At 35.4% G+C, this 57,671-nt stretch carries 42 protein-coding genes and 4 tRNA genes (1 of these 46 running past the window's edge); 15 read left to right on the top strand and 31 right to left on the bottom strand.

Annotated features, from left to right (window positions below; translation table 11 throughout):
- Positions 1-649 carry the beginning of a diaminopimelate decarboxylase gene (gene lysA / locus GQ589_RS04235; RefSeq protein ID WP_160407447.1) on the bottom strand. 749 nt of this gene lie to the left of the window's left edge, so only the first 649 of its 1,398 coding nucleotides appear in the window; its start codon is at positions 647-649; its stop codon lies off the left edge, out of view.
- Positions 650-907: 258 nt separating this feature from the next.
- Between lysA and GQ589_RS04230 the strand changes: the two genes are divergently transcribed.
- The gene (locus GQ589_RS04230) at positions 908-2,347 is read left to right on the top strand and encodes a sigma 54-interacting transcriptional regulator (protein ID WP_160424815.1); all 1,440 of its coding nucleotides are present in this window, start codon (positions 908-910) and stop codon (positions 2,345-2,347) included.
- A gap of 19 nt (positions 2,348-2,366) precedes the next feature.
- Here GQ589_RS04230 and GQ589_RS04225 read toward each other — a convergent pair whose 3' ends face one another.
- From GQ589_RS04225 to GQ589_RS04215, 3 genes are all read right to left on the bottom strand, one after another.
- Entirely contained in the window at positions 2,367-3,548 is a 1,182-nt protein-coding gene (locus GQ589_RS04225; protein WP_160424766.1) for an NAD(P)/FAD-dependent oxidoreductase, read from the bottom strand.
- 260 nt (positions 3,549-3,808) lie between these two features.
- A complete protein-coding gene (locus GQ589_RS04220) occupies positions 3,809-4,438 on the bottom strand; it encodes an MFS transporter (RefSeq protein WP_160424764.1) in 630 nt (209 codons plus the stop codon).
- 10 nt (positions 4,439-4,448) lie between these two features.
- Positions 4,449-5,984: a fused MFS/spermidine synthase gene (locus tag GQ589_RS04215; protein ID WP_160424762.1), complete on the bottom strand. Its 1,536-nt coding sequence runs from the start codon at positions 5,982-5,984 to the stop codon at positions 4,449-4,451.
- 777 nt (positions 5,985-6,761) lie between these two features.
- Between GQ589_RS04215 and gltB the strand changes: the two genes are divergently transcribed.
- Both gltB and GQ589_RS04205 read left to right on the top strand, forming a co-directional pair.
- Positions 6,762-11,219, top strand: coding sequence for a glutamate synthase large subunit (gene gltB, locus GQ589_RS04210; RefSeq protein ID WP_160400231.1), 4,458 nt, complete (start codon positions 6,762-6,764; stop codon positions 11,217-11,219).
- A gap of 13 nt (positions 11,220-11,232) precedes the next feature.
- On the top strand, positions 11,233-12,645 hold the full coding sequence (locus GQ589_RS04205) for an FAD-dependent oxidoreductase (RefSeq protein ID WP_160424760.1): 1,413 nt from the start codon (positions 11,233-11,235) through the stop codon (positions 12,643-12,645).
- A 231-nt stretch (positions 12,646-12,876) separates the two neighbouring features.
- Here the strand turns inward: GQ589_RS04205 and GQ589_RS04200 are convergent.
- The 9 genes from GQ589_RS04200 to GQ589_RS04160 form a co-directional block, all read right to left on the bottom strand.
- Positions 12,877-12,952: transfer RNA gene (locus GQ589_RS04200), tRNA-Ala, on the bottom strand.
- Between the two features lie 126 nt (positions 12,953-13,078).
- A complete protein-coding gene (gene secF, locus GQ589_RS04195) occupies positions 13,079-14,074 on the bottom strand; it encodes a protein translocase subunit SecF (protein ID WP_160400631.1) in 996 nt (331 codons plus the stop codon).
- 15 nt (positions 14,075-14,089) lie between these two features.
- On the bottom strand, positions 14,090-15,946 hold the full coding sequence (secD, locus tag GQ589_RS04190) for a protein translocase subunit SecD (RefSeq protein ID WP_160411902.1): 1,857 nt from the start codon (positions 15,944-15,946) through the stop codon (positions 14,090-14,092).
- A 59-nt stretch (positions 15,947-16,005) separates the two neighbouring features.
- The gene (yajC, locus tag GQ589_RS04185; protein WP_160424758.1) at positions 16,006-16,335 is read right to left on the bottom strand and encodes a preprotein translocase subunit YajC; all 330 of its coding nucleotides are present in this window, start codon (positions 16,333-16,335) and stop codon (positions 16,006-16,008) included.
- A 184-nt stretch (positions 16,336-16,519) separates the two neighbouring features.
- Positions 16,520-18,277, bottom strand: a complete 1,758-nt coding sequence (locus GQ589_RS04180) for an NADH-quinone oxidoreductase subunit N (protein WP_160424756.1) — start codon at positions 18,275-18,277, stop codon at positions 16,520-16,522.
- Between the two features lie 6 nt (positions 18,278-18,283).
- Positions 18,284-19,828 carry a NuoM family protein gene (locus tag GQ589_RS04175; protein ID WP_160424754.1) on the bottom strand — a complete coding sequence of 515 codons (1,545 nt, stop codon included), beginning with the start codon at positions 19,826-19,828 and terminating at the stop codon, positions 18,284-18,286.
- 17 nt (positions 19,829-19,845) lie between these two features.
- Entirely contained in the window at positions 19,846-21,693 is a 1,848-nt protein-coding gene (locus GQ589_RS04170; protein WP_237399182.1) for an NADH-quinone oxidoreductase subunit L, read from the bottom strand.
- A complete protein-coding gene (nuoK, locus tag GQ589_RS04165) occupies positions 21,690-21,992 on the bottom strand; it encodes an NADH-quinone oxidoreductase subunit NuoK (RefSeq protein WP_160411898.1) in 303 nt (100 codons plus the stop codon). Before nuoK ends, GQ589_RS04170 begins: the two co-directional genes overlap by 4 nt.
- A gap of 1 nt (position 21,993) precedes the next feature.
- Positions 21,994-22,485 carry an NADH-quinone oxidoreductase subunit J gene (locus tag GQ589_RS04160; RefSeq protein ID WP_160411897.1) on the bottom strand — a complete coding sequence of 164 codons (492 nt, stop codon included), beginning with the start codon at positions 22,483-22,485 and terminating at the stop codon, positions 21,994-21,996.
- Positions 22,486-22,833: 348 nt separating this feature from the next.
- Between GQ589_RS04160 and ppc the strand changes: the two genes are divergently transcribed.
- Positions 22,834-25,479: a phosphoenolpyruvate carboxylase gene (ppc, locus tag GQ589_RS04155; RefSeq protein ID WP_160424751.1), complete on the top strand. Its 2,646-nt coding sequence runs from the start codon at positions 22,834-22,836 to the stop codon at positions 25,477-25,479.
- 25 nt (positions 25,480-25,504) lie between these two features.
- Here the strand turns inward: ppc and GQ589_RS04150 are convergent, their stop codons facing one another.
- The 5 genes from GQ589_RS04150 to aspS form a co-directional block, all read right to left on the bottom strand.
- Positions 25,505-26,569, bottom strand: a complete 1,065-nt coding sequence (locus tag GQ589_RS04150) for a tetratricopeptide repeat protein (RefSeq protein WP_160424748.1) — start codon at positions 26,567-26,569, stop codon at positions 25,505-25,507.
- 138 nt (positions 26,570-26,707) lie between these two features.
- The gene (gene ubiD / locus GQ589_RS04145) at positions 26,708-28,171 is read right to left on the bottom strand and encodes a 4-hydroxy-3-polyprenylbenzoate decarboxylase (protein WP_160424746.1); all 1,464 of its coding nucleotides are present in this window, start codon (positions 28,169-28,171) and stop codon (positions 26,708-26,710) included.
- Between the two features lie 88 nt (positions 28,172-28,259).
- The gene (locus tag GQ589_RS04140; RefSeq protein ID WP_160424744.1) at positions 28,260-28,676 is read right to left on the bottom strand and encodes a hypothetical protein; all 417 of its coding nucleotides are present in this window, start codon (positions 28,674-28,676) and stop codon (positions 28,260-28,262) included.
- Positions 28,677-28,686: 10 nt separating this feature from the next.
- The gene (gene nudB / locus GQ589_RS04135; protein WP_160424743.1) at positions 28,687-29,139 is read right to left on the bottom strand and encodes a dihydroneopterin triphosphate diphosphatase; all 453 of its coding nucleotides are present in this window, start codon (positions 29,137-29,139) and stop codon (positions 28,687-28,689) included.
- Between the two features lie 6 nt (positions 29,140-29,145).
- On the bottom strand, positions 29,146-30,906 hold the full coding sequence (aspS, locus tag GQ589_RS04130) for an aspartate--tRNA ligase (protein ID WP_160400503.1): 1,761 nt from the start codon (positions 30,904-30,906) through the stop codon (positions 29,146-29,148).
- Between the two features lie 287 nt (positions 30,907-31,193).
- Here aspS and GQ589_RS04125 point away from each other — a divergent pair, with 287 nt between their 5' ends.
- The 6 genes from GQ589_RS04125 to dusC all read left to right on the top strand — a co-directional run bounded on the left by GQ589_RS04125 (position 31,194) and on the right by dusC (position 36,132).
- Entirely contained in the window at positions 31,194-31,739 is a 546-nt protein-coding gene (locus GQ589_RS04125) for a cysteine hydrolase family protein (protein WP_160400502.1), read from the top strand.
- A 29-nt stretch (positions 31,740-31,768) separates the two neighbouring features.
- On the top strand, positions 31,769-32,557 hold the full coding sequence (locus tag GQ589_RS04120; protein ID WP_160400501.1) for a DUF3100 domain-containing protein: 789 nt from the start codon (positions 31,769-31,771) through the stop codon (positions 32,555-32,557).
- Positions 32,557-33,006, top strand: coding sequence for a hypothetical protein (locus GQ589_RS04115; RefSeq protein ID WP_065626618.1), 450 nt, complete (start codon positions 32,557-32,559; stop codon positions 33,004-33,006). The genes GQ589_RS04120 and GQ589_RS04115 overlap by 1 nt, the downstream gene beginning before the upstream one ends.
- An 18-nt stretch (positions 33,007-33,024) precedes the next feature.
- Positions 33,025-34,344: an amidohydrolase gene (locus GQ589_RS04110; protein WP_160424741.1), complete on the top strand. Its 1,320-nt coding sequence runs from the start codon at positions 33,025-33,027 to the stop codon at positions 34,342-34,344.
- Between the two features lie 73 nt (positions 34,345-34,417).
- A complete protein-coding gene (locus GQ589_RS04105) occupies positions 34,418-35,191 on the top strand; it encodes a molybdopterin-synthase adenylyltransferase MoeB (protein WP_160424739.1) in 774 nt (257 codons plus the stop codon).
- Entirely contained in the window at positions 35,188-36,132 is a 945-nt protein-coding gene (gene dusC / locus GQ589_RS04100; protein ID WP_160424737.1) for a tRNA dihydrouridine(16) synthase DusC, read from the top strand. Before GQ589_RS04105 ends, dusC begins: the two co-directional genes overlap by 4 nt.
- 1,262 nt (positions 36,133-37,394) lie before the next feature.
- Here dusC and murJ read toward each other — a convergent pair.
- The gene (gene murJ, locus GQ589_RS04095) at positions 37,395-38,933 is read right to left on the bottom strand and encodes a murein biosynthesis integral membrane protein MurJ (RefSeq protein WP_160401034.1); all 1,539 of its coding nucleotides are present in this window, start codon (positions 38,931-38,933) and stop codon (positions 37,395-37,397) included.
- A 401-nt stretch (positions 38,934-39,334) separates the two neighbouring features.
- On the opposite strand from murJ, the gene GQ589_RS04090 reads away from it, so the two are divergent.
- Together GQ589_RS04090 and pepT are read left to right on the top strand one after the other, a co-directional pair.
- Entirely contained in the window at positions 39,335-40,894 is a 1,560-nt protein-coding gene (locus GQ589_RS04090; RefSeq protein WP_160424736.1) for an AbgT family transporter, read from the top strand.
- Between the two features lie 22 nt (positions 40,895-40,916).
- Positions 40,917-42,149 (top strand): peptidase T, encoded by a 1,233-nt coding sequence (pepT, locus tag GQ589_RS04085; protein ID WP_160401032.1) that lies wholly within the window; start codon positions 40,917-40,919, stop codon positions 42,147-42,149.
- A gap of 46 nt (positions 42,150-42,195) precedes the next feature.
- Here pepT and GQ589_RS04080 read toward each other — a convergent pair whose 3' ends face one another.
- The 9 genes from GQ589_RS04080 to znuA all read right to left on the bottom strand — a co-directional run bounded on the left by GQ589_RS04080 (position 42,196) and on the right by znuA (position 53,612).
- Positions 42,196-44,310 carry a TonB-dependent siderophore receptor gene (locus GQ589_RS04080; RefSeq protein WP_160411885.1) on the bottom strand — a complete coding sequence of 705 codons (2,115 nt, stop codon included), beginning with the start codon at positions 44,308-44,310 and terminating at the stop codon, positions 42,196-42,198.
- Between the two features lie 397 nt (positions 44,311-44,707).
- Positions 44,708-44,783, bottom strand: a tRNA-Lys gene (locus GQ589_RS04075).
- A 133-nt stretch (positions 44,784-44,916) separates the two neighbouring features.
- On the bottom strand, positions 44,917-45,657 hold the full coding sequence (gene ybgF, locus GQ589_RS04070) for a tol-pal system protein YbgF (RefSeq protein WP_160411884.1): 741 nt from the start codon (positions 45,655-45,657) through the stop codon (positions 44,917-44,919).
- Between the two features lie 66 nt (positions 45,658-45,723).
- Entirely contained in the window at positions 45,724-46,203 is a 480-nt protein-coding gene (gene pal, locus GQ589_RS04065) for a peptidoglycan-associated lipoprotein Pal (RefSeq protein WP_160424734.1), read from the bottom strand.
- Between the two features lie 158 nt (positions 46,204-46,361).
- On the bottom strand, positions 46,362-47,657 hold the full coding sequence (gene tolB / locus GQ589_RS04060; protein ID WP_370519416.1) for a Tol-Pal system beta propeller repeat protein TolB: 1,296 nt from the start codon (positions 47,655-47,657) through the stop codon (positions 46,362-46,364).
- A gap of 325 nt (positions 47,658-47,982) precedes the next feature.
- Positions 47,983-48,792 (bottom strand): bifunctional DNA-formamidopyrimidine glycosylase/DNA-(apurinic or apyrimidinic site) lyase, encoded by an 810-nt coding sequence (gene mutM, locus GQ589_RS04055; protein WP_160411881.1) that lies wholly within the window; start codon positions 48,790-48,792, stop codon positions 47,983-47,985.
- 10 nt (positions 48,793-48,802) lie between these two features.
- The gene (gene mrcB / locus GQ589_RS04050) at positions 48,803-51,145 is read right to left on the bottom strand and encodes a bifunctional glycosyl transferase/transpeptidase (RefSeq protein WP_202115020.1); all 2,343 of its coding nucleotides are present in this window, start codon (positions 51,143-51,145) and stop codon (positions 48,803-48,805) included.
- A 129-nt stretch (positions 51,146-51,274) separates the two neighbouring features.
- Positions 51,275-52,627: a murein DD-endopeptidase MepM gene (gene mepM / locus GQ589_RS04045; RefSeq protein WP_160411880.1), complete on the bottom strand. Its 1,353-nt coding sequence runs from the start codon at positions 52,625-52,627 to the stop codon at positions 51,275-51,277.
- A 28-nt stretch (positions 52,628-52,655) separates the two neighbouring features.
- A complete protein-coding gene (znuA, locus tag GQ589_RS04040; RefSeq protein ID WP_202115019.1) occupies positions 52,656-53,612 on the bottom strand; it encodes a zinc ABC transporter substrate-binding protein ZnuA in 957 nt (318 codons plus the stop codon).
- 94 nt (positions 53,613-53,706) lie between these two features.
- Here znuA and znuC point away from each other — a divergent pair, with 94 nt between their 5' ends.
- The 3 genes from znuC (at position 53,707) to GQ589_RS04025 (ending at position 56,926) form a co-directional block, all read left to right on the top strand.
- Complete coding sequence (znuC, locus tag GQ589_RS04035; RefSeq protein ID WP_160424729.1) at positions 53,707-54,444, top strand: zinc ABC transporter ATP-binding protein ZnuC; 738 nt, start codon at positions 53,707-53,709, stop codon at positions 54,442-54,444.
- A 35-nt stretch (positions 54,445-54,479) separates the two neighbouring features.
- A complete protein-coding gene (gene znuB, locus GQ589_RS04030; protein WP_160401025.1) occupies positions 54,480-55,280 on the top strand; it encodes a zinc ABC transporter permease subunit ZnuB in 801 nt (266 codons plus the stop codon).
- 122 nt (positions 55,281-55,402) lie between these two features.
- Entirely contained in the window at positions 55,403-56,926 is a 1,524-nt protein-coding gene (locus GQ589_RS04025; RefSeq protein WP_160424726.1) for a YifB family Mg chelatase-like AAA ATPase, read from the top strand.
- A 4-nt stretch (positions 56,927-56,930) separates the two neighbouring features.
- Here GQ589_RS04025 and GQ589_RS04020 read toward each other — a convergent pair whose 3' ends face one another.
- The 3 genes from GQ589_RS04020 to GQ589_RS04010 form a co-directional block, all read right to left on the bottom strand.
- On the bottom strand, positions 56,931-57,269 hold the full coding sequence (locus GQ589_RS04020; protein WP_160401023.1) for a DUF413 domain-containing protein: 339 nt from the start codon (positions 57,267-57,269) through the stop codon (positions 56,931-56,933).
- Between the two features lie 133 nt (positions 57,270-57,402).
- Positions 57,403-57,478 (bottom strand) — tRNA-Trp (locus GQ589_RS04015).
- Positions 57,479-57,486: 8 nt separating this feature from the next.
- Positions 57,487-57,563 (bottom strand) — tRNA-Asp (locus tag GQ589_RS04010).
- Between the last annotated feature and the right edge of the window lie 108 nt (positions 57,564-57,671).

Here is a 57,671-nt window from a genome sequence, read left to right as displayed (position 1 = left end):
TATGTAAACCACGTAAATGGACATATGGCATTTCTAAAATACGACGACAGGTTTCTTCTGCTTGTTCTAAATCAATACCTGATTTAGCATGATAAGCAGTGACTAATTCCGCGTGAGTTGCTGATGGAACATTTGGCTCAACACGAACACAAACATTCGCTACTTTTTTCAAACGTCTTGAAATTTCATCAATAATATCAAGTTCATACAAACTATCCACATTGATAATATAAAGATCATTTTGAATAGCAAACTCTAAATCCACAGGTTTTTTAACCACACCATTGAAAACAATTTGGCTACCAGGAAAACCAATATCTAAACATTTACGCACTTCAAACATTGAGTTGGCTTCTGCGTAAATACCCGCATCTTTAATTGCTTTAAGCACACCCATTACAGAACAGGTTTTTGATGCATAGAAAATTTTTGTGTTTGGATGCGCTTTAAATGCATCTTTGATTTCTTGCACATTACGATCAATTTCCTTTTCAGAAAACACATAAAAAGGTGTTGGATATTTTTTGGCTAACTTTTCTAAATTAATACCATCAAAACATAGTTTGCCACTTTCAGCACTAAAACGACGATCTTTAGTTACAAGATCTGTGCGTATTTTGTTATAATTTGACATAATTGTGTCAGACATATGACCTCCAGTTAATTAGTACATAAAAAAGTACATAATGAATAAGAAAAATGGCTTCTCACCTGTAATGCAATCAGTATGCCAACTTAAAAAACAATAATAATCAAATCATTAATAATAATTATCACAAAATAAAATTAGTCATATAGTGTAAAATATATCTTTATGACAAAAATTCGTCATTTTAGAAAGAGTTGAAAAGGATTTAAATTAACCTAAGCAAAACTTAAAAATAATTCAAAATTAAAAGGCGCTCATATCATGACAATCGATCCTGAATTATTACAATCGCTAGATATATTTAAACATTTTTTTGATCTAATCCATCAGCCAATAGCTATTATCAATAAAGAAGGCAAATATATTTATTACAATCAAGAAAGTGCAGAACTAGATGGTTACCCTATGGAGCAAGCTATTGGTGAACCCATACTTAAGGTTTATCCAAAGATGAGAAAAGAAGACAGCACCATGCTGCAAGCACTACAACAGGGTAAAGAATATCAAGATAATTACCAAAGCTATTACAATCATGTTGGTAAACTTGTTGATTACATGCACACAACAGTACCACTTTATAACAATAATAAAGAAATTATCGGCGCAATAGAAATAGGGCGAAATTTATCAACTGTTAGGCAACTACAAGATCAAGTATTTACCCTAAATAGCAAGTTATACCAAAACAAAGAACAGCCATTACCTGAAATCGTTTTTGTTTCCCAAAAAATGCAACAAGTTATTGATCAAACCAATATGTTAGGAGTAAATGATGTTCCTGTATTAATTGTTGGCGAAACAGGCACAGGTAAAGAGCTATTTGCCCGCTTAATACACCAAACAAGCCAACGCCGACACAAACCTTTCATATCCCTAAATTGTAGTGCGTTACCAACAACACTAATTGAAAGCACATTATTTGGCACAGTAAAAGGCGCATTTACGGGCGCAGAAACTCGACAAGGTTATTTAGAGCTTGCAAATGGTGGCACATTGTTTCTTGATGAATTAAATGCCATGCCTTTAGATATGCAAAGCAAATTATTACGATTCCTACAAGAAAAAACCTACTGGCCACTAGGTGGTAATAAAGAAATGTATTCTGATGTTCGTATTGTTGCAGCGATGAACGAATCACCAGCAGAATTACTAAAAACAGGTAAAATGAGAAGCGACCTGTTTTATCGATTAAACGTAGGTTTAATAAAACTCCCAGCATTACGCGACAGAACAGAAGACATTCCCGTTTTAGCGCGCTATTTTATTGATAAACATAAACACGATATAAATATCGTCATCAGCGGTATTAGTGAACATGCACTACAACAATTAATATCAGCACCTTGGCCTGGCAATGTACGAATGCTTGAAAATGCCATAGTCAGAAGTATGGTATTACAAAGCACTCCCGGTGAATTACAACATATCACACTTGATGAAGAACTATTTGATCTCAATAGTTCATTTTATCAAGGCGATGAAAGCAGTAAGCCAAACAAAACAACACAAATCGCATCACCAAACGGGAAAAATTTAACCGAACAAGTAGAAAACTACGAACGACAGCTTATTATTGATGCCTTAAATCAAGCTAATGGCAAAATTATTGCAGCGGCAAAAATATTAAACATTTCACGCACAACGCTACAATATAAAGTCAAAAAATACCACATCCAAATGGGAGTGATTGATGATTAATTTAATCACCCAAAAACGATCAACCAAATGCTTGCGCACAAGCGAATGCACTACTCCAAGCCCATTGAAAGTTATACCCCCCTAACCAGCCTGACACATCAACAACTTCACCAATAAAATAGAGATTGGGCTGGGTTTTCGCCTCCATGGTTTTTGATGATAACCCATCGGTACTCACACCGCCTAATGTCACCTCGGCGGTACGGTATCCTTCAGTACCATTGGGAATAATCGCCCATTGGGTTAAAGAATCATAAAGATTTTGTTGCTGCTTAGGATTAAGTTGCTTCACTGTCAAATCGGCCACTAAATTTAATTGCATTAATGCTTCAACAAGCCTTTTAGGTAAAACCTGAGCTAAACAATTTTTTATATTTTGATTACGATTTTGCTCTAATAATGGTTTAAATTCTGTTTCAAAATGCATATTCGGTAACAAATTAACCTTAATTATATCCCCCGCTTGCCAATAGCTTGAAATTTGTAAAATAGCAGGGCCAGATAATCCCCGATGAGTAAATAACAGATTATCTTTAAAACTGATTTTAGGTATTGATACCTCAACTCGCACAGCAATACCAGACAATGTTGAAAGCACATCTAACAAAGGTTTATGCAGAGTGAATGGCACTAACCCTGCTTTTACAGGAACAACGGGCAAATTAAATTTCTCGGCAATTTTATACCCCACTGACGTCATCCCCAACGCAGGCATAGATTGCCCACCGGTTGCAATAATCACTTTATCGCACTCAATCACACCTTTTGAAGTGTGTAATTTAAATTTTCCTACATCCCATTCCATGTCATTAAGTTGCGTTTGCATTATAAAATTGACGCTCCCTTTTTGACACTCATTAACTAACATATCGACAATCTGCTGGGCTGAATCATCACAAAAAAGCTGCCCGTGTTCTTTTTCATGATAAGCAATATGATATTGATTCACCAAATGAATAAAATCCCACTGTGTATAACGCTTTAATGCCGATTTACAAAAATGCGGATTTTGTGACAAATAATGCTTAGGCTCAACATTCAAATTAGTAAAATTACATTTTCCCCCGCCAGACATTAAAATTTTACGGCCTAACTTTTTACCATTATCAATCACGGTAACATCATACCCCTTTTGCCCCAGTAAACCAGCACAAAAAAGCCCAGCGGCGCCAGCGCCTATAATTGTGATTTTAGATAGCATAATCTATATTTTAAAATGAAAGATATACCATTATAACAATATCAGGTCGGTGATTGAAAATATTGATAATTTATTAAAATAGAACAACCATTTTAAAATTTTTTATAAAAATTGAAAATAGCTTATTTTTTTGATAAGTAAAGAGAGTGTATTTGTGAATTGAGTATGAACACTATGTCGGTTAATAAATTGAATTAATTTATTGATAAATCAGCAACCTGTGTTACTGATTTATCATTTTTAGTGCTTTTATCACTTTTTTATTCAGCTTCCTCAATACTATTTTTTACTTTTATTTTATTAAAAAATAGAAAAGCAAAAGTAGCAACAATAAAGTTTCCCAATGCAGCAAGTATCGTTACACCGTGCAGCCCAAAATGATTAAATAAAATAAACCCTGTTAAGCCTGCACCGAGAGTTGCACCTAAAGTATTAATAGCATAAAGATGCCCTGTTGTTTGCCCTATATTTTTCCAAAACTGTGCAATGTAAGTGATTAATATAGGAAGTGTCGCCCCCATTAAAAGTGCAGGAATAAGTACTAATAAAAAATTAATAATTGCAACAACCATTAAATTGTAAACAATAAAAATATCGCCAACAAATAGAATCAATTGATAACTAATTAGTCCAAATAAACCTATTCCAAATTCACTAAAACAAAAAAGTTGTAGGGCTTTATTTGGATACTTATCGACAATTTTTCCACCACCAAGGGCACCCAAACCTAATCCTAACATAAATGCTGATACAATAATTGCAACAGAGTCAACATCAGAACCAAACGCCGCATAAAGTACCCTCTGCCAAGCTACTTGATAAGTTAACCCACTCATTCCCGAAATAAAAAATAGAGTACTTAATAGCAGTAACTGTTTTTTGTTTAACATAAAAGACCCCTTATTTATTTCCTTTCTTTGTAAAAAGACCATATTTATATTCTGTTATCATATTATTATCGGTAATTATTTCTGTTTCTCGGCCTAAATGATAAAGTTTCTCTGCGTCTTCTAGACTCAATAATTTTGTTGCTAGTGTTTTTTGATAAGCGCCCTTTTCAAGTTGTTTTGCTTCTTCATTAAACAGAGGTACGCCATCTAAACTCAACGTATCAAGACGATTTTTAGCAAAATTTTCATCAATTTTAATTTTTGAATCCGAGGCATAAATAAAGCCCAATGTACCCCAATAAGCATATTTAAATACCGATTGTGCTGTTTTTAAGGTATCGAGTGAACGAGTACTATTAAATGCCAAAATTCCATTAGGATTTAATGCATTTTGTGCTATTTTCATCATTTCTTGCGATACTAGATTAGTTGCACCTGAACGCCAATGGTAAGTCGTGTTCATAATAATTAAATCATATTTTTTATCACTATTTCGTTTTAGCCAACGTCGACCATCATCAATATGAATATTGATTCGAGGATCATTCAATATAGGTGAAACAGCAGGGTATTGCTTGATAATATCCAAATAGCCTTTATTGATTTCAATCGCATCAATTGTTTCTAACGTTGGAAAACTTGATAAAGCACGCGTCCAAGCCCCACCACTAACACCAATAACCAGCGCTTTTTTAGGACTTGGGTGAGTTGCTATCAATAAATAAAGTCGATTTAAATCATTTATATCATTATCAGGATCTATATTTATGATACCATCATACATTTTATTACCTAATACGATATTTTTTCTTCCATTTTTGTTGTCATTGACAACATGAATTATGCCATAGCGATTTTCAATATAAGAATTGACAGATATATCTTGTTGGAAGGTATTACTGAAAATATAATCAACATGTTTATCTACAAAATAAAAGCAACCAATACCAATTATAGCAGCAGCAATAACAGAAAATACTGATTTTTTAATTATCATCAAACTACCTAATAAGATACAAACAATACCGATTAGAATAAACATTGATGAAATAGAGATATAATCGAGGAGAACCCCCCCGATTAATAAACTACCAAGCGTTGAGCCAATAATGTTAAAAAAATAGACTTTAGATACAGAAGCACCAACGTTACCATTGGGAATATTTGTACCTAAATGGTGTACGATTGGAAATAATATCGCCTTTAAAGCCGCAACAACAAATATTAAAACACAGCATATACTTATACATAGAGAGAAATCATCTGGTTGATTTATTTTTTGAATAATAAATGGAATTAATATATCAATAACGCCGGCAAAAATTAACACCAGCCCACCAGCCAATAGTAGGTTTGAATAACGTGAACAAATTTGTTTACCTCGATTTGCACCCAAAGCAATACCTAATAGAAAAAAGAATAGTACTAAAGCAAAAGCATAGGGTGCACCACCCATCTTAAAGCTAACGATTCGAAACCACAGCATTTCTTGTCCTAAACTCATTAACCCCACTAAGAGCGAAATGCACCAAGCAAAATATTTCATAGCAATTTTCCTAAATTTCTTTATTATTTGAATATAGTTATTATTACTCAATTTATTCGTAAATAGATATTTTAATTTGTTTTGCACAAATTAAGCTATAATGCACCATCCCTATTACCTCTACAAAAATAGAACATGGACAATTTTATTAGCCAATCATAATAAATAAATGATAAATTTCAGTACGAATACCTCACCTATAAGCATCACTAATGGTAAGATAATTTTTAGATTTATTTAACGTTAATCATCAATCAATTAATTAGCATCACTATTAAAGAACTAACTCCTTCAACAGTATGCCCATAGTAATTTGAGCAATAATTAAACACCTAATTAAACATATTAGCAAGGATTTAGTAAAAATATTTTCAATTTATCGTTATCATTTATTTTTGCCATACATTAAAATCATAAAATATACAGTAATATAACTAATAAACATAACTCACATTTAGTCGTTAAGCCTGTACTAACTTTTTTACAGAAACATGATAATTACCTTAAACCTCTTAACAAAAAAGAAAAACAACTTATATCAAAAATATCTCCACAGATTACTAAAACATGGCTTTAAATAATAAAAACGTTAAAAAATCATTATGATAAATGCAATTATTAGCTTTATTAATAACGTCCATATTAGTTATTAAAAGGTTGACTTATAAGTAATATTTATTTGACCAAAATACGATTTTTCTTTAATTTTGTAGCCAATATGGGATTAATGCCTATACCTTCTCAAAATGACAAAAGCGATGAATTAGAGGCAATGATATGTTATATAACCAGCATCATGAAAAAGATAACTGCGGATTTGGTTTAATTGCACATATTGAAGGGCAACCAAGTCACAAAGTGGTGCGTACAGCAATTCACGGCTTGGCCAGAATGCAACACCGTGGGGCAATTTTATCTGACGGAAAAACCGGCGATGGCTGTGGGCTTTTATTACAAAAACCCGACCGTTTTTTTAGAGTCGTCGCCCAAGAAGCAGGCTGGCGATTAGCGACCAATTACGCCGTTGGTATGTTATTTTTAAGTCAAAACGAAGCTGAAGCACAAGCTAGTCGTGATATAGTAGAACAAGAGCTTGCTGAGGAAACCCTATCAATCCTAGGTTGGCGTGAAGTACCGATTGATAAAAGCGTACTTGGCGAAATTGCATTATCATCACTACCAAAAATCGAACAAGTATTTGTCAACGCTCCAGCGGGTTGGACAAAAATTGATTTAGAGCGTCGCTTATATATGGTACGCCGTCGTATTGAAAAGCGAGTTCAAGACGACACCTTTTACGTTTGTAGCTTCTCGAATCAGGTCAATATCTATAAAGGCTTATGTATGCCAAAAGATTTACCTCGATTCTATTTAGATTTAGCCGATATCCGCATGGAAACAGCAATATGCTTATTCCATCAACGATTTTCAACCAACACTGTACCCCGTTGGCCTTTAGCGCAACCTTTTCGACACCTTGCTCACAATGGCGAAATCAACACCATTGAAGGCAACCGTCAATGGGCGCAAGCCAGATCATATAAATTTAAAACGCCACTCATTCCAGACTTACAAAATGCAGCACCGTTTGTCAATGTAACGGGGTCTGATTCAAGCTCATTAGATAATATGCTTGAACTGTTTTTAGTTGGTGGCATGGACATTGTGCGAGCCATGCGCTTACTTGTGCCACCCGCATGGCAAAATAATCCTGACATGAACGAAGATCTCAAAGCCTTCTTTGATTTCAACTCAATGCATATGGAACCATGGGATGGCCCAGCAGGAATTGTCATGTCTGATGGTCGTTATGCCGCCTGTAACTTAGACCGTAATGGACTTCGTCCTGCTCGTTATGTTATTACCACTGACAAACTCATTACCTGCGCTTCTGAAATCGGTATTTGGGACTATCAACCAGACGAAGTGGTCACCAAAGGGCGTGTTGGTCCGGGGGAATTGTTAGTTATCGACACCGAAGAAGGTCGCATTTTACAATCGTCAGAAACAGACAACGACTTACAAAAACGCCATCCTTATAAAGAATGGATGGAAAAAAACGTCAAACGACTTATTCCTTTTGAAAGCTTGTCTGACGATAATATCGGATCGCGTGATTATGACGATACCTTACTAGCAACCTACCAAAAACAATTTGGTTACAACGCCGAGGAACTCGACCAATGCATTCGAGTACTTGGTGAAAACGGACAAGAAGCTACAGGCTCAATGGGTGATGATACACCGTTTGCGGTATTATCAAGCCGACCTCGTCTAATCTATGACTATTTCCGCCAAAAATTTGCACAAGTCACAAATCCACCCATTGACCCATTACGTGAAGCACATGTTATGTCGCTATCCACCAGCATTGGTCGAGAAATGAACGTCTTTGCCGAAGCCGAAGGACAAGCTCACCGTGTTGCGTTCAAATCTCCTGTTTTAGTTTATTCTGATTTTAAACAATTAACCGCATTAGAATCACGCTACTACAAATCAGAAACACTAGATATCACCTATGAAATTGACGGTAGCCTGCGCGATGCCATTGAACAGTTATGTGGCGATGCCGAAGCAAAAGTGCGTAATGGAACCGTATTACTCATATTATCAGATAAAAACATCGCAGCCGATCGCCTGCCAATTCCAGCACCAATGGCAGTGGGTGCGGTACAACAACGTTTGGTTGAAAAGAATTTACGTTGCGATGCCAATATCATTGTAGAAACAGCAAGTTGCCGTGACCCACATCAATTTGCCGTACTGCTTGGTTTTGGTGCCACAGCCATTTATCCTTACTTAGCTTACGAAACCTTAGCACAAATGGTTGATAATGGCACAATCAACAAAACTCACCGTCAAGTAATAACCAATTACCGCAATGGAATTAATAAAGGCTTATACAAAATTATGTCTAAAATGGGCATTTCGACCATTGCTTCTTATCGCTGTTCAAAATTGTTCGAAGCGGTAGGACTACACAAAGAGGTCGTTGAGCTTTGTTTCCAAGGGGTAACTAACCGTATTAGTGGTGCGAATTTTGATGATTTTGCGCAAGATCAATTCAATTTATCCAAACAGGCATGGTTACGTCGTAAACCATTAGACCAAGGGGGATTACTAAAATTTGTTCACGGTGGCGAATATCACGCTTATAACCCTGATGTTGTACAATCACTGCAAAAAGCAGTCAATAATGGCAGTTATGAAGATTACAAACGTTATACTGATATTGTAAATAACCGCCCAGCGGCTACATTACGTGATCTATTAAAGCTCAACCCGCCTGAAAACGCCGCCATTCCACTTGAACAAGTCGAACCCGAAGAATCGTTATTTAAACGCTTTGACTCGGCCGCTATGTCAATTGGTGCGCTCAGTCCAGAAGCACACGAATCGCTTGCCCAAGCCATGAACACATTAGGTGGCTACTCAAATTCTGGCGAAGGGGGTGAAGATCCTGCTCGTTATAACACCATAAAAGTTTCCCGAATAAAACAAGTTGCATCAGGACGCTTTGGGGTAACACCAAGCTATTTGATGAGTGCTGATGTAATTCAGATCAAAGTTGCCCAAGGAGCAAAACCGGGTGAAGGTGGACAACTACCGGGCGACAAAGTCACCCCTTATATTGCCAAATTACGGTTTTCTGTACCGGGTGTCACACTCATTTCGCCACCGCCTCATCACGATATTTACTCGATTGAAGATTTAGCGCAATTAATCTTTGATTTAAAACAGATCAACCCAAATGCCATGATTTCGGTCAAATTAGTTTCTGAACCGGGTGTTGGTACTATCGCAACAGGCGTTGCAAAAGCCTATGCCGATTTAATCACCATTTCGGGTTACGATGGTGGAACGGGTGCTAGCCCGTTAACATCGGTCAAATATGCTGGCTCACCATGGGAACTTGGCTTGGTTGAAACCCAACAATCTCTTGTTGCCAATGGCTTACGACACAAAATACGCCTACAGGTCGACGGTGGTTTAAAAACCGGTACTGACATTGTCAAAGCCGCGATATTAGGTGCTGAAAGTTTTGGTTTTGGAACAGGCCCAATGGTTGCCTTAGGTTGTAAATACCTACGTATTTGCCACCTAAATAACTGTGCAACGGGCGTTGCAACCCAAGACGAAAAATTGCGCAGCCACCACTATCATGGCCTACCAGAAAAGGCTATCAACTACTTCCGCTTTATTGCTCGCAATACACGTGAAGTCATGGCTGAACTTGGCGTAAGCCGAATTGTCGATTTAATTGGGCGAACTGACTTACTCTTAGAGCTTGATGGTATAACCGCTAAACAACAAAAACTGGATTTATCAGGACTGCTTCAAACAGCAACTCCACTTGAAGGCAAACCAGTTTACTGTATTGAAGATAACAAGCCATTTGACAAAGGCGTGCTAAACAAAGAAATCATCACCCAAGCCCAACAATCGGTGGATGAACGCCAAAGCAAAAGCTTCTATTTTGATATACAAAACACCGATCGCTCGGTGGGCACAAGCCTATCTGGCTATATTGCCCAAAAATATGGCGATCAAGGCTTAGTCACTGACCCAATTTTGCTAAACTTTAACGGCACGGCGGGGCAAAGTTTTGGCGTATGGAATGCTGGTGGCGTAAACTTAACCCTAACAGGCGATGCCAATGACTATGTTGGTAAAGGCATGGCTGGCGGACGCATTGTCATTCGCCCACCACAAGGGTCGGCATTTTTAAGTCATGAAGCCACTATCGCAGGCAACACCTGCTTATATGGAGCAACAGGCGGTAAATTATTTGCCGCAGGGCGAGCAGGCGAACGTTTTGCTGTCCGCAACTCTGGCGCAATTAGCGTTGTTGAAGGCATTGGCGATAACGGCTGCGAATATATGACAGGCGGCATTGTTTGCGTACTGGGTAAAACTGGCGTTAACTTTGGTGCGGGTATGACTGGTGGGTTTGCTTATATCTTAGATGCTGACGGCGAACTGCACAACCGCATTAATAAAGAGCTAGTTGAAATGTTAAATGTGGCAGATTACGCCATTCACGAAGAACACCTTCGTGGTCTAATTATGGAGCATGCTCAACTTACCCATTCATCACGCGCAGAAGAAATTTTGGCAAATTGGAATGATTATTCTAAACAATTTGTATTAGTCAAACCAAAATCCAGTGATGTAACAGCATTACTTGGGCACCGCAGTCGCTCATCGGCAGAACTGCGTGTTCAGGCACAATAAGGAGAACACGAAAATGAGTCAAAATGTTTATCAGTTTATCGATTTACAACGTGTTGATCCGCCTAAAAAATCGTTAAACATTCGCAAAATTGAATTTGTTGAAATTTACGAAGGATTTTCAGCCTCACAATCACAAGCGCAGGCCGATCGTTGCCTTGCTTGTGGCAACCCATATTGTGAATGGAAATGCCCTGTACATAACTATATTCCCAATTGGTTAAAACTGGTTAACGAAGGCAAAATATTAGAAGCGGTTGAACTTTCACACCAAACCAACAGCCTGCCTGAAGTTTGTGGTCGCGTCTGCCCACAAGATCGCCTTTGTGAAGGCTCTTGCACCTTAAATGCTGAATTTGGCGCTGTCACCATTGGTAATATTGAACGCTATATCACTGATGAAGCATTCAAAATGGGCTGGAAGCCAAACCTCAATAATGTAGAACAAACAGGCTTAAAAGTTGCCATTATTGGCGCAGGACCCGCTGGTCTTGCTTGCGCCGATGTCTTAGTTCGCAATGGTGTAACGCCAGTGGTGTTTGATCGCCATCCCGAAATTGGCGGACTATTAACATTTGGCATCCCTGCATTCAAATTAGACAAAGAAGTCCTTATTAACCGACGCCATATTTTTACCGAAATGGGCATAGAATTCAGACTAAATACCGAAGTGGGCAAAACCGTACAATTAGCCGACTTAATCAATGAATTCGATGCCGTATTTATTGGCACAGGTACCTACCAATCAATGCGAGCAGGGCTTGAAAACGAAAACGCCAACGGCGTTTATGATGCCTTACCGTTTTTAATTGCCAATACCAAGCACATTATGCAACATCAGCAAAGCCAAGATACACCTTACATTGACATGAAAAATAAGCGTGTTGTTGTACTTGGCGGTGGTGATACGGCAATGGACTGTGTACGCACCTCCATTCGCCAAGGTGCAACTGAAGTGACCTGTGCCTATCGTCGAGACGAAGCCAACATGCCCGGCTCAAAGCGCGAAGTGAAAAACGCCAAAGAAGAAGGCGCACAGTTCCAATTTAACGTACAGCCACTCAGTATTGAAATTAATAGTACAGGACACGTCACGGGTATAAAAATGGTTCGAACAGAACTCGGCGAACCCGATGCAAAAGGTCGACGTTCACCGATGGTGATTGCAGGTTCAGAATTTGTCTTACCTGCTGATGCGGTTGTAATGGCATTTGGATTTAAACCCCACGCCATGCCTTGGTTAGTAGAGCACGGTGTTGATTTTGATGCACAAGGCCGAATCATCGCCCCAGAAACCAACGGCTACCAAACCACTAATGCTAAAATTTTTGCCGGAGGCGATGCCGTTCGAGGGTCAGATTTAGTGGTAACGGCAATTAGTGAGGGACGCAAAGCGGCTGAAGGTATTTTGAATTACTTGGAAGTCTAAAAATTATTGGCATTTAAATTAAAATAAAATTAACTGTGTGGAAGCCCGTTTTTTAAGCGGGCTTTTTTATTGTTAATTGTCAGCGTTCAACAATATTTATGTAACTATTTGATTTTATTTAGAAACAGAAAAATAAAAAACTTCAATAAAATCAATGGCTTTCCTGACCTATTTTTTGGAGGTTTTGCATTGTTTTTGAGTTAGTTAAAAGAATCTTACCGGATATTGAATTGGTGGAGCCAAGGGGGATCGAACCCCTGACCTCAACGCTGCCAGCGTTGCGCTCTCCCAGCTGAGCTATGGCCCCAAATAGAAAGGGATAAAACTGTGGCTAATAATATGCAACTAAATAATAAGTGTCAATCGATTTGATGTTATTTGTTTGAAAAACAGGCTAATAAAACTCTGCCAATCAATGGCAGAGTTAATATAATTAACGCAATATTGAAGGTTGATCTGCACCTTCTGCTTCAATTTTAGGTGGCATAAAATGTTCACGTTTTACGCCCAATTTAAGTGACATATACGCAGCCACATAAATTGATGAGATTGTACCAAGTACAATACCTACACCTAATGTTTCAGAAAAGCCTTTTAACATTGAACCGCCAAAGATATACAGGATAATGACAACAACAAGTGTTGTACCTGATGTCATTAGCGTTCGGTGCAATGTTTGGGTTAACGAGATGTTGATAACATCGTAAGGCTCTGCACGTCGAATCTTTCTAAAATTCTCACGAATTCGGTCGAAGACAACAATAGTATCGTTAAGTGAATAACCAATAATCGATAACATTGCAGCGATGATCGTTAAGTCTAATTCGCGCTCAAATAGTGATAAGTAACCTGCTGTAATGATGACATCATGCGCTAAAGCAACTACGGCACCGGTACCAAACCGCCATTCAAAACGGAAGGCAATATAGATTAAAATACACACTAATGCGGCACAAATTGCCAATATACCATCTTGCGCAAGTTCTGCACCCACTGTTGGACCGACAAACTCAATACGTTTAATTTGAGCATCAGTATCAATATCTTTATGTATTAAGTTAGAAATTTTCGCACCTAATGCATTATCAATCACCGATGAGGTACTACCATCTTCTTGCTTGGCCGAAGGTAACCTAATAATGATATCTTTACTGCTACCGTAATATTGTACTATCGGTTCATGATAACCAGCATTGCGTAAGCTATTACGAAGATCATCAAGATTAACCACTTTTGTTACGGTAAGCTCTACTGTGGTGCCACCCGTGAAATCTTGTCCTAGATTAAATCCTTTAACAAAAATAATCACAAAAGAAGCTACCACTAATAGCATTGAAATGACAAAAGCAATAAAGCCAAATTTTAAAAAGTCGAGGACTCTGCGACCATGATTTAATTCTCTAACATCATGATTTTCTTTTTTATTAATACTCACAATAAACCTCTAAATTGATAACTTATTAACACGGCGTCCGCCATAAATAAGATTGGCTAATGCACGAGTACCAACAATCGATGTAAACATTGATGTTACGATACCGATACCTAATGTAATGGCAAAGCCTTTAATTGAGCCTGTACCAACAGCATAAAGAATAACTGCTGTAATTAATGTGGTTAGGTTGGCGTCAAAAATACTACTCCACGCTCCTGAATACCCTTCATTAATCGCATGCTGTACTCCTCGTCCATTACTGAGCTCTTCTTTTATCCGTTCATTGATTAGCACATTGGCATCAACAGCCATACCAACGGTTAATACAATACCCGCAATACCCGGCATACTGAGCGTTGCGCCAGGAAGTAAGGACATGGCACCAACAATTAAAATTAAATTAGCAACCAATGCAAGGCTTGCAAATAGACCAAATAGGCGATACATCACTAACATAAAGATCACTGAAACCGCCAAGCCCCATACACAAGATTCGAGACCTTGGGTTATGTTTTCTTGCCCCATTGATGGTCCAACAGTGCGCTCTTCAATAATTTGAATTGGCGCAATTAAAGCTCCTGCTCGTAATAATAACGATAAATTTTTGGCTTCATCAATACTGCCAATACCCGTTACTTGGAAACGGTCACTAAAAATACCTTGAATTGTTGCTACGTTGATAACACGCTCTTGTTTTTCAAGAATTGGTTTGCCATTTTCATCACGTTTCCCTGTGTCTTTGTATTCAACAAATAAGGTTGCCATCGCTTTATTAAGATTCTTTTGGGTAAAACTCAACATTTTTTTACCGCCTGAACCATCAAGTGTAATAGCAACTTCAGGTTGACCATATTGGCTTGTGCGAAATGATGAATCAGTAATATGATCCCCTGTTAGTACAATTCGTTTATAAAGTAACACTGGGCGACCGCTTTCCATATATTTTATTTCGGAACCATACGGAATGCGCATATCACCATTTAGAATAGCTGGCAGATCAGGAGTGCTATCTTCGTTAACTTGTCTAAACTCAAGTGTCGCTGTCGCACCCAAAATACGCTTGGCTAACGCGGTGTCTTGTATGCCCGGTAATTCTACCACTATCCGATCCGCGCCTTGGCGTTGTACAATCGGTTCGGCAACACCTAGTTGGTTAACGCGATTGCGTAAAATGGTGGTGTTTTGTTGTACAGCATCATTTTTTGCTTGTTGTAACCGTCTTTCACTGATGTTAATAATGATGCTGCTGTCACTTTGAGAAATAACCTTGAAATCTTGTAAACTATTGATTTTAGCAATAGCTTTATTACGATCTTCAGTATTATCAAATTGTATTATAATTTGCTCATTACGGTCTTTATTGATCGCTTTATAATTTAATTTGCTAGCTGTAAATTCAGCTTTTATGTTTTCAATAGATTGTTCTGTAAGTTTACTTAATGCAGTTGTCATATCAACTTCCATTAAGAAATGAACACCACCACGCAAATCAAGCCCTAGTTTCATTGGTTCAGCACCTAGCATTGTAAGCCATTTGGGTGTTGCTGGCGCTAAATTTAATGCAACAATATACTCTTCACCTAACGCTTGAGATATAAGCTCTTTAGCTTTAAGCTGTGTATCGTTATCACTAACACGAATTAAAATCGATTTATTTTCATAAACTATTGATTTAATTTTAATATCATTATCACTCAAAACTTTTTTGACTTTATCTTGTGTAGTGACATTGATTTCAGCAGTATTTGAGCCTGAAATTTGTATAGCGGGATCTTCACCATAAATATTTGGAAGTGCATACAGAAGGCCGAGGCAAATGACAACGACCAACATAATGTATTTCCACAAAGGATAGCGATTTAACACGACATATTCTCTTGTAGGATTAGGTAATTAACACAATGAACATAATAGATAAATCTCTATTATAGTGATTTCATTGTTCCTTTTGGTAAAACTGATGTGATAAAGTCACGTTTGATCACAATTTCAGTTGTATCATTTAATTCTAATGCGATGTAACCGTTGTCGTTAACTTTTGACACGCGACCAATAATCCCACCACTGGTCAATATTTCATCACCTTTTGAGATTGACGCCATTAAATCACGATGAGCTTTGGCGCGTTTTTGTTGTGGGCGCATAATCATAAAATAGAAAAATAGACCAAACACAACTAACATAATCGGAAGAAAATAATCACCACCAGGTTGGCTACCATCTGCGGCATAAGCATTAGAAATTAAAAAGTCCATATAGGTCCTCTTGATTTAAATAAAATATTAAAGTTCGGAATTATAACACAATAAATAAATCTATTATTAACTATTTCTTATCAAAAAGCTTCAGAAAAAATCGTGTTTAACATAAAGCCAGGCATTTTGGTATTTTGATTAACATCTACCCTCCAACAGCATGATGATAGCAAATAAATGTTAATTATGTCGTTAAATATTGCGCAATACTCACTAAGTTAAATAACCATTTAGGATAAATGCCACATAGCATTGTTAATAAAGCGCATAGCACAATAATTAATTCACTGATTCGAATATTCGTCCATTTTAATTTAATTGAAGAGCCACTTAATATTTGCCCATCACGGCTAACTGGCCTGATATAAAGATTGATGATTAAGCGAGCATAAAAGTAAAGTCCCAATGTACTACCAATAACAATAGCAGCAACTAACCACCATAATTCTGCGGTTACGCCTAATAACACCAGTAAAAATCGCCCAATGAATCCAGCCGTTAGCGGAGCACCAGCTAGAGATAAAAATCCTACGCCCATGGCTAATGCGAGAATAGGTCTTCGCCAAAAAAGTCCTGATAGGTCGATTTCATTTTCATGATCTTGAAGCTCATCAGAATGAGAATCTAAACTGATCGCGCCTAAAATACAGATATTAGCTAAAATATATCCAATTAGGTAAACACCAATAGTTTCTAATGCAAGTACTTGATATTGCACTGCAATAAGTGCTGTTAATAAATAACCAAAATGTGCTATTGATGAATAAGCAAGTAATCGCTTTAAGCTACTTTGCATTAGCGCCAACAAATTACCCCACAAAATAGAGCAAAAAGCCATAACGACTAAAATAATACGGATGGTTTCATTGTTAACAATAGGTGCCAATAAAAACAGTCTTGCTATAGCACAAAAAACGGCAACTTTCCCAACTGTTGATAATAATAAAGCGACAACTGTTGGAGCGCCTTGATAAACATCTGGTAACCAAAGTTGAAATGGGACGAGTGACAATTTAAAACCAATACCCACTAGCATTAAGCAAACACCTATCAGTAATAATGTGCTTGGGTAAGACATCGTTGAAAGCTGATAACTTAATCCACTAAAAGTTAGTTCCCCTGTCATTGCATAATAAAAGGCTATTCCCATCAATAAAAATACACTCGCAACAGCCGATAATATCATGTATTTAACAGCCGCCTCTAATGAATGTGTTTGCGTATATTGGTAACCAATTAATCCTACAAATGGGATCGATAACAGTTCAATACCAATAAAAAATGCAATTAAATGGCTTGAGTATACGAGCGTTACACCACCTAATGTCATAAAAAGTAAAATTAAATAAAATAACCCATGATGTTTTTGCTCTTGCTTAAACCAACGATAAGCAAAACATGCAACCGCAATAGATATCATTAAAATCAAACTGGTATAAAGTAACCCATAGCCATCACAGGTAAAAAGCGCAGTGATATGATGTGCTTTCCACTCATTTGTTGAATTATCATCAATGTTAGAATTAGCATTAGTTTCAATATTTGTAGCTGTGTCAGTATCAATATCCGTATTGCTATTATTAGAATTATTGTTATTATCGATATTATTGTTAATATTTATGTTCTCATTTCCATTCGCTGATCCACTCTCTTCATTTGGTACTGTATCAATTGCAATTGTTTCTTCACTTGATGAATTAGGTTCTTTAATAGGCTCTGAAGCAGGTACCGATATTTGCATATTATCACTGCTAATATCAGTAATAACTTGAGTACTAAACGAAATTTTATAACCAATTGTTACAGAACACATCAAGGCACAGGATAATCCGCATACGGTTAAAATGGTGCAACATTTGGTATTTATTTTAAAAATAAATAATGAGAATAATAAAGCAATGATGGCAAAACTTAATACAAAAATCGGTGACAAAGCTATCATAAGTAATTATTCTCCCACTCGCTCTGTGGCTATATATTGTTGTGTTTGATTCACAACAGAATAAGACATGTCTAAGACCACTTGAGGATACAAGCCTATAAATATAAGGGCAATTAAAACGCTTGATAATAATAAAACATCTTTTTTACTAAGTAGATGCTTTGCTGTAGGTACTTTATCAACAGAACCATAAAAAATTGGCTGCATGCGAACAATAAATGAAATAGATACCAATAATAAGCCAATTACTAACAAAATTGTATAAAAAGAGAAGGTGTTATAACTGCCAAGTAGCATCATATAATTACCGACAAAATTCGCCGTACCAGGAATACCTAATACAGCCAAAATAAAATATAAAGTAAACGAAGATAGGTAAGGTACTCGCTCTTTAAGCCCAACAAATTGGTTTATATTTCTGGTGGAATAACTTTCAACTAATAATCCACTAATTATAAACATACCAACGATGGTTAAATTGACGGCTATCATTTGTATAACAACCCCTTGATAAGCAATCACAGAACCACTATAAATAATTGCCGTAACAAATCCCATCAATGCGATATGAATATAAGCAATAAGTTTTTTAATATCGGTTTGATTAAATGCAAGTAAGGCCGCATAAACAACTGTAATTAAAGCAAAAACTAACATCAGTGGCATAATCGTGACTGAAGCATTAGGAAATAATGGTATAACAAATCGTAATAAACCAAACGAAGCTGTATTTAGTAATAATCCACTAACCATCATTGAGCCTGTGGTTGAAGATTCAATATGGGTTTCAATAAACCAGCTATGAAAAGGAACAAAAGGAATACGTACAATAAAAGCAACCAAAAATCCTAACATAAGTAAAAATTCGGTATAACTTGAAATTGGAGTTTTGATCAATACTTGATAATCAAACGTCCAATGCCCAGTTAAGTTCCAGTTGATCAAGGCTAATGAAACAATTGAGATTAGCATGATTAGACTGCTTAGTTGGGTATAGATCAAAAATTTGCTAGTACCATTAAAACGTAATTGTGAGCTTGAGTCTCGTCGTCCCCATAAAGAAATTAAAAAATAGATGGGAATTGCCACAGCTTCCCAAAATAAAAACATAAGAAATAAGTCAGTGATGACAAACAGTATCATAATAGCTGATGTCATAAACAATAAACAGAAATAAAATAAGCCAAGATTGTTTAGACTTTCTTTACTAGAATAGACAATCGTCAATAGTACAATAAATAGGGTTGAAGTGATAACAACTGTAGATAGGCCATCTAAAACAAGATGAAAATGAATACCTAACAAGGGGATCCATTCTAGATTCACTTCTTTTGTCCAGTTTTCACCTTGATCTAATACATTTACAGAATCTATCCATAATATTATTGTCATTGATAATGTGAGAAAAATAGTAATAAATGCCACAATGATTGGTAATTTTGACCAACGCATTTGTACATTGGTAGAAACAACACCTCTTTGTAAACATACGTGGCATAACCAACCAATAAATCCGCCTATTACAGGTAAAAAGACAAGCCATAATAACATGAATGATTACACCTTTTTTAAATAAAAATCAGTAACATTAATATGATAATGCTACCTATAACCATTGACAGCATATACCACCGAATTTGTCCATTTTCTAGGTCAACGATAAATGCGTTTACTTTCCTAATGCTCCACATAACCCAACCATCCCACAAAGCTAACGGATCTTTTTTTAACAAGTTAGCTAAATAGATATAAGGTTTAACAAATAGCGTATGCAATGCATAATCATAATGCCAGTCGCTATTACATAATCGTAAAAAGAACTTAATCATTGGTGTATGTAGCACTTCTTTTACTTCGCTATTTGGGCGCACATATAAAACATAAGCGATCAAAATACTTAACCCCGTCACCGCGGCTAACAGTATCTGGAAAGACAACTGTCCATCTGTGTCTAACTCAGCTATTGGCACTATACCTTGAACGGGTAATGGAAAATAAATAAATAAAGCAGTAGGGAATACCAATAATATAAAAATTGGACAATAGCTTATCCATTTGGTTATTGCAAAATGATGCTGTTTTTGTTTGTGATAAAAGACCATTGAAATTAAACGCCAAATATTCAAACTAGAAAGTAAAATACCTAATAAACCAATGGTTCCAGATATTAATTTATCTTGAGCCATTAAGCCCAATATAATGTCTCCCTTGATATAAAATGACGATGAAATCCAAGGCATAGCACTAAGAGATAACATGATAAATAAAAATACCGCATACAGTATTGGAAACGATTTAATTAACCCACCAAGCTTACTTATATCACGTTCACCTTGACATTTTTTAATTAAAATTGATGAAGATAAAATTAGTAATGTGCTTGTTACAACATAATTAATTAAGCAACTAAGAGACAAATTCCAACTCTGCGTTGAAAAAGCATAAAATAGATAGCTAATTTGCGATAAATTGATATAGGTGATAATTCTTTTAATATCATATTGCACTAAAGCAATAGAACTAGCAAATAAGATAGTCAACGATGAAATCATCGATATAATAGCAAGTACATCACTCGACATCATAAATAAGCTACTTAGCCTTAAAACTAAATACACTCCAGCTAAAATCACCGTTGAAGATTGTAATAAAGCTACTGCAGGCATTGGAGCTAACGTTGTTTGAACAAACCATGAATGCATAGGAAATAGTGCTGACTTACTCATGGCCCCAAGGAACAGCATGAAAGTTATCCAAAATATAATATCTGAATCTACGGCTAAGTTCTCATGCACCTGATTCAAAACATCATGGATATTGAATGTTTCAACTGTTTGATACAGTAAAAATATGCCAATAATTAAAAAGATATCAGTTAAATGCATAAGGATAAATGCCTTTACTGCTGCATAACCATTACGAGCTTGTTTATAATAGATACCAATAAGTAAGTAAGTACTTATACTCACGCCTTCCCAGCCAATTAACATAACAAACAGATTATCAACTAATACGATAGTTAATATACTGGCAATTAATAAATTACTATAAGCATAAAAATTATAAATATCTTTGCTTGACGTCAAATAACAAGCTGCAAAGAAGTAAATCAAGAAGCCCAAAAATGAGATTAAAACTAAAAAAGTTAGCGATAAACCATCTAACGTTAAAGAAATAGGTACTATGAAATCACCTACAGCAAACCAATTCCACAATGTTCTGGTATAAATTAAGACCATATCAGGTACTGTATTTGAAGCAAAATCGATACAAGAAAATACAGTAATTATTGCAATAATTAGCATTGATATAATACCTATAATCATTACATCAATGGTTCGAATATGTCTCCCTAAACAAACTAATATTAGAAAAGAGAGCAAGGGAACAATAATAGTTAAATAAAGTAAATTCATCCTTTCATTTCACTCAATGAATCAATATTAAATATTTTTCGACGGTAGAATAGTTTGATCATTAATGCAAGGCCGACACAAACTTCAGATAAGGTTGTAATTACCGCCAATATAGCAAGTAATTGCCCATCAAATTGTTGCCAATAACAACTCGCTGCAAACAATGCAACTATTGCACCATTATTCATAATGATAAGGCTTAGCAATAAAAAATAAAAGTCACGCCGAATCATGACGCCTAATAGTCCGATAACAAATAAAATAGAAGCAAAAATAAGGCAATACGTAAGTGGAATCATATTATTTCTCCGACATAAGCCGATGCGTAAAATGATAAGCAATGACGGCTGCACCAAATAATAAAAATACGGCTAATTCAGCCATCAAAATATATGCATACATAGACATTTCATGCATTAAGTCATGAGATTCTTTTAGTTCTGAATAATTAGCATTTACTACACCATAAATAAGGACAACGAGTAAAATGAAAGCTAAGATTAATGGTCCTAACCAAATTTTAGGACTAATACCGTGTTTATTATTTTCTACATTATCAACGCTAATTTTCAAAATTGAAGCAACAAGTAAAAAAAGCGTTACCGAACCACCAATAAATAGCAGGATATACAAAATGGCAGAAAAATAGGCGCCAAGTTGAATAAATATGAAGGATGAAGCAAAAAGTGAAATAACAAGATATAAAATTGCTTTATCTATCCGTAAGCTACTAATCACTTTTACACTGGCAACGACAGCAATAATCGATGCGATATAAAAAACAGCGATCATTAAATAATCCAATATGTATTAATATATAGCGTTAGTATATACCCAAATCATATCAAGATACAGTTTGCCACACCGTATTCATTGAAAATAGACTTTTTAAGTGGTATTTCGATGACCACAACAAAATTAAATAGCGCTTTTTATTTGTCGATCTTTTATGGTCAATATAATTAAAACAACTAAAAGAAATAAAAACCATAAAATTTTATTATTTAAATTCAACGCAACATTGTTATAAAGTATATAACCTAATCAAATTAACTAATGATTATACCTATTTTGTTAAGTTGTCATTTGAGCCATACAGCTTAAGTACTTAGGGATAATAAAATCTAAGATGAGAAAATCATGAATAACCAATACTCCTCAATGCGAAGTAATGTCAATATGCTAGGTACTTTATTAGGCAATGCAATCAAACGTGCCACTGGTAATGAGACCTTTGATTTAGTTGAAAAAATAAGAAAATTATCGAAGTTGGCTCAAAAAGGAAATACACAAGCACATCATGAACTACTCAATTTAATTGAAAACCTCAATGATGATGATTTATTGCATGTTGCTCGCGCATTTAATCAGTTTTTGAATTTAGTCAATACGGCTGCTGAGTATTATGGTATTTCGCCCCATGGTGAAGCATCTAGTAGTCCTAAAAAAATGACTGAATTATTCAGTACACTAAAAAACCTTAACTTTTCCAAAGAAACGATTACAAACGCAATTAACGAACTATCCATTGAATTAGTATTGACAGCTCATCCAACAGAAATCAATCGCCGAACAATGATCAATACTTATACGGCTATTAACAGTTGTTTATCCCAACTCGATCATAATGATTTAGCCGACTATGAAATAGAACGGATCATGCGTCGCTTAAAACAGCTAGTTTGTCAGGCATGGTATACCGATGAAATCCGAAAAAAACGCCCAACGCCAATTGATGAAGCAAAATGGGGATTTTCAGTCATTGAAGATAGCTTATGGGAAGGTGTGCCCCTATTTTTGCGAGAACTCAATGACCAGTTAGTTGATGCTTTTGATGAACAATTATCGGTTGATCATGTACCAGTCAAATTCACCTCATGGATGGGCGGAGATCGTGATGGAAACCCTAATGTAACAGCAAAAGTCACAGAAAAAGTAATGCTACAAGCTAGATTAAAAGCTATTGAATTATTTTTAGCCGATATTCAAATACTTGTTCGTGAACTTTCGATGACAGAATGCAACGAATCAGTTATTGAACTATTAGATGAAAGTAATAGGACCGTTTCAGAACCTTATCGCGCAGTAATGAAACAATTACGAGTACGCTTAATTAAAACTCACAATTATATTGAAGCATTGCTAAATAATGAACGAGTATTACCGCCTAGTGATATTTTAATTAAAAATCAACAACTATGGACACCACTTTATATCTGTTATGAATCATTAATTGATAATGGCATGTCAACCATAGCCCATGGACCATTACTTGATACATTACGACGTATAAAAAGTTTTGGCTTACAATTAGTTAGATTAGATATCCGTCAAGACAGTTCAGTCCACACAGAAGCCTTAGACGCATTAACCAAAGAACTTAATTTAGGTAGCTATGCCCAATGGTCAGAAGAAGAAAAACAAACCTTTTTATTAACTGAGTTACAGTCTAATCGACCATTGCTCCCATATAACTGGCAACCAACTGAAATGGTTCAAGAAGTTTTGGATACTTGTCGTGTTATCAAAAAAGCAGGAGAAGAATCAATCGCTTCTTATGTAATATCAATGGCTAAAGCGCCTTCTGATGTTTTAGCCGTTTACTTATTATTGAAAATCGTTGATTGCCAAAAAAATATTCCAGTTGCACCATTATTTGAAACATTAGAAGACTTAAACAATGCTAAATTGGTTATGCAAAAATTACTGGATATTCCTTGGTATCGCGATAAAATTCGCGGCAAACAGATGGTGATGATAGGCTATTCTGATTCGGCTAAAGATGCCGGTACACTTGCGGCATCTTGGGCACAGTATCGCTCACAAGAAGAACTAGTTAACTTATTTGAGAAATATAATACTAATTTGGTGCTATTCCATGGACGAGGAGGCTCAATTGGTCGAGGAGGAGCACCTGCTCATGCTGCGCTACTTTCACAACCACCAGGTTCATTAAAAGGTGGACTTAGAGTTACAGAGCAAGGCGAAATGATTCGTTTTAAACTTGGTCTACCTGAAGTTGCTCTCAGTAGTTTAATGCTTTATACATCAGCAATTTTACAAGCTAATTTATTGCCACCACCTGCACCTAAGCAAGCATGGCGCGATATCATGGACGAAATGTCTGAAATTTCATGCAACTGTTATCGTAGTTATGTACGTGAACGAACTGAATTTGTTGATTATTTTAGAGCAGTAACCCCTGAGGCTGAATTAGGTAGGTTACCACTAGGTTCAAGACCGCAAAAACGTCGAACAGGTGGAGGGATAGAAAGTTTACGTGCTATTCCATGGATTTTTGCTTGGACACAAAACCGTTTAATGGTGCCATCTTGGCTTGGTGCAGGTAATGCTCTTAGAGCAGTTATTGAGAAAGGTAAAAAAGATCTTCTTAAAGAAATGTATGACAATTGGCCTTTCTTTAATGCTCGTTTAGGTATGCTTGAAATGGTTTACGCCAAAGCGGCACCAAATATACACGAATATTACGAACAGCGTTTAGTCGATCAAGCCTTATGGCCATTAGGAGAAGAATTAAGGAATTTATTGACTCAGGATATCAATACTGTACTAACCATTACAGATGATATCAGTTTAATGTCTGATCTACCTTGGATTGCAGAATCAGTGGCTTTGCGAAATACTTATATTGAACCATTAAATCTACTACAAGCAGAGTTATTGAGTCGTTCACGCACACACGGTGAACATCAAAACGTTATAGTAGAGCAAGGACTTATGATTACTATTTCAGGGATTGCGGCAGGTATGCGAAACTCGGGTTAAAAAATAAAAAAGGCACTAGCCTTTTTTATTTTTTAGGTAATAAATTATCTAAATAAGCTTTAGCGTCTTGGTCGCCTTGCTCACTAGCTTTAGTAAACCAATAGATGGCGCGTTCCAGATCTTTATCAACTCCCTCGCCTTCTAGATATTTAATACCTAAATTATACTGAGCATCAACACTGCCTTGATCTGCTGCTTTTAAATACCATTCAACGGCTTTTTGCTCGTCTTTATCAACACCACCACCTACATCATACATTACGCCAATGTTGTATTGGGCATCAGCATTGCCTGCTTCGGCAGCCTTGGTAAACCAATATGCCGCTTGCGTATTGTCGGGTTTAGAACCCGTGCCTGTTGCATACATAATAGCTAAATTATACATAGCTAGCACATGTCCATGTTCGGCCGCTTGTGTATAAAAATAGTTAGCAGCCACATAATCTTGGGTTAAGCCGTCGCCATTTTCAGACATTAGCCCTAAATAGTATTGTGCTTCGGAAATATTATTTTTAGCTGCTTTACTAAACCAATCAGCGGCAGTCATACGATCTTTTGTTACGCCATCACCAAAAAAATACATAATACCAAGGTTTAGATAAGCGTCATAAATACCAGCATCACCAGCTTGTGAAAAGTAATCAACTGCAGTTGATGTGTTTTTTTCGACACCTTCCCCTTCTTTATACATTAAAGCCAGATTATATTTAGCCAATGCATAATTTTGATCTGCGGCTAATTTAAAATATTTAAATGCCGCATTTAAATCACGTTTAGTCCCTAGACCACTTTGATACATAAATGCTAAGTTATTTTGTGCTTTAGCTAACCCTTGCTCAGCGGCTTTTTTATACCAAAAAAAGGCACGAACATCACTTGCTTCAACACCTGCACCTTGTTTATAGATACTTCCTAATGAATACTGTGCTTCCGCGTTTCCTTTTTCTGCAGACAAACGTAAAGAAGGGAGCAATGACTCTGTCTCTTGCAACTTTAATTGCGTGCCGTTCGATTGTGTTTTATAACCTGCAGCCATTACACCATAAGGAATGGATAACAATACTACTAATAAAATTTTGATTTTTTTCATATTTATTTAAATATAATGACATTAGTAATAATTATACATAAATACAACAAAAGGAAATAGTTTTGTTTAATCGCTATCCTTTTTTAAAATTATATTTTATATCAAGCTTAGTAATTTATTCTTTTAATAAACAAAATACTACAAACCTAATTTATCCCAAATCTCATCAATACGAGCGACGATTTTTGGATCTTTTTTAATTAATTTTCCCCATTCTCGATTAGATTCACCAGCCCATTTATTGGTAGCATCTAGCCCCATTTTAGATCCTAATCCCGAAATAGGTGAAGCAAAATCCAAATAATCTATTGGAGTATTATCAATAAATGTGGTGTCTCGATGAGGATCCATACGAGTTGAAATAGCCCACATCACATCCTTCCAATCACGCGCATTAATATCATCATCACAAACAATGACAAACTTGGTATACATAAATTGCCGTAAATAAGACCAAACCCCCATCATGACACGTTTAGCATGACCAGGGTACTGTTTTTTAATTGTAACAATCGCAATACGATATGAACACCCTTCAGGTGGCAAATAAAAATCCACAATTTCAGGAAATTGTTTTTGTAAAATGGGGATAAACACTTCATTTAAAGCAAGCCCCATAACTGCAGGCTCATCTGGTGGCCTACCGGTATAAGTAGAATGATAAATCGCATCTTTACGACGAGTTAAGTGCGTCACAGTAAATACAGGAAATTGTTCAATTTCATTATAATAACCCGTGTGATCACCATATGGACCTTCTGATGCCAATTCATTAGGATCAATGTAACCCTCAAGAACTATTTCTGCACTAGCTGGAACCTCTAAATCATTGGATAACGATTTAACCACTTCTGTTCGGCTACCTCTTAATAACCCAGAAAAAGCATATTCAGGTAACGTATCAGGCACTGGTGTCACTGCACCTAAAATAGTTGCGGGATCAGCGCCAATAGCAACACTAACAGGAAATCTTTCATTAGGATGAACCTGTTGCCATTCGGCAAAATCAAGTGCACCACCACGATGAGAAAGCCAACGCATGATTAATTTATTTTTCCCTAAACACTGCAAACGATAAATACCTAAATTTTGCCGTTCTTTATAAGGACCTTTGGTTATTGTTAGCCCCCAAGATAACAGTGGTGCTACATCATCGGGCCAGCAATGCATAATAGGTAAACGAGTCAAATCCACTTCATCATCTTTAAAAATCATCTCTTGGCAGGGTGCTGATGAACGATGTTTAACCGGCATATTTAAGACTTGTTTATATTTAGGTAATACATTAAAAAATTGTTTTATACCTTTTGGGGGTTCAGGTTCACGCAAAAATGCCAATAACTCACCAATTTCACGTAAAGCAGAAGTATCCTCACGTCCCATTCCCATCGCAACACGTTTAGCTGTACCAAACAAATTGCATAAAACAGGCATATCATAACCAATTGGATTCTCAAATAATAAGGCCGGACCTTCATTACGTAAAACACGATCCGCAATTTCTGTCATTTCAAGATAAGGATTAACAGGGAAAGAAATTCTTTTTAATTCACCTTGCTGCTCAAGATAATCTAAAAAATCTCTAAAATTTGAAAAATTCATCTAACATTACTCCCTGTTACTGACTCATTCTCAGTTAACCTATCCAAAAATATTTTTTACTTTACTATTAACATATCTTTGAATTTAACTAATCTTCATCAAAGTTTTCGCTATATATAGGTACTTGCTTATTTGGATTACACTCAACGATTTTCGGTAATAAAGCCTCAAATTGTTTTTTGTCAACCTCAACAAAGTTATCCTGATCAACTTGATAAAATAGATATTGCTCAGATTGATCATCAAATAAAAAAGAAGCTATCCAATCGTTTCGATCATCGTTATTTTCATTAGCAAATATCTTAATGATACTGCTTTCCCGCTTTTCTGGTTGATTATGTAATTTAAAATCAATTATTTTTTCAGCTATATTTGAATCGTACTCATCAAAAATAATATAGTCATTTTGATTAGGTTGGCATTTTTTTATATTTATTTCAGCATGACTGGTTAAAACAAAACAACATAAACAAGACAACACAACCGCAGATAGACTCAATTTCATTTTCAGCCTCTTAATTAGATTTAATCAAATTATAGATTTTATCAATAGCCTCACTATTATTGGGTGATAACGTAAGCTTGGCAGCATCATCAATCGTTAGCCACTGATAAGCTAAATGTTCAGTAAGTATAGGCGTTATCTCATTAATAAGTGGCAGATAAAACCAATGCTCTTTATTTACCTTAACTTCTGGTGCATATTTATGTCTAAATTGTGGAAAAATGTCAAATTCAATGACACGTTTTGCATCAATTAACTCAAGGTTTTGTTCAATAATATTAATACCAGTTTCTTCAAAAACTTCACGAATTGCTGTTTCTTTTGGTAACTCGTTAGCTTCCATACTACCTGTCACTGATTGCCAAAAATTAGGGTCATCTTGCCGCTGTAACATAAGACAACGCTTTGTTGTCTGGCAGTAGATTACTACCAGAACAGATTCAGGATTTTTGAATTTTTTCATTAAATATTACTGCTTTTTACTCACTTCAATACCAAGTTCAGTTAATGCAGCGACATTGGCTGGACTTGGTGCATCAGTAAGTAAACACGTTGCGGCTGTTGTTTTCGGAAATGCAATCACATCACGAATATTATCAGTACCGGTTAACAGCATTGTTAATCTATCTAAACCGAATGCCAGTCCTGCATGTGGTGGCGTACCATATTTTAATGCATCAAGTAAAAAACCAAACTTTTCACGTTGTTCGTGTTCATTAATCCCTAAAATAGAAAAGACAGCTTGTTGCATTTCGCTACGGTGAATACGGACAGAACCACCACCAACTTCATAACCATTAATCACCATATCATAGGCATTTGCAACTGCATTTTCAGGATTATTGATAAGCTCTTCTGGCGTAAAGTCTTTTGGCGAAGTAAATGGATGGTGCATAGCACTTAGCCCTTCGTCAGTTTCTTCAAACATAGGGAAATCGACAACCCAAAGTACTGCCCATTTACTTTCGTCAGTTAAGCCTAAATCTTTACCAACTTTTAAACGTAATGCACCTAGCGCATCACTAACAACTTTATAGCTATCTGCGCCAAATAATAAGATATCGCCATCTTTTGCATTAGCACGATCAAGCAACGCTTCCATTTGCGACTCATTAAAGAATTTTGCAACAGGACTTTGAACACCCTCTAACCCTTTACTACGTTCGTTTACTTTAATCCATGCCATACCTTTAGCACCATACACGGAAATAAACTGCGTATATTCATCCAATTGTTTACGCGTTAATTGAGCACCATTTGGAACGCAAAGTAATGCTACACGTCCTTTTGGATCATTTGCTGGTGTTGAAAACACTTTAAAATCAACATCTTTAACTAAATCAGCTACATCAATAATTTCGAGCGGATTACGCAAATCTGGTTTATCACTACCATAACGACGCATCGCTTCGGCAAAAGTCATAATAGGAAACTTACCTAAATCCACATTTTTAACATGTAACCAAAGTTCACGAATCATCTGTTCCATAACCTCGCGCACTTGCTCGGCTGTCATAAATGACGTTTCGACATCAATTTGAGTAAATTCAGGTTGACGATCGGCTCGCAAATCTTCATCACGAAAACATTTCACAATTTGATAATAACGGTCAAAACCTGACATCATTAACAATTGCTTAAATAACTGTGGTGATTGTGGAAGGGCATAAAACTCGCCCTTGTGAATTCGGCTTGGAACTAAGTAATCTCGAGCGCCTTCAGGCGTTGCTTTGGTTAACATAGGGGTTTCAATATCTAAAAAGCCATGTTCGTTCATAAACGAACGCACAAATGCAGTAATTTTAGCTCGAGTTTTAAAAATAGCTGACATCTCAGGGCGACGTAAATCGATATAACGATATTTTAGACGCTGTTCTTCGCTATTATTTTGATTGAAATCAAGTGGTAAAACATCACTACGATTAAATATCGTTAATTCTGTCGCCAACACTTCAACCTCGCCTGTGGCCATATCTTTATTGATTTGACCTTCGGGACGGGCTCTTACTTTACCTTTAATTTGGATACAAAATTCATTACGAAGTTCACCAGCAAGTTGATATGCTTGTTGATAATCAGGATCGAAAAAAACTTGTACAATACCTTCACGATCACGCATATCAATAAAAATCATACCACCTAAGTCTCGACGTTTATTAACCCAGCCACATAGATTAACTTCTTGATTAATATGACTTGCATTGAGTTGTCCGCAATAAATTGTTCTCATTAAAATATCCTGTAAACTATTAACAAAATGATAATTATTATAGAGCAATTTATCAGGGTATAAAGACCATGATTTAAAATAATTATCATTTAATTTATTTATAGCTAGTTTTTGAAAATAAATTTACTTTATAAAAGTTTTTATAAAATAGATTAAATTCAAAAAGATACTAATTACATCTTAATTATGTAAAAACATAGAATCAAATTACTCATTGAAAATAACTTGTCATATCAAGTATTTATTAATAAGCTTTAACATTATTTAATAAATTAATCATATTTGATATGAAGGCTTTAATTTCAATTGATTATACGAATGATTTTGTTGCTGATAACGGAACGTTAACAACAGGTCTGGTTGGTCAAAAAATTGAAACAGAAATGTTAAACATAACAGAATCATTTATAAAAAATGATGATTTTGTCGTTTTTGCTATCGATGCCCATGATCCTTCTGATAAATTTCATCCTGAAGATTCTCTCTTTCCTCCTCATAATATTATCGGCACTTTAGGACAACAACTATTTGGTCGTTTAAATAAACTTTATCAACAATATAAAGATACTGATCATGTTTATTGGATCAATAAACGCCACTACTCAGCATTTTGTGGAACAGACCTTGATTTGCGGCTACGTGAAAGAGACATCAAACACGTCCATTTAACAGGTGTGTGTACTGATATTTGCATATTGCATACAGCGGTAGATGCCTATAATTTAGGATATAAAATATTCATTCATCAAAATGCTGTTGCTAGCTTTGATCCAATCGGTCATCAATGGGCATTAAATCATTTTAAAAATACCTTAGGGGCAACAATAATTTAAAAATTTTAAAAATAAATTAAGGAGTAAGAATGGATGTTTTACGAGACTATAAAGTACATTTACTAGCATTAGTCGTTGTTTTAATATGTGAGTTCATCGGTAGGCAATCTATCTGGACTATTGCCGTGTACCCAATGTTATATGCCATGATTATTGGCGGAATAATTAGCCTTCCCAAACTAAAAATATTAAAACTAAAAAATATGAATAATGCCAGTGCCATCATGATAGTGACATTAATGTTACTTATCGCAAAACTTGGGGTTGCTGTTGGTCCTAAAATTGATATGATATTAAAAGATGCAAAATTAGCATTAATTTTTCAAGAGTTAGGTCATTTTGCTGGCACGATTTTATTAGGTTTACCACTAGCCATGCTACTAGGCATGAAACGCGAAGCGGTGGGTGCAACTTATTCTGTCGCGCGTGAACCCAATATCGCCATTGTTGCCGACAAATATGGATTAGATTCAGCAGAAGGTCGAGGCGTTATGGCGATGTATGTTTGTGGCACACTTTATGGTGCTATTTGGATGAGCATACTTGCTAGTGTAATGGCAAAATTAGATATCCTCCATCCTTATGCGTTGGCTATGGGTGCAGGAGTTGGAAGTGGCAGTATGATGGCCGCATCACTCGCACCAATCAGTGACCTTTATCCAGAAATAGCTAGTGAAATCAAAGCCTATGCAACAACCGCAAACTTAATGTCAAGTATTGTTGGCATTTATATTTATACACTATTTTCGTTACCTTTCGCCTCTTTCTTATATAACCTATTTGCCCGCTTACGACGTAACAAAAAAGGAGCGTTATAATGAAAACGTTAGAAACAATATTTTTACTGATCTTAGTTGCCATTATTATGGCTGCTGGCAATACTGTAGGTTACAAAGTTGATTTTATGCTGTCATTACAAGCATTATCAATCTTAGTTGCGATATCAATAGTCGGATATTTTGTTGGCAAAGTTCCATTATTAAACAAATTTCCAGTTATTTTATGGGTATCAGTCGTAGCCGCAGTGGCTTCATCGCCAATATTTCCTTATCATGAACAAGTTGTTTCAATTACTGATCAAGTGTCTTTATTGGCGGTTTGTACTCCAGTGCTAGCTTATGCAGGACTAGCTATTGGTAAAGATTTAGCACTATTTAAAAACATCTCATGGCGAATCATTCCTGTATCATTAGCCGTATTTTCAGGCACTTTTATTTTTGCCGCAATCATTGCACAAATCACCTTGCATTGGGAAGGTGTGATCTAATTCAGATTAGGATTTATCATGACAAAAGAAGAACTTAAAAAAAAGGTTTGTAACGCCATTGCAAACCGCAAAGCCGATATCAAAGCAATTGCCGAATCAATTTGGGCAGAACCTGAACTTGGTTATAAAGAACACAAAACAGCCAAAAAAGTCGAAGAAACGTTTGAAAAACTGGGTGTTCCCTTTAAAAACAAATTAGCATTAACAGGGGTTAAAGGTCGCTTAAAAGGGGGAAAAGGCAGTAAATACAGTATTGCTGTTATCGGCGAACTTGATGCCATTATTTGTGCCGATCACCCTGCTGCTGACGAAACATCGGGCGCTGCGCACTGTTGTGGTCACAATGCCCAAATTGCCAATATGATGGCCGTAACGATGGGGCTGATTGATTCGGGTGCAATGCAATTTTTAGCGGGCGATGTTGTGCCATTTGCAGTACCTGCAGAAGAATATGTTGAAATCACTTATCGTAATCGCCTAATCGAAGAAGGCAAAATCAACTATATTGGTGGCAAGCCAGAATTGATTTCGCGCGGTGAATTTGATGATGTTGATATGGCACTACAAATACATTTAACCAGTGTTCCTAATGACCGCCAAAATGGCTTTATTGAAATATCAACAACCAGCAATGGTTTTATCGGTAAATTAATTAAATACAAAGGCGAAGCATCACACGCGGCTGCTGCACCACACGCAGGTGTCAACGCCTTAAATGCTGCAATGATGGGAATGATGGGCGTACACGCCATTCGCGAAACATTTCAAGAAAAAGACTACATTAGATTCCACCCCATCATTACCCAAGGCGGTGATTTAGTTAATGTAATTCCAAGCGATGTCAGAATGGAAAGCTATGTGCGCGCAGGCAATGTACCTGCCATGATCGACGCGAACGAACGAATAAACCAAGCACTAAAAGCAGGCGCAATGGCGGTTGGGGCAACGTGTGAAATTAAAGACCTACCGGGTTATTTACCTTTACAAAACAACCCAACACTGAATGACTTTTTACAAAGCAATGCACAAGATCTTATTGGTGCTGATAATGTTTGGGTTGCGCCCCACATGACAGGCAGTACCGATACGGGCGATTTATCGCACATTATGCCAGTTAGCCACCCATGGATTGGTTCGGTTCGTGGGGTTTTACATGGTAAAGACTACACCGTATTTGATGAAGAAATGGCTTACATCCGCCCAGCCCAAATGATGGCCTGCACAATCATCGACTTACTTTATGATGACGCACAGCCAGCACAAACACTCATGTCAAACTACACTCCACTTATGACCAAAGAAGAATATTTAAAATTCTTATCAGGTTTTGACAAATAATCTTAACAGCTTGGCATATTGTCGTGCCAAGCTGTTATAATGCGACTTATATTCACAACAATCATCACACAATATGCAACAGCTTACTGATCAAGAATTGTTTCGTTATGATAGACAAATCACATTACACGGTTTTGACATTGATAAACAACAAATATTAAAAAACAGTTCCGCCCTGATCATTGGTTTAGGAGGACTTGGTTGCAGTGCATCGCTCTATTTAACGGCTTCGGGTTTAGGCAAATTAACGTTAGTAGATTTTGACACGATATCAAAATCTAACTTAAATCGACAAATTTTATATACTGAAAATGCCATTAACCAATACAAAGTCGACGTTGCAAAACAAGCCTTAATCAATATCAATGCCAACCTAGTGATTGACACAATAAATAAACAACTTGACGACAACGCCCTGATATCGCTTATAAAACAACATGACATAATCATCGACTGTACCGATAACTTAGCAACACGAGAACAAATTAACCATTGCTGTTTTCAAGTAAAAAAACCGCTAGTTTCTGGAGCGGCTATTCGAATGGAAGGGTTACTAAGCGTATTTACTTACCAACCTAATGAGCCTTGTTATCATTGTCTAAGCCACTTATTTGGCAAAGATCAGCTTACTTGCGTTGAAACAGGCGTCATGGCGCCACTGGTTGGCATGTTTGGCTCAATGCAAGCCTTAGAAGCCATAAAAGTGCTCACTCAATATGGAAAGCCACTAACAGGGCGTCTATTAATGATTGACACAATGACAATGGAATTTAACCAAATCAAAATAACCAAACAACCTAACTGCCGTGTTTGTAGCAATGGTAATACCAATCAGGTTTCTCAATGAAAATTAATCGAATTATTTTAGCGCCCATGGAAGGCGTACTTGATTATCAAGTAAGGCAACTATTAACCGAAATTAACTCATTTGATTATTGTGTGACTGAATTTGTTAGAGTGACACATCACAAATTATCTAATCGAACTTTTTACCGCCTATGCCCTGAACTTTACCATAATGGGAAAACCCAATCAGGCACACCTGTTCGTGTCCAAATTTTAGGACAATCACCCGAATGGATGGCAGAAAACGCCATTAAAGCCATTGAATTAGGCTCTTACGGTATCGACATCAATTTTGGTTGCCCAGCCAAAACGGTGGTCGGCAATCACGGTGGTGCTTATTTATTACAGTATCCCGAACAGATATTTAATATTGTCAGCCAAGTCAGGCAAGCAATCGGAAAATCACACCAATTATCAGTCAAAATTCGCTTAGGCTGGAATAACAAAGCGCATTGTCACGACATTGCAAGCGCAATTGAACATGCAGGCGCCAATGAAATCGTGATTCACGGCAGAACCAAAGAAGACGGCTACAAAGCCGAAAAAATAGACTGGCAAACAATTGGCCAAATCAAACAGCAATTAAACATTCCCGTTATAGCCAATGGCGAAATTTTTACTATTGAAGATGCAAAAAATTGCATAAACCAAAGCCAAACTAACGACATTATGCTAGGGCGAGGCATTTTAACCATTCCCAATTTGGCCAACATGATTCGAACTAAACAACCCGTATTAAATTGGCAACAAGTAATGGCGATATTAATCCGCTATGCAGCTTCATCGATTGATGATGTTAAACCTTTGTATCACTCCGCACGCATCAAGCAGTGGTTGGCTTACTTAAAACAGCACTATGCCGAGGCGTCGGAACTTCTACAAAATATAAGAACACTCAAATCACAACAAGACATTAGGGATTTTTTAACTAAGCATACCTAAAATAACCCACTTTAGGTAACAGCAAAATAGCAATTGATGTTCATTAATTATAACAATATAGGGGGAATGAGATTCTAGAAAAGATATTCAGGAAAGATATTGATTTTATTAAAGTTTTTATTTTCTAGCTTATTAAAAAAACTTCAATAAAATCAATACCTTTCCTGACCGATTTTTGAGATTTAGTGTTCAATTTGTTGCTTAATGGTTTTGTAAAAATGATACAAAACCATTAAATCATTGATTTTATGTTATCCCTCTTTTTTAAAAGAAAAGAGGGTAAATTTTGTTACGGTGTGTTTTTATTATTTTTGTTTTAAAAAATAATAGTTAGTCACTTTATTAAGAATCAAACCAATTAGCATAATAAGTAATATCAACAAGAGCAAGCTACGACCTACACGAATCAGGGTAGTGGCGTTAATATAAAACCTTATTGGCATATGGTATATAGAGGCAAAATAAAAAATCACACAAATAAAAATCATTATGGCAGATACAAAAATGCTTTTAATGAGCCGTTCTGATTGAATTTTATTAAAGGGCTTTTTAAAACAGTTTTTAGACAAAAACAGCCCAAGCAGTATTGCGCCAATATACAAAAACTCTTGAAAGCAACTAGAGGTAATATCAAAAGCATCAGCAATTAACCAATATCCTTTAATCAAGATAAAACAAATAAACGTTGAAAATAAAATAAAGTGAATATTTGGGCTATTAATTGCTGTAATTGCAAATGGCTGTTTGCTTTTTATAAAGTATCTTTTGAAGAAATTGGTTAAATAGTAAATTAATAAGCTGTATAGCAAAGGACAAAAAATTGCTGTTGAGATAACGATTATTATTACTGGAAAAATAGGTGTCTCGTAGAAATAAATAATGATGCTTTGTTGAATAAATGCAGCAATTGTCGAAAAAACAATCATCATAAAAATAAAGATTATTGTATTGATTTTATTAACAATATGAATATTGGCATAATGAAGAGTAATCGACAACACCCCAAAAATCCATAATGCGTTTACTAATCTATCTTGAAAGAAATAAAATGAAATATTAGAGAAGAATAACAAAAATGAGTCAAAAGAAAATTCGTAATGGTAATACACAGATATGAAACACAGTGGAAAAAAACAACTCAATAAAAAATAAACTGCACTACCTATAATAGGTAGTGTAAAGAAAGAAACGTTATTCATCCTATTTCCTTATTAGTTTTATAATTAATGATTTTTATTTTAATTGATCTTTATTCGTTTTTATTAATCAATTCGTTTAATAAAGTGTTTTATCTTAAATCCCATGGCAATCAATGCCGCAAAATAGATAACAATCCCAACCACGACCAATAAAAATAATCGTCCAATACGAGCCAACATTGAGCCTGTTGACCAGTCGGGTAATAATTGCGAACCAAACCATAATGCCGCAGACATTAAAATTACCGCTATGATGATTTTGATTAAAAATCCATACCAACCGGGTTGCGGTTGATAAAGTTGCTTTTTACGCAACTGCCAATACAATAACCCAGCATTAAAGCAGGCGGCTAAGCCAATGGATAATGATAGACCTGCGTGTTGTAGTGGAGCAATAAAAGCAAGGTTCATTAGCTGTGTTAAAATTAGCGTAATAATGGCAATTTTGACAGGCGTTTTTATGTCCTGACGTGAATAAAAGGCTGGCGCTAAAACTTTAATCAATATCAATCCAAGTAGTCCTATAGAGTAAGCAACTAATGCTCGCTGTGTCATTAAGGTGTCATTTAAGGTAAATTGTCCATATTCAAATAGTGTTGATATCAATGGTCGCGAAATAACCCCCAATGCAATCGTGCTTGGTAAGGCCAATAAAAAGCAGAGGCGTAATCCCCAATCTAATAATTCTGAATATTGCTTATGATCGCCTTTTGAAAAGCTTTTGGCTAACGATGGCAATAAAATAGTACCCAATGCCACACCCAGCACCCCCGCAGGGAATTCCATTAATCGGTCGGCATAATACATCCAAGAAACCGATCCTGAAACAAGAAACGAGGCAAAAATTGTATTAATAATTAAAGATATTTGCCCAACCGATACCCCTAAAATTGCAGGCCCCATCTGTTTTAATACCCGCCAGACACCGCTATCTTTTAAACTTATACGAGGCAGTACTAACATGCCAATCTTTTTTAAATAAGGTAGTTGATAGAGTAATTGTAAAATGCCACCAACACCAACCGATACCGCCAGTGCTAATACTGGTGGGTTAAAGTAAGGCGTAAAAAAAAGTGTGAATATAATCATGCTGATATTCAGCAAAGTTGGCACAAATGCCGGTACAGAAAACCGATTCCAAGTATTTAATATTGCACCAACCAATGAGGCTAGCGATATAAAAAAGATGTAAGGAAAGGTTATGCGCAACATGGTGGTTGCTAATTCAAACTTTTCAGTTGATTCTTGCATAAACCCCGGTGCGGTGAGCATGATAACAAAAGGAGCGGTGACAACACCAATTAAGGTGACAATCGCTAATACTAAGGTTAATAAACCTGCAATATAGGCAACAAATGTGCGAGTTGCTTCGATACCTTGTTGATTTTTATATTCGGCTAAAATTGGCACAAATGCTTGCGAAAACGCCCCCTCGGCAAAAATACGCCGTAGTAAGTTAGGAAGTTTAAAAGCAACAAAAAATGCATCCGTTGCCATGCCCGCACCAAAAAAGCGCGCAATAATGGCATCACGCACAAAACCTAATACGCGCGAAACCATCGTCATTGAACTTACAGTCGCTAAAGATTTTAAAAGATTCATATCTGATTTATATACTATGTATACAACCTAAAACGGATAATGATGCATAGTCTACAAACTATTACTTTAAATCACCATGCTTTTTTAATAAACTTGTTTTTTAAAACATGCGCAATCGCTGAATGTTACCAGCCAATTTATGGCAATTTTTATAAAATTAATATGTTATTAATATCTATTTTAATAGTTGCTCAATAATATATAAAGTAAGTAAGCAGTATATTGATTAGCAATTATATTAGCGTTATTAACTTTAGTTTAAAATTATGTGAACAATCACAATATAAAAAAGTTTTAGATAAATATACGGTTAACTATAAAATAGAGTTAATGATGTTATTTACCTACACAATAAAGATGTGTTAAATTAACAATCCGAATAATATTTAATCTTATTTTTTATGAACCAAAAAACAAATTCATCACCAATAAAAACAGGTGGTTTTTTAAATACTATTGAACGAATTGGAAACAAAATCCCTGATGTCACAACATTGTTTTTCTATGCCTTAGTCATTTGTTTTGTTGCCTCTTTATTACTTTCTTTTGTAAACTTTGATTACATTAATCCAGTCACACAAAACAAACTCGTTGTCGTCAATATGTTGGCGCCTGAAAATTTAGTCACCTTTTTTACTAAGATGGTACCTAATTTTGTTACCTTCCCGCCACTTGGCATTACAATCGTTGCAACATTAGGTATTGGTATTGCTGAAAGTAGTGGTTATATTCATGTGCTACTTAAGAAGTTATTGGCTGTTACACCTAAAAAATTAGTCACACCGTCAGTTATTTTTGTTAGTATGGTTTGTCATATTGCGGCTGATTCGGCTTATGTGATTTTAATGCCTGTATCTGCGATGATGTTTTACGCTATTGGTCGTCATCCGCTTGCAGGGATTGCTGCGTCATTTGCGGGGCTAGCGGGTGGATTTAGTTCAAGTTATACACCGTCAATTATCGATCCAATTATGCAAGGCTTTACTCAAAGTGCTGCCCAAATTATCGATCCTTCTTATCAAGTTAATGTGCTTTGTAACTACTTTTTGAGTTTTGGTGGTACTTTTTTTGTTTTACTTGCTTGCTGGTTTGTTACCGATAAAATTGTCGAGCCCCGTTTAAAGGCGACCATGCCTTTAAATAATGATCTAGAATCAGACAATATTACCAATTCACCTGAAATTACACCTATTGAAAACCGTGCTTTTAAAATTGCTTCAATTGTTTTTTTAGCTATTGCGATTGGTTTAGTTTTATTATTATTACCAGAAAACTCTTTATTACGTGCTCCTGATGGAAGTATGACGAGTAATAAAGCACCTATTATGCAAATCATTGTGCCACTATTATTTGTGTTTTTTGCAATTCCAGGCTTAATTCATGGCTTTATTACTGGTACGTTTAAATCGTCCCGCGATATTGTAAAAGCAATGGAAAATATCACCAAATCGCTTATTCCATTTATTGTTTTTGCTTTCTTTTGTGCACAATTTCTTTATGTTTTTTCTCACTCACAAATTGGGACATTAATTGCTATTGGTGGGGCTGAGTTTTTAAAAGCACTGCACTTGCCTTCGGTCGTGACAATCTTTGGGGTAATAATTTTAACAAGTATGTTAAATGTGTTAATTACCTCTGCATCGTCTAAGTGGGCTATTTTAGCACCAATTTTTGTACCCATGCTGATGTCGGTTGGTATCTCACCTGAATTAACCCAAGCAGCTTATCGTATCAGCTCGGCGGTTAATGTCAGTACGCCTATGTTTGCTTTTTATCCGTTGATTATTGCTTATTGCCAACAATACTGCAAAAATACCGGAGTAGGGACATTAAGTTCGATGATGATACCTTATACCGCAGCACTACTCATTGCATTAACAATAAACTTGCTACTCTTTTGGTTCCTTGGTCTACCAATTGGTTTTGACAGCGGTTATGTCTATCCACCAGCAAGTAATTAGTACCATAAGGAGTCAAAATACGATGAATATTAAAGAACAATTAGTTGAGCGTTTTTTGCGTTATGTCAGTATACCAAGCCAAAGTACTTTTGGCTGTGCTCATGTGCCTTCTACGCCCGGACAAACTGAATTAGCTAAGCAACTTCAACAAGAATTGATCGCTCTTAATCTACAAGATGTTCACCTTGATGAGCATAGCATTGTTACAGCAAAATTACCGGGCAATAATCCTAATGCGCCAAAAATTGGTTATGTTGCTCATCTTGATACTGTCGATGTTGCTTTATCAGATAAGATCAATCCTCAACGTGTTACATTTACTGGGCAAGATATTCTTTTAAATAAAGAAAAGAATATTTGGTTTAAAGTTGATGAACATCCTGAGCTGAATAAATATCTAAATGATGAATTGATTGTAACAGACGGTACTAGTGTACTTGGTGCAGATAATAAAGCGGCCATTGCTGTCGTGATGACCATGTTGGATCAGTTACAACAACAAAATTGTTCTCATGGTGATATCTATGTGGCTTTTGTTCCAGATGAAGAAGTCGGCTTAAATGGCGCTAAAAAACTTGATTTAAACCGTTTTAAACCTGATTTTGCTTATACTATTGATTGTTGTGAGCTGGGCGAGGTTGTGTATGAGACGTTTAATGCAGGCTCTGTCACTATTGATATTGCGGGTGTTTCTGCTCATCCAATGTCTGCTAAAAATGTGTTAATCAATCCTATTCGTGTTGCTAACGATATTATCAACTGTTTTGATAGCTTTGAAACACCAGAACATACTGAAGGTAAAGAGGGTTATTTTTGGTTTAATGATATTGTGGGTAATCAAAGCACAACAACATTAAAAATGAGTATTCGTGATTTTGATTTAGCTAAATATGAATCACGTAAAGCTTATATTCAACAAGTCGTCGATCTTATTAGTCTTAAATATCCAAGAGCTAAAATTGAATGTAAAATTAGCGATACTTATAGCAATATTGCTAATTATTTAGGTGACGATCGTCGCTGTATTGATTTAATTTATCAATCATTTGAGCTTCTTGATATTCAACCAAAAACAATCGCTATGCGTGGTGGAACAGATGGTTCTGCACTTTCAGCAAGAGGGCTTACAACACCAAATTACTTTACTGGTGCTCACAACTTCCATTCTTGCTTTGAGTTTTTACCATTATCTTCATTCCTGAAATCATTTGAAGTTACGATGAAAATTATTGAGCTTTCGGCTAAAGGCCAATAATCTTTTTGAAAGTAAGAGGGAGAAAACTCCCTCTTTTTATTTTGGGCTATAATTTATAACTTGCCGTCAACAAAAAGGCTCTTGGTGTGCCTGGCATGCTATTTGAACGCCAATATTCTTTTCCTAATAAATTAGTGAATGATAGCGTTATATCATAAGATTTTGTTTGATAACCAACCGCACTATTCCAAACAGCATATCCCGAACGTTTATGTCGATTTTTATCATCATTATACATTGAGCCTTTATAATTGATTTCTAGTTCTGTAAACCAATTTGCATAAGGCAAGTAACGGACACTAAAATAACCACTATTTTTGGCTGTATTAGGTAAATATTTTCCTTTATTAGCGGGTAATTTTTTATCTTTATGAACTTTAGCTTGTTGATAGCCAATGCCGCTATTAATATACCATTTTGGCATCAACTCACCAATAACACTTAATTCAATACCTTGACTACGATCACTTCCTCTAACCTGCCAATTATAAGGATCGTTAACTGAATCAGGTTGGTAGCGAACATTGTATAATTCAAGATCATAAACAGCAATTTGCGAAGAAAACTTATCATTTAACCAATCACTTTTGATACCAACCTCATATTGTCGTGAATATTGAGGTTTATTGTCATAGACTGTTTTTGAATCTGTAGAAAGTGTAATAAGTCCTCGTCCACCATAAGGAGAAAAATTTTTACTGTAAGAAGCATAGATGCTTTGTGACTCTAGAGGTTGCCAGATTAAACCTATTCTAGGGCTTAATGAGTGACCATCGTAAGATCGATGTTGATGTTTTAATTTATCATTTGATGCAAATTTATAATTATCGTAACGTAACCCTGTTAACATTTTCCATTGTTTTGTAAAACTGATTAAATCTTGCCAATAAATTCCTTGGGATGTCGCTTTATGGTTGGTTTTAGTATTTAATTTATTATAATGTGGCTTTTTAGTGTGCCAACGGGGGTGAAATGGATCAACCAATTCGGGATAAGCACTAGTCAAAGCTAATCTTGGTTGACGTTTTTCTATGTTATATTCAATACCGACTAACATATCATGAGCAATATTTGCTGTATTAAATTTACCCATTAAGTCAATTGTATTACTATAAGTCATATTGGCGGTTTCTTGCCAAGCACGTCGGAATTGCAATTTTCCTTGATAATTGCATACTTTACCATTGCTAAGTTTACCATTTGAATCACAATAGCTACCAGCATAAATATGATCAAAGTTTTGAGTAGCTTTACGATACAAATTGGTTAGTTTAATTGACCAGTCATAATTAAATTCAAATCCCATGACCGAACGTAATGATTTAAACTTATCTTTTACATAGTCATCTGGATGAGCATATGCCGTTTTTAATGATACACCTTTAGGTAGCTCATAATAAGCAGGTGCTCTATCTGGTCTACGCCACAAATTATCATGAGTATATTGTACTAACCAATTAAATCCATCCAAATTATCATAAAGTATACTTGGTGAAATCATTGTATCTCTTTGTTTAATTCCTTTGCGAAAACTACGATCCGATTGGTGATCAATCGTCATACGCATCGCAAGTTTATCATGTAAAATATGATTGATATCAAGCATACCACCATATTTATCCCACGAACCACTTCGTAAACTTAAAGTTGTTGGTGCATCAAAATTGGCTTGTTTACTAATCATATTAATGATTCCTCCGCCAGAACCTCGCCCATAAAGCACCGATGCAGGACCTTTTAATATTTCAATGCGTTCGATATTTGCTGTGCTTTGCCTAACCTGACCACTTGCACGAACACCATCACGATAGATATCTCCAGAACTAGCAGAAAAACCACGAATTTTTATACCTTCATCACGCATATCATAGGTCGCATCGACTCCAGGTATTTTGTTGACTATTACATTAAGATCATTCTTTCCGTATATTTTTTCTTGTTCTAGATTAACAGAATTAATTGTTTGCGGAATATCTTTAATATCAAAAGATATTTTAGTTGCGGTTGATGATTTTTTTATTCGTTGATCATTATTGTCCTTAATTGTTGCAACAACCTTCATAGTTTCAATATCAGTATCATCTTTTTCTTCTTTTGCGAGAGTAACAAAAGGAACTGTACTTAATAAGCTCAATATGGTTAATTGATTAACTAATTTCATTGTTTATCCTATTGTCTTATGGGGTGTGTTATTTAATTTTATGTCACTCATATGATAATGGTTATCATTTTCATTATCAACTTATTTTATATTTTTTAACCAATTTTACTTAATGCTTTTGATACTCTATTGATAGTTTGTATTATTTATGAAAAGTCGATGCAATTAATAAAAGATGAATAAATTATGAAAAGTGAATTGAGTATAACATTTTGGTTGTTAGTGGATCGAGGATTGAGTATTTTAAAATTTAGTTGCCAACACGGCATGTTGTTTTAATTTTTCCATACAAATTTGTCGGGCACTAGCGTTTTTATCGTGTTTCTTTGCGTAATTATAGCAATATGATTTGCTTGTGGATTATAACTAAAGAATGTAACTAGATAGTGTAACTAAATGGTGGGTCGTGAGCGATTCGAACGCTCGACCAACGGATTAAAAGTCCGCTGCTCTACCGACTGAGCTAACGACCCATTTTGAAAAAAATTACTTTGGCATTAATTAAGAATCTTTCAAGTAATTTCGGGTTGCTATAATACTTATAATCATAATGCTACGCAACCCTTTTATTGCTATTTTTATTCAACCGCTTTTTATTTATACATTTTATTTTAGTGATGCTAACTTTTTATTTGCAAGCGCAACAGCATTTTTATCCTTTGGATATTTATTTACCACTTGTTGAAAAACAGCTTTAGCATTTTTAGTATCACCTTTATCAAGTAAAATTAATCCTACTTTATAAAGACTGTTTGCTGCTTTTGGAGAAGACGGAAAATCTTTTACCACAGTTGCATAATAATATGAAGCATCATCTTTTTTGCTTTGTTTATACGAAAGTTGACCAAGCCAATAATTAACGTTGGCTCGGTAACTAGACTTTGGGTAAGCTTTTAAATATTTTTGAAATGCAGCAGTAGCTTCATTATTTTGTTTATCATCATTAACAAACTGTATAATAAAATTATAATCAGCTTTGTCATCACCTGAAGTTATCCACCCTGATAAATCTGACGAAGAAGATATTGCTGAAATCGAGTCAGAAGATGGCAATGGAGTACTATCTTGTGAGTCAGAATTAGAATTTAATGAAAATCCAGAACCATTGGACATTTGTTGTAAAATCATTTTTTGGCGTTCAATTATTTGATTAAGTTGATATTTTGTTTCTTCCAACTGACCGCGTAATGTATCTACATCTGCCTGTAAATCACTAATTTCTTGTTGATTTTGAATCAATAATTGCCCTTGAGATTGAATAGTTCGCTCTACATCAGAACTCCCTGTAGCACAACCATAACCTGTGAATAAAAGAAATAAGAACAATATGAGTATTTTTTTATGCATATTATTAAACTCGGCGTGAACTTAGAAAATAAAAACGGCTGAATAATCAGCCGTTACAAGATGCTATTAATATCCAGCATAAGTTACTACAGCACGACGATTTTTAGCATAAGCAGCTTCGTCATGACCTAATACCGCTGGTTTTTCTTTACCATAAGAAACAATTTCCATTTGGCTTGCAGAAGCACCATTACCTTGTAAGTATGATTTTACTGCAGCGGCACGGCGTTCACCTAATGCGATGTTATATTCTGGAGTACCGCGTTCATCAGCATGACCTTCGATAACAACTTTTATATTATTTGCACGAATAAATACAGCGTGTGCATTTAATAATGTTGTGTATTCAGATTTAACATTATATTTATCAAAATCAAAATATACAGTATTGATTTGCTCTAATTTTTGAAGTTGCTCTAAAGCTTCTTTTGACAAAGTACCGTTTAAATTACCACCTGCGTTATTACTGCTATTAGATGAACATGCAGTGACAACAATTAATGGTAAAGTTATTGCAGTTACTTTAAGAAATTTAGAAAATTGCATTGTATTAACTCCTTTATTTTAATAAATTATTACTTATATCTAACCAAATTCCAAGTAATAACAGTCACTAATCTGAAAGATTAGGAATATATATTATAACGACCTGAAACTTTACACAATTTTAATAATTGCAATATTGTGTGTTTTTTAATCCACTCTTATAAATATGGCGACCATGCTGGGAATTTTACTTGCCCATCGGTTGCAGGTAAATTTGCTTTGAAATTACCATCTGTAGAAACCAGATTTAAAATTGTTCCTAATCCTTGTGATGAACTATAGATAATCATTGTACCATTTGGTGCAATACTCGGCGTTTCATCTAAAAAAGTGTCAGTTAAGCGTTGATATGTTTTTGTGTCCATATCGTATCGAGTAATATGCTGCTCACCATTATTAGTTGATATCATAGCAATAAAAGAGCCGTCAGGTGATACGCGAGCATTCTGATTTTGTGTATTATCCCAAGTCAACCTTTCAGACGAACCATTATTGATGTTGATGCTATATAGTTGAGGACGACCTGCTTGGTCAGAAGTATAAACAATAGTTTCATTATCTGGCATCCAAGATGGTTCTGTATCATTGCTACGACCAGAAGTAATTTGAGTGATTTTTTTATTACTTAAGTTCATCACATATAAATTTAAGCTACCGCTTTTAGATAACGCAAATGCTAATTTGCTACCATCAGGGGAAAATGCGGGTGCACCATTGTGTTGAGGGAAAGAAGCAATTGTTTGAACAGTACCACTCTCCAATGTTTTTAAAACTAATGAAGAATGCCCACCCTCAAAAGTTACATAAGCTATTTTTTTACCATCTGGTGACCATGTAGGCGACATTAAAGGTTCTTTAGAACGATGAACAGTTATTTGATCATATCCATCATAATCAGATACTCTTAATTCGTGAGAAAAAGGCCCTTTAGTTGTTTTAACAACATAAGCAATTCGAGTTCTAAATGCTCCTTTGATACCTGTTAGGGATTCAAAAATCTCATCACTAGCAGTATGAGCAGCATAACGAACCCAACGTTTTTCAATAGAAAATTGGTCTTGAGCCAAAACAGTACCTGGACGGTTAACTGTATCTACTAATTGATAATTTATAAGGTATTTTCCTGATGCATCTGGTTGAATCGTTCCCACTACAACCGCCGAAACACCAAGACTATTCCATTCTGCAGAAGTAACTTCTGAAGCTTTTGTTGGTTTTTGGGGCATCCGATTAACGTCAATAGGATTAAACTTACCGCTGTTGCGCAAGTCAGAAGCTATAATATCTTCAATGATTTGTGGAGGTTCTCCATTTCCAACCCATTTAAACGGGACAACAGCTATGGGTTTAGCTGAACTTATACCATCGGTGATAATAATTCTGACTTCCGAATTAGCTATCGTAGCAAAAAACAAAAAAAAGCAAGTTGTCAAAAAGCGAGAAGCAAATTTGATCATCTTAAATTCCTTAATAAAAACAATATACATTGAGTTAAATTAAATAAAAACCAACAAAAAGAATATAAACCTAATTAATAATTATCGCTAATCAACCCTAAATATCAAATTTCAGCGGCAAGATAGCCGATATCTGGCAACAAGTCTATAGTATTTAAAATAAAAAATTTCTATAAGATATAAGATTAGTTGTTTTATTATACTACATAATTATTTTTTGTATTTGAATATACTAATCCTATTTAAATAAGGTTTAAAGAGTTTTAAAAGATATTTTTATACAAAAAAAGAAATGATTTATTTAAAATTAAAATGAATATGTCTATTTTTGGCAATATTCACAATAGAAAGTGTTACGCTGTCCAATCTTTTGTGATTTTATTTCTGTACCGCAAATAAAGCATTGTTCACCAGCCCGACCATAAACTTGTAGTTTCTGTGCAAAATATCCTGGTTTGCCATCTGATTGAAGAAAATCCTTGAGTGTTGTTCCCCCTTGCTCAATTGATTTGGTCAACACTTGTTTAATAGAGGCAATAAGCTTTCCAAATTCCTTTAATTTCAGAGAGTTGACTTTTCGATTTGGATTGATTTTTGCCATAAATAGCGATTCAGAAGCATAAATATTGCCAACCCCAACCACAATGTGGTTATCCATAATCCAACTTTTAACAGGAATTCGTCTATTTCGGGCTTTTTCAAATAAATAATCGGCAGAAAATTCATTACTTAAAGGTTCTGGGCCCAAATGTTGTAACTGAGGTATTTCGTCGAGTGAATTTGCCCAAAGCCAAGAACCAAAACGCCTAGGATCGGTATAACGTAGAATGACGCCATTTTCTAAAACTAAATCAATATGATCATGTTTTTCTGCTTTTTGTGGAGCCTGTAAAATACGTAAACTACCAGACATTCCAAGATGAATCACTATCCAATTGTTGGGTAACTGTAATAATAAATATTTTGCACGACGTTTGATATCTAAAATAACTTGCCCGTTCACATTACTTATAGCACTATCAACAGGCCAACGTAATTTAGGCTGTCGAACAATAATTTTGTCGATAATCTGTCCCTTTAAATACGGCAAAATACCTCGGCGACTTGTTTCAACTTCTGGTAATTCAGGCATATTGTTTCACCTAGTTATTTAATAGGTCAGTAACCCAAGTTGGCGCTTGCTGAGCAGGCATTAATTGATTATTGCCAGCACATAGACTTTGAGGGTTAATTGTCCATACAGGTAAAGAGCGAACACCACTCCCATCACATTGCCACTGCCCATCACTACCAATAGGCGCCATAAATATATTTTGAGGTAATGGTAATATCAATTTTTTGGGCGGGTTATTTTGTAGATATTCACTATAAATTTTTAAGGCTCCAGTTGCTCCTGTTAATTTCATAGGAGAATGATCATCTAAACCAACCCAAATAACAGCAACATTTTTACCGTCAATTCCGGTAAACCAACTATCACGAGAGTCATTACTTGTACCAGTTTTAGCAGCTAAATTAAACGAGCCGTATTTAGCTTTTAATGAACGAGATGTTCCTGAATTAACCACTTGTTGCATAGCATAAGTTGTTAAATAAGCCGATTGTTGAGATACTGCCTGAAGCTGTTGTGGGTAGCTTTGATAAACTAACTCTCCTTTATCTGTCAATACATATCTTAAAATAGAAAGTGGAGAACGTTGACCATTATTAGCTATCGTTTGGAACATCTGCGCAGTTTCTAGCGGTGTTAATTCTAAAGCACCAAGTAATCTTGATGGTAAGTTCGGTATACGATCTGAAGGTATTCCTAACGATTGTAAAGTATTCTTTGTTGCATCAAGCCCCAATTCCATACCTAAATTAACAGTAGGGACATTAAGTGAAAGCGCTAAAGCATCCACTAACATAACACGATCGCGGAATTTACGATCATAATTTTTAGGTTCCCAGTATTTCCCACCATCAAGCTTAATAGATAACGGGTTATCATTAAGCCATGTATTAAGTTGGTAATGATCCGGCTGTCCAAGAGCGGTTAAATAAGTTGATGGCTTAGCTAATGAACCAATTGCACGCTGCATTAACCAAGCACGGTTATAACCAGGATAACGAGGTTCAGCACTACCTATAATTGAACGAATTTCCCCTGTTTCTCGACTAACAATAACCATTGCAGCTTGTAGTTCTTTATTAGTTGATTTTCGAAGATTTTCAATTTGATTGGTTACTGCCTGCTCTGCAGAAGATTGAGCAACCGGATCAAAGGTAGTAAAAATTTTCATACCTGACAAGTGATCCGCTTTGCTTCCTAATTGTTTTCTAAGCTCATTACGAACAACTTGCATAAATGCTGGTTGTGGCGAAATCACGCCCCCTTTGGGTAAAACTGATAGTGGGCGCTGACTTAATAAGTTATACAACTCATCATCAATAATACCTTGTTGCTGTGCAAGTTTTAAAACCACATTACGGCGCTCAATAACTTGTTGTGGTTGTGTCCAAGGATTATATAATGAAGCACCTTTAACCATACCTACAAGTACTGCTTGCTGATCTAATGTAAGCTCATTAACTGGACGACCAAAATAGTAAAGACTTGCTAATGGAAAGCCATGAATTTCTTCACTACCTGCTTGTCCAAAATAAACTTCGTTTAAATAAAGTTCTAAAATACGTTCTTTGCTATAGCGAGCATCCAAAATTAGTGCCATATAGGCTTCACGTATTTTACGGCTTAAACTGCGTTCGTTAGTTAAAAAAAGGTTTTTAACTGTTTGTTGAGTTAAGGTACTACCTCCTTCGGTACGACCTGTTGTTAAATTAACAAAAATAGCACGACCAATAGAATATAAACTTACGCCATGATGTTCGTAAAACCGCTTATCTTCTGTTGCTACCAATGTTTGTAACAATGAATGAGGAAATTCTTTTAATGGTACAAATAAACGCTGTTCACCATGTGGCGAGCGCATCATAGTAATTAATTTTGGATCAATTTTAAGCAATCCGAAATCGCGTCCGGTATCTAGATTGGTGATACGATCTATACGATTGTCATAAAACGTAATTTTGACACGAAATGCTTGTTCTTCTCCATCAGGAAAGGTAAAAGGACGACGATAAATTTCCACTGCATCATTACTTACAATAAATTCACCAGGACGAGTAGCTTTAGCTTCTTGTTGGCGATATTGTGCACCAATCAATATTGTAACTACATCGTTTAGGCTATATTCACTATCAGGTTCAAGATCAATAATTTGTCCGTAAATTGCTGCAGGTAATTCCCAAACATCTCCGTCGATTCGCTCTTTGATTTGTTGATCGAGATAAATACCATAAATAATAGCTACAGAGGTTAAGACAAGAAATAACTTAAATAGTAATGCTAAAAATCTTCGCCAAAGTGTAGAATTTTTATTTTTTTTAGTTTTTTTAGTTTTTTTTGAAGATCGTTTTTTTGTTGTTTTAGTTGATGTGTTCAAACTGCACCTAACATTTATTATTCAATAATAATTAGCCTATAATAACACAATTTTTTAGGGATACCTTGCCCTTATTTTGGTAAAAAAGCTCAGGCAATTGCACATTTAATTATAAAAAAGTACATAAATTTAAAATGTTAACTGTGAGCTAATATTTTTAGCTTTTGATAAAAATGCTTTCTTCGACTTACCAGTTAATCCTTCCGAAATAGGTAAGCTTGCCGTTAAAGGATTAACAGGTTTATTATTAATGTGTAATTCAAAGTGCAAATGAGGTCCAGTAGAACGGCCTGTGTTTCCTGATAATCCGATTTTATCACCTTGCTTAACCTGTTGGCCTGGTTTGACTAAGATTTTATCCAAATGCATATAAGTTGTCATATATTGGCGTCCATGCCGGATAGCAATATAGTTACCCGCTGAACCACTATACTTTGCAATTACTACTTCACCATTACCAACCGATAATACAGGTGTACCACGCGATACCGCAAAATCAACACCATTATGTGGGGCTATTTGCCCTGTAACTGGGTGTAAACGGCGAGGGTTAAATCCAGAAGATACACGCGCTTTTTTTGCTAAAGGGTAACGGAAAAAACTTTGGGATAAGCTATTAGCATTGATGTCATAATATTTACCATCATCAGCTAAAATAGCATAATAATCTTTAGTTCCATTCTTAATACGAACACCTAGCAACTGACTATTGGATAAACTTTTACCATGCATTTCTCGTGTTAAAACAACTGAAAACTTATCCCCAATTTGTAATCGACGAAAATCTAAGCGCCACTGCAAAGCACGAGTTATAATAGCTATTTCATTACTTGTTAGCCCGCTTTTTCGAGCATCAGAAACAAAACTATTCTTTATTTCACCTTTTATAACAATATCTTGTGGGACTGCCTCCACTGTCTCCGAGCTTTCTACAAATTTATCTCCCGATTTTTCATAAATCCGAATGTTATTACTTGAGATTGTCCAACTAAATGTTTGCAAATTATGATTATCATCAGTTGTCCAACTAACCTGCTGACCTATTCTTAAATTTGCAAGTTGCTTAAATTTTGTCGTTAACTGATAGATATCATTTCGATTAACATTATAACGAAGTAAGATATCATGCAGGGTATCACCACGCACAATAGTATATTGTACAGAGTTATCTTTATCATCAACAATGTCATCTAATTCGTCTTTAGCGATTTCATCTTCAGGATCATCTGATGATTCAGTAACAACAACTGGCTTTCCATTTACTATCTCAACTTTTTCATCATCTGTAGCAGAGGATTGTGTATTGTTATTGACCGTAGTTTCAGCTTGAGGTGTTAAAGGAACATAAACTGTTCTATCCAAATTGAGTGGACGCCACAAAACAGAAAATAAGATAACAATAAAAAGTCCTCCCGATACTGAAAAATAGGGAAATTTAAAACTACTTTTTTCAATATCAGAGGATTTTATTTTTCTTGCCAAAATTAACCTTAACTATTTATTACTAAAACTAGTTTTTATCTAAACAATCCAACAGTTGCTTTGTTAATTTTAATAAAAATTGTGAATATGCATCTTTGGAAAGAGCAATACCCGCTCCTAATGGATTCAATTCTCCAACTCGTACATCTGTTCCATTCACTAATTTTTCAATAACAGCAGGGCTAAACTGTGGTTCTCTAAATATACATACTGCTTGGTGTTCTTTGAGCTCTTGCTGAATAGCATAAACTTTCTGAACACCTGGTTGAACTGCTGGATTTATAGTAAAACTGCCTAGTTTTTTCAATCCGAACTGAGTCTCAAAATACCCATAGGCATCATGAAACACAAAATACCCTCTATTTTGTACGGTAATTATTTTTTTTGCAATGTTTTGTTCTGTTTCTTCAAGCTTAATGATGAATTCGGCTATATTTTCATCAATCAACGCTCTTTTATTTGGATACAAGGTAATAAGTCTGTCGTGGATCGAATGTGCAATAACCTTAGCAATTTTAGGTGAAAGCCAAATATGCTCATCATATTCACCATGATGATCTTGATCAGGCGCATCATGAGCTTGAAGATCTTCATGCTCATGAGTATCATGACTAGTTCTAAGTAGTCCTTTAATTTCTGGTATCGCCATTAATTCAATTTGTTTTTCTTTATCAATACTTTTCAATATTGTTGGCATAAAATTTTCCATATCCTCACCAACCCAAATCACAAGCTCCGCTGATTTAAGCTTAACCAGATCAGATGGTTTTAAAGAATAAGTATGTGGAGATGCACCATCAGGAAGTAAAACATCTGTATCTGTAACTCCTGAAGCGATTGCTTCTACTATAAATCCTATTGGTTTTACAGACGAAATAACTTTTGCGTTAGCATAATTAGTTATACACTGAATACACACTAACAAACCCAATATTATAAAGAATAAGGAAGTTCGCCTATTATTTCGTAGAATATTTTTTTTCACACCATTATCCTATAATTTATAAATTATGATAGAATACAATCATTTTATTGTTATAATATAACATAACATATTTATAAGCAAGGTTCTCAATAACATGACTCCACTAATTTCACTACATAAAGTTTCGGTGGAAATTAACCATCAAAAAATATTATATGATATTTCCTTAACAATCTATCTTAATCAAATTATTACATTACTAGGACCTAATGGTGCAGGTAAATCAACCCTTGTGAAAGTTATTTTGGGGTTGATTCCATATACATCAGGAACAATAACGCGTACACCTAATTTAACGATTGGTTATGTACCACAATCAATCAATTTAAACTCAACGCTTCCTATTACCGTAGAACGCTTTATGCGCTTAAATAAGCAATTAAATAACGAAGATATTCTCAGCACATTATTAATGGTAAAAGCTGACTATTTGCTCAATAAATCGATGCATCAATTATCAGGTGGTGAATTACAACGTGTATTATTAGCACAAGCCCTGGCAAAGCGGCCTCAATTATTAATTCTTGATGAGCCGACTCAAGGAGTGGATGTTAATGGACAAGAGTTGTTATATGATTTAATCGTTGATGCAAAACAAGAGTTTAATTGTGGTGTTTTAATGGTTTCTCACGATCTTCATTTAGTAATGGCAAAAACGGACGAGGTAATTTGCTTAAACCATCACGTTTGTTGTTCTGGTACACCAGCTCTCGTTTCTAATGCCCCAGAATTTATTTCACTTTTTGGCCAACATGGAACACCACAAATTGCTGTCTATAAACATCATCATAATCACCAACATGATTGTTGTAAAACGTCTATTAAACAATAAAAGGCAAACTATTCTGCCTAGCTATGGAAAAAATAATGATTGAATTATTATTACCGTCTTTATTAACAGGGTTATGTCTATCCTGTATAACAGGGCCTTTAGGTACTTTTGTTGTTTGGCGAAAGATGTCTTATTTTGGCGACACATTATCACACGCAGCTTTGCTGGGAATAACATTTGGTTTTTTATTAAAAATCAATTTATTTTATGCTGTCATTTTTGTGACAATTTTATTAGCTTTAGGGTTACTGTGGTTAGAAACTCAAAAACAACTTCCAATTGATACTTTATTAGGTATCTTAGCCCACAGCGCATTATCACTTGGCTTAGTAGTAATTAGCCTAATGAAAAATATTCGTATTGATTTAATTGGATACTTATTTGGTGATCTTTTATCAGTAACATATTCAGATTTTTATCAAATTACTGTTTGTGTGATATTTATTGGCGCTTTGCTATTTTGGCAATGGAATAATATTTTATTTATTACTGTGAGCGAAGAGTTAGCTTTCACTCATGGTGTCAATTTAAAGCTCATAAAATTACTTTTAACACTACTATTAGCGTTAACAATAGGTTTAGCAATGAAATTTGTTGGATCATTGATTATAACATCTTTGCTCATCATCCCAGCTGCTGCTGCAAAATATTATTCAAAGAATCCAGAAGCAATGGCATTAATCGCAATAATAATAGGTATGTTATCAGTTATTTCTGGACTAATATTTTCATTTATTTATGATACACCAACAGGACCATCAATAGTATTAAGTAATACTTGCATATTTTTTATATCATTATTTATTTCAAAGCTGATTTTAAATAAAAAGATTTGAAATTATTACAAAATCAAATCATTTATTGTGTGGTAGCTCCCATTAATTAGATGATTTAATAGTTTAATAGATATTTTCTAATATCATAATTATACTATTAAACTAGTTAATGATTGAAAATTATGTCTCTTGCAACTATTTATACTCGGGCATCTATTGGAATACAGGCTCCTTTAATAAACGTTGAAGTTCATATTAGTAATGGCTTGCCTGGCTTTGTTTTAGTTGGACTACCTGAAGCAACTGTTAAAGAAGCTAAAGATCGAGTTAGAAGTGCTATTATTAATAGCGGTTTTACTTTTCCAGCTAAAAAAATAACAGTAAACTTATCTCCGGCAGATCTACCAAAAGAAGGAAGCCGTTTCGATTTACCTATAGCTATTGCTATTCTTGCCGCAACGGAACAAATTCCAACAGAAAATTTATTACATTATGAATTTTTAGGTGAATTAGCTCTGTCTGGAAATATCAGGGCAGTAAAAGGGGCTATTCCTGCTGCTATTTCTTCTAAAAAGAATAAACGTACCTTAATTATTTCAGCTGAAAACCAATCTGAAATTTCTTTGATTCACGAAAATAATACATTGGTTACTAGCAACTTATTAGAATTATGCCAATATTTATATAATCAGATTAATTTACCAAGTGTTCAATATCGTGAATATCAAGATGTTGATAATAACTTGGCCTGTCTACAAGATATAATCGGACAAGAACACGCCAAAAGAGCATTAGAAATTGCGGCAGCAGGAGGACACAATTTATTATTAATTGGCCCCCCAGGAACAGGTAAAACAATGTTAGCTACTCGTTTAACATCTTTATTACCACAATTATCAGATGAAGAAGCACTTGAAAGTGCAGCAATAACAAGTCTAGTTAGTCCAAATGGCACAATTAAGAACTGGCGTAAGAGGCCTTTTAGATCGCCACACCATAGCTCATCAGCTGCAGCGCTAGTTGGCGGAGGAACAATCCCTAAACCAGGAGAGATTTCACTAGCTCATAATGGGATATTGTTTTTAGATGAATTGCCTGAGTTCAATAGAAAAGTATTAGACGCTTTAAGAGAACCAATTGAATCAGGTGAAATTATTATTTCGAGAGCCAATGCAAAAATAAAATTTCCAGCAAAGTTCCAACTAATAGCTGCTATGAATCCAAGTCCAACAGGGCATTATCAAGGGACTCATAATAGAACGACTCCACAACAAACTATTCGATATTTAAATCGATTATCAGGACCATTTCTTGATAGGTTTGATATTTCCATTGAAGTTCCATTATTACCCAAAGGAACATTAAGTCAAAAAACAATTACAGCAGAATCAACTGAAACAATAAAACAACGAGTTCTACAAGCAAGAAATATTCAATTTAAAAGAAGTAATAAACTAAATAGTCAATTAAGTGCAAAAGAGATTCAATGTCATTGTAAATTATCAAATGAAGATAGTGAATACCTAGAACAGGCACTGATTAAATTGGGCTTATCCGCTAGAGCATGGCATCGAATATTAAAAGTATCAAGGACAATTGCGGATTTAGATAGCTCAAATAATATAGAACGAAAACATATCTCAGAAGCATTAAGTTATCGTTCTATGGATAGATTACTAATTCAATTACACAAAAATATTGGTTAACGAATTAGTCATCAGTGTCAACAAAATCATCAATTACATCAACTTGTGGTTTTCCGCCTGATAATGTATGAAAACGTTTTGGCTTATTTATTCGGGAAAGGTACTTTAACCATGTTTTTTCAAAATCGGTCGATGCCTGTTTTTTTCCTCTACAAACTGCTAAAAATGATTTTTCTTCAGCTGTAGCTGGTTTTTTTACTTCTGTATCAAGATCTCTAAAAGCACAACCATGTTTTTCTAAAATAAGTGCTTCTTTAATGGTAAAATCCCCATGACGAGAGAACCCTCTTGGATAATTTTTATTATCAAAAAATCGTTGTTGGCTCACAAAACTATCAGTCATGCTTTATCCCCTTTAGTTTTAAAATTAGTTGGCGGGAATTATAATTAACTAAGTCAATCTGTAAACAAAAATTTTTTATTTATATAAATAAAAGTAATCAAGCGAACAAAATTAAATCAAAATAGCTATTTTTTGGCAGGGGCGGAGAGTCTCGAACTCCCAACACCCGGTTTTGGAGACCGGTGCTCTACCAATTGAACTACGCCCCTAAATAAGGTGGCGGAACGGACGGGGCTCGAACCCGCGACCCCCTGCGTGACAGGCAGGTATTCTAACCAACTGAACTACCGCTCCACCGTATTTGGTGTGTTTATCTATATTTAAAAGTCTGGCGGCACCCTACTCTCACATGGGTAATACCCACACTACCATCGGCACTACGGCGTTTCACTTCTGAGTTCG

Source organism: Gilliamella sp. Pas-s27 (assembly GCF_009795865.1).
GTDB lineage: Bacteria > Pseudomonadota > Gammaproteobacteria > Enterobacterales > Orbaceae > Gilliamella.
Note: the sequence above shows the minus strand (reverse complement) of the source record. Positions and strands in the feature narration are given on the sequence as shown.

Excerpts from the sequence above, each read along its gene's own strand:
- ppc (WP_160424751.1), top strand. The coding sequence starts at position 22,834 with ATGAATAACCAATACTCCTCAATGCGAAGTAATGTCAATATGCTAGGT.
- mutM (WP_160411881.1), bottom strand. The coding sequence starts at position 48,792 with ATGCCTGAATTACCAGAAGTTGAAACAAGTCGCCGAGGTATTTTGCCG.
- GQ589_RS04180 (WP_160424756.1), bottom strand. The coding sequence starts at position 18,277 with ATGATAGCTTTGTCACCGATTTTTGTATTAAGTTTTGCCATCATTGCT.
- GQ589_RS04025 (WP_160424726.1), top strand. The coding sequence starts at position 55,403 with ATGTCTCTTGCAACTATTTATACTCGGGCATCTATTGGAATACAGGCT.
- GQ589_RS04105 (WP_160424739.1), top strand. The coding sequence starts at position 34,418 with ATGCAACAGCTTACTGATCAAGAATTGTTTCGTTATGATAGACAAATC.
- GQ589_RS04120 (WP_160400501.1), top strand. The coding sequence starts at position 31,769 with ATGGATGTTTTACGAGACTATAAAGTACATTTACTAGCATTAGTCGTT.
- gltB (WP_160400231.1), top strand. The coding sequence starts at position 6,762 with ATGTTATATAACCAGCATCATGAAAAAGATAACTGCGGATTTGGTTTA.
- GQ589_RS04090 (WP_160424736.1), top strand. The coding sequence starts at position 39,335 with ATGAACCAAAAAACAAATTCATCACCAATAAAAACAGGTGGTTTTTTA.
- GQ589_RS04140 (WP_160424744.1), bottom strand. The coding sequence starts at position 28,676 with ATGAAATTGAGTCTATCTGCGGTTGTGTTGTCTTGTTTATGTTGTTTT.
- pal (WP_160424734.1), bottom strand. The coding sequence starts at position 46,203 with ATGCAATTTTCTAAATTTCTTAAAGTAACTGCAATAACTTTACCATTA.
- znuC (WP_160424729.1), top strand. The coding sequence starts at position 53,707 with ATGACTCCACTAATTTCACTACATAAAGTTTCGGTGGAAATTAACCAT.
- GQ589_RS04215 (WP_160424762.1), bottom strand. The coding sequence starts at position 5,984 with ATGAAATATTTTGCTTGGTGCATTTCGCTCTTAGTGGGGTTAATGAGT.
- nudB (WP_160424743.1), bottom strand. The coding sequence starts at position 29,139 with ATGAAAAAATTCAAAAATCCTGAATCTGTTCTGGTAGTAATCTACTGC.
- GQ589_RS04225 (WP_160424766.1), bottom strand. The coding sequence starts at position 3,548 with ATGCTATCTAAAATCACAATTATAGGCGCTGGCGCCGCTGGGCTTTTT.
- GQ589_RS04115 (WP_065626618.1), top strand. The coding sequence starts at position 32,557 with ATGAAAACGTTAGAAACAATATTTTTACTGATCTTAGTTGCCATTATT.
- murJ (WP_160401034.1), bottom strand. The coding sequence starts at position 38,933 with ATGAATCTTTTAAAATCTTTAGCGACTGTAAGTTCAATGACGATGGTT.
- yajC (WP_160424758.1), bottom strand. The coding sequence starts at position 16,335 with ATGGACTTTTTAATTTCTAATGCTTATGCCGCAGATGGTAGCCAACCT.
- GQ589_RS04125 (WP_160400502.1), top strand. The coding sequence starts at position 31,194 with ATGAAGGCTTTAATTTCAATTGATTATACGAATGATTTTGTTGCTGAT.
- ubiD (WP_160424746.1), bottom strand. The coding sequence starts at position 28,171 with ATGAATTTTTCAAATTTTAGAGATTTTTTAGATTATCTTGAGCAGCAA.
- GQ589_RS04170 (WP_237399182.1), bottom strand. The coding sequence starts at position 21,693 with ATGAATTTACTTTATTTAACTATTATTGTTCCCTTGCTCTCTTTTCTA.
- pepT (WP_160401032.1), top strand. The coding sequence starts at position 40,917 with ATGAATATTAAAGAACAATTAGTTGAGCGTTTTTTGCGTTATGTCAGT.
- GQ589_RS04150 (WP_160424748.1), bottom strand. The coding sequence starts at position 26,569 with ATGAAAAAAATCAAAATTTTATTAGTAGTATTGTTATCCATTCCTTAT.
- dusC (WP_160424737.1), top strand. The coding sequence starts at position 35,188 with ATGAAAATTAATCGAATTATTTTAGCGCCCATGGAAGGCGTACTTGAT.
- GQ589_RS04020 (WP_160401023.1), bottom strand. The coding sequence starts at position 57,269 with ATGACTGATAGTTTTGTGAGCCAACAACGATTTTTTGATAATAAAAAT.
- GQ589_RS04110 (WP_160424741.1), top strand. The coding sequence starts at position 33,025 with ATGACAAAAGAAGAACTTAAAAAAAAGGTTTGTAACGCCATTGCAAAC.
- ybgF (WP_160411884.1), bottom strand. The coding sequence starts at position 45,657 with ATGCATAAAAAAATACTCATATTGTTCTTATTTCTTTTATTCACAGGT.
- nuoK (WP_160411898.1), bottom strand. The coding sequence starts at position 21,992 with ATGATTCCACTTACGTATTGCCTTATTTTTGCTTCTATTTTATTTGTT.
- znuB (WP_160401025.1), top strand. The coding sequence starts at position 54,480 with ATGATTGAATTATTATTACCGTCTTTATTAACAGGGTTATGTCTATCC.
- GQ589_RS04205 (WP_160424760.1), top strand. The coding sequence starts at position 11,233 with ATGAGTCAAAATGTTTATCAGTTTATCGATTTACAACGTGTTGATCCG.
- GQ589_RS04220 (WP_160424764.1), bottom strand. The coding sequence starts at position 4,438 with ATGTTAAACAAAAAACAGTTACTGCTATTAAGTACTCTATTTTTTATT.
- aspS (WP_160400503.1), bottom strand. The coding sequence starts at position 30,906 with ATGAGAACAATTTATTGCGGACAACTCAATGCAAGTCATATTAATCAA.
- GQ589_RS04175 (WP_160424754.1), bottom strand. The coding sequence starts at position 19,828 with ATGTTATTATGGCTTGTCTTTTTACCTGTAATAGGCGGATTTATTGGT.
- GQ589_RS04080 (WP_160411885.1), bottom strand. The coding sequence starts at position 44,310 with ATGAAATTAGTTAATCAATTAACCATATTGAGCTTATTAAGTACAGTT.
- GQ589_RS04160 (WP_160411897.1), bottom strand. The coding sequence starts at position 22,485 with ATGATCGCTGTTTTTTATATCGCATCGATTATTGCTGTCGTTGCCAGT.